This is a genomic window from Nocardia sp. SYP-A9097, from assembly GCF_009649815.1.
Lineage (GTDB): Bacteria > Actinomycetota > Actinomycetes > Mycobacteriales > Mycobacteriaceae > Nocardia.
This window is the reverse complement of sequence record NZ_WJIC01000017.1, coordinates 1-57,671: the sequence shown is the minus strand read 5'-3', so window position 1 is coordinate 57,671 and position 57,671 is coordinate 1. Positions and strand designations below refer to the sequence as shown.

At 66.3% G+C, this 57,671-nt stretch carries 35 protein-coding genes and 2 pseudogenes (1 of these 37 running past the window's edge); 25 read left to right on the top strand and 12 right to left on the bottom strand.

Annotated elements, in window-relative coordinates:
* From GFY24_RS43455 to GFY24_RS28060, 9 genes are all read left to right on the top strand, one after another.
* On the top strand, positions 1–98 hold the end of the coding sequence (locus tag GFY24_RS43455) for a DUF1684 domain-containing protein (RefSeq protein WP_309231438.1). Its footprint begins 640 nt before the window's first position; the window shows 98 of its 738 coding nt (coding positions 641–738); its start codon lies beyond the left edge, outside the window; it ends in the stop codon at positions 96–98.
* On the top strand, positions 95–1,129 hold the full coding sequence (locus GFY24_RS28095) for a ketopantoate reductase family protein (RefSeq protein ID WP_153808128.1): 1,035 nt from the start codon (positions 95–97) through the stop codon (positions 1,127–1,129). Before GFY24_RS43455 ends, GFY24_RS28095 begins: the two co-directional genes overlap by 4 nt.
* Positions 1,130–1,479: 350 nt before the next feature.
* Positions 1,480–3,174: an ABC transporter substrate-binding protein gene (locus tag GFY24_RS28090; RefSeq protein WP_194853045.1), complete on the top strand. Its 1,695-nt coding sequence runs from the start codon at positions 1,480–1,482 to the stop codon at positions 3,172–3,174.
* Positions 3,159–4,118, top strand: coding sequence for an ABC transporter permease (locus GFY24_RS28085; protein ID WP_153808126.1), 960 nt, complete (start codon positions 3,159–3,161; stop codon positions 4,116–4,118). The genes GFY24_RS28090 and GFY24_RS28085 overlap by 16 nt, the downstream gene beginning before the upstream one ends.
* Positions 4,115–4,981 carry an ABC transporter permease gene (locus GFY24_RS28080; protein WP_153808125.1) on the top strand — a complete coding sequence of 289 codons (867 nt, stop codon included), beginning with the start codon at positions 4,115–4,117 and terminating at the stop codon, positions 4,979–4,981. Before GFY24_RS28085 ends, GFY24_RS28080 begins: the two co-directional genes overlap by 4 nt.
* Positions 4,978–6,810 (top strand): ABC transporter ATP-binding protein, encoded by a 1,833-nt coding sequence (locus GFY24_RS28075; protein WP_153808124.1) that lies wholly within the window; start codon positions 4,978–4,980, stop codon positions 6,808–6,810. The genes GFY24_RS28080 and GFY24_RS28075 overlap by 4 nt, the downstream gene beginning before the upstream one ends.
* A complete protein-coding gene (locus tag GFY24_RS28070) occupies positions 6,807–7,583 on the top strand; it encodes an SDR family NAD(P)-dependent oxidoreductase (RefSeq protein WP_153808123.1) in 777 nt (258 codons plus the stop codon). The genes GFY24_RS28075 and GFY24_RS28070 overlap by 4 nt, the downstream gene beginning before the upstream one ends.
* A 61-nt stretch (positions 7,584–7,644) precedes the next feature.
* On the top strand, positions 7,645–8,067 hold the full coding sequence (locus GFY24_RS28065; RefSeq protein WP_153808122.1) for an ester cyclase: 423 nt from the start codon (positions 7,645–7,647) through the stop codon (positions 8,065–8,067).
* A gap of 532 nt (positions 8,068–8,599) precedes the next feature.
* Positions 8,600–10,006, top strand: coding sequence for a hypothetical protein (locus GFY24_RS28060; protein WP_153808121.1), 1,407 nt, complete (start codon positions 8,600–8,602; stop codon positions 10,004–10,006).
* A gap of 154 nt (positions 10,007–10,160) precedes the next feature.
* Here GFY24_RS28060 and GFY24_RS28055 read toward each other — a convergent pair whose 3' ends face one another.
* Genes GFY24_RS28055 through GFY24_RS28045 form a run of 3 tightly spaced genes read right to left on the bottom strand, consistent with a single transcriptional unit; the run spans position 10,161 to position 32,701 of the window.
* On the bottom strand, positions 10,161–16,352 hold the full coding sequence (locus tag GFY24_RS28055) for a type I polyketide synthase (protein ID WP_153808120.1): 6,192 nt from the start codon (positions 16,350–16,352) through the stop codon (positions 10,161–10,163).
* A 5-nt stretch (positions 16,353–16,357) separates the two neighbouring features.
* Positions 16,358–24,775 carry a type I polyketide synthase gene (locus tag GFY24_RS28050; RefSeq protein WP_309231437.1) on the bottom strand — a complete coding sequence of 2,806 codons (8,418 nt, stop codon included), beginning with the start codon at positions 24,773–24,775 and terminating at the stop codon, positions 16,358–16,360.
* Between the two features lie 60 nt (positions 24,776–24,835).
* Complete coding sequence (locus GFY24_RS28045; RefSeq protein WP_153808119.1) at positions 24,836–32,701, bottom strand: type I polyketide synthase; 7,866 nt, start codon at positions 32,699–32,701, stop codon at positions 24,836–24,838.
* 525 nt (positions 32,702–33,226) lie between these two features.
* Between GFY24_RS28045 and GFY24_RS28040 the strand changes: the two genes are divergently transcribed.
* The 3 genes from GFY24_RS28040 to GFY24_RS28030 all read left to right on the top strand — a co-directional run bounded on the left by GFY24_RS28040 (position 33,227) and on the right by GFY24_RS28030 (position 35,773).
* The gene (locus GFY24_RS28040) at positions 33,227–34,102 is read left to right on the top strand and encodes a LysR family transcriptional regulator (RefSeq protein ID WP_153808118.1); all 876 of its coding nucleotides are present in this window, start codon (positions 33,227–33,229) and stop codon (positions 34,100–34,102) included.
* Between the two features lie 63 nt (positions 34,103–34,165).
* Positions 34,166–34,699, top strand: a complete 534-nt coding sequence (locus GFY24_RS28035) for a cupin domain-containing protein (RefSeq protein ID WP_153808117.1) — start codon at positions 34,166–34,168, stop codon at positions 34,697–34,699.
* A 552-nt stretch (positions 34,700–35,251) separates the two neighbouring features.
* A complete protein-coding gene (locus GFY24_RS28030; protein ID WP_153808116.1) occupies positions 35,252–35,773 on the top strand; it encodes a hypothetical protein in 522 nt (173 codons plus the stop codon).
* Positions 35,774–35,788: 15 nt separating this feature from the next.
* On the opposite strand, the gene GFY24_RS28025 is transcribed toward GFY24_RS28030, so the two are convergent.
* Positions 35,789–36,403, bottom strand: coding sequence for a TetR/AcrR family transcriptional regulator (locus GFY24_RS28025; RefSeq protein WP_153808115.1), 615 nt, complete (start codon positions 36,401–36,403; stop codon positions 35,789–35,791).
* A 90-nt stretch (positions 36,404–36,493) separates the two neighbouring features.
* On the opposite strand from GFY24_RS28025, the gene GFY24_RS28020 reads away from it, so the two are divergent.
* From GFY24_RS28020 to GFY24_RS28005, 4 genes are all read left to right on the top strand, one after another.
* Positions 36,494–37,207, top strand: coding sequence for an SDR family oxidoreductase (locus tag GFY24_RS28020; RefSeq protein WP_153808114.1), 714 nt, complete (start codon positions 36,494–36,496; stop codon positions 37,205–37,207).
* An 81-nt stretch (positions 37,208–37,288) separates the two neighbouring features.
* Positions 37,289–38,101 carry an oxidoreductase gene (locus GFY24_RS28015; protein ID WP_153808113.1) on the top strand — a complete coding sequence of 271 codons (813 nt, stop codon included), beginning with the start codon at positions 37,289–37,291 and terminating at the stop codon, positions 38,099–38,101.
* Positions 38,102–38,142: 41 nt separating this feature from the next.
* The gene (locus GFY24_RS28010; protein ID WP_153808112.1) at positions 38,143–38,991 is read left to right on the top strand and encodes an alpha/beta fold hydrolase; all 849 of its coding nucleotides are present in this window, start codon (positions 38,143–38,145) and stop codon (positions 38,989–38,991) included.
* Between the two features lie 63 nt (positions 38,992–39,054).
* Entirely contained in the window at positions 39,055–39,873 is an 819-nt protein-coding gene (locus tag GFY24_RS28005; protein WP_153808111.1) for an enoyl-CoA hydratase/isomerase family protein, read from the top strand.
* 294 nt (positions 39,874–40,167) lie between these two features.
* Here GFY24_RS28005 and GFY24_RS28000 read toward each other — a convergent pair whose 3' ends face one another.
* Entirely contained in the window at positions 40,168–41,061 is an 894-nt protein-coding gene (locus GFY24_RS28000; RefSeq protein ID WP_153808110.1) for an AraC family transcriptional regulator, read from the bottom strand.
* A 129-nt stretch (positions 41,062–41,190) separates the two neighbouring features.
* Here GFY24_RS28000 and GFY24_RS27995 point away from each other — a divergent pair, with 129 nt between their 5' ends.
* Both GFY24_RS27995 and GFY24_RS27990 read left to right on the top strand, forming a co-directional pair.
* On the top strand, positions 41,191–41,970 hold the full coding sequence (locus GFY24_RS27995) for an MBL fold metallo-hydrolase (RefSeq protein ID WP_153808109.1): 780 nt from the start codon (positions 41,191–41,193) through the stop codon (positions 41,968–41,970).
* Positions 41,971–42,045: 75 nt separating this feature from the next.
* Positions 42,046–42,447: a type 1 glutamine amidotransferase domain-containing protein gene (locus GFY24_RS27990; protein ID WP_153808108.1), complete on the top strand. Its 402-nt coding sequence runs from the start codon at positions 42,046–42,048 to the stop codon at positions 42,445–42,447.
* 153 nt (positions 42,448–42,600) lie between these two features.
* Here the strand turns inward: GFY24_RS27990 and GFY24_RS27985 are convergent, their stop codons facing one another.
* Both GFY24_RS27985 and GFY24_RS27980 read right to left on the bottom strand, forming a co-directional pair.
* On the bottom strand, positions 42,601–43,170 hold the full coding sequence (locus GFY24_RS27985; RefSeq protein ID WP_153808107.1) for a DoxX family protein: 570 nt from the start codon (positions 43,168–43,170) through the stop codon (positions 42,601–42,603).
* Between the two features lie 49 nt (positions 43,171–43,219).
* The gene (locus GFY24_RS27980) at positions 43,220–43,999 is read right to left on the bottom strand and encodes a dioxygenase (protein ID WP_153808106.1); all 780 of its coding nucleotides are present in this window, start codon (positions 43,997–43,999) and stop codon (positions 43,220–43,222) included.
* A gap of 103 nt (positions 44,000–44,102) precedes the next feature.
* Between GFY24_RS27980 and GFY24_RS27975 the strand changes: the two genes are divergently transcribed.
* Both GFY24_RS27975 and GFY24_RS42325 read left to right on the top strand, forming a co-directional pair.
* Entirely contained in the window at positions 44,103–44,567 is a 465-nt protein-coding gene (locus GFY24_RS27975; RefSeq protein WP_153808105.1) for a MarR family winged helix-turn-helix transcriptional regulator, read from the top strand.
* A gap of 172 nt (positions 44,568–44,739) precedes the next feature.
* A pseudogene (locus tag GFY24_RS42325) lies at positions 44,740–44,868 on the top strand ((2Fe-2S)-binding protein); the annotation flags it as partial.
* Between the two features lie 52 nt (positions 44,869–44,920).
* On the opposite strand, the gene GFY24_RS27970 reads toward GFY24_RS42325, so the two are convergent.
* The 5 genes from GFY24_RS27970 to GFY24_RS27950 all read right to left on the bottom strand — a co-directional run bounded on the left by GFY24_RS27970 (position 44,921) and on the right by GFY24_RS27950 (position 51,636).
* Positions 44,921–46,141, bottom strand: a complete 1,221-nt coding sequence (locus tag GFY24_RS27970; RefSeq protein ID WP_153808104.1) for a D-arabinono-1,4-lactone oxidase — start codon at positions 46,139–46,141, stop codon at positions 44,921–44,923.
* Positions 46,142–46,231: 90 nt separating this feature from the next.
* A complete protein-coding gene (locus tag GFY24_RS27965; RefSeq protein ID WP_309231436.1) occupies positions 46,232–47,644 on the bottom strand; it encodes an aldehyde dehydrogenase family protein in 1,413 nt (470 codons plus the stop codon).
* An 83-nt stretch (positions 47,645–47,727) separates the two neighbouring features.
* Positions 47,728–48,999: a mandelate racemase/muconate lactonizing enzyme family protein gene (locus GFY24_RS27960; protein ID WP_309231435.1), complete on the bottom strand. Its 1,272-nt coding sequence runs from the start codon at positions 48,997–48,999 to the stop codon at positions 47,728–47,730.
* Positions 49,000–49,346: 347 nt separating this feature from the next.
* Positions 49,347–50,009 (bottom strand): GntR family transcriptional regulator, encoded by a 663-nt coding sequence (locus tag GFY24_RS27955; protein ID WP_153808103.1) that lies wholly within the window; start codon positions 50,007–50,009, stop codon positions 49,347–49,349.
* A 67-nt stretch (positions 50,010–50,076) separates the two neighbouring features.
* The gene (locus tag GFY24_RS27950) at positions 50,077–51,636 is read right to left on the bottom strand and encodes an APC family permease (protein WP_153808102.1); all 1,560 of its coding nucleotides are present in this window, start codon (positions 51,634–51,636) and stop codon (positions 50,077–50,079) included.
* A gap of 327 nt (positions 51,637–51,963) precedes the next feature.
* Here GFY24_RS27950 and GFY24_RS27945 point away from each other — a divergent pair, with 327 nt between their 5' ends.
* From GFY24_RS27945 to GFY24_RS27925, 5 genes and pseudogenes are all read left to right on the top strand, one after another.
* Complete coding sequence (locus GFY24_RS27945; protein ID WP_153808101.1) at positions 51,964–53,481, top strand: aldehyde dehydrogenase (NADP(+)); 1,518 nt, start codon at positions 51,964–51,966, stop codon at positions 53,479–53,481.
* Positions 53,482–53,577: 96 nt separating this feature from the next.
* Positions 53,578–54,222: a GntR family transcriptional regulator gene (locus GFY24_RS27940; protein ID WP_153808100.1), complete on the top strand. Its 645-nt coding sequence runs from the start codon at positions 53,578–53,580 to the stop codon at positions 54,220–54,222.
* Between the two features lie 155 nt (positions 54,223–54,377).
* Positions 54,378–55,850 (top strand): aldehyde dehydrogenase, encoded by a 1,473-nt coding sequence (locus tag GFY24_RS27935; protein ID WP_153808099.1) that lies wholly within the window; start codon positions 54,378–54,380, stop codon positions 55,848–55,850.
* Positions 55,851–55,966: 116 nt separating this feature from the next.
* A complete protein-coding gene (locus GFY24_RS27930; protein WP_153808098.1) occupies positions 55,967–56,854 on the top strand; it encodes a dihydrodipicolinate synthase family protein in 888 nt (295 codons plus the stop codon).
* Between the two features lie 374 nt (positions 56,855–57,228).
* A pseudogene (locus GFY24_RS27925) lies at positions 57,229–57,671 on the top strand (IS1380 family transposase); the annotation flags it as partial.

Below are 57,671 nucleotides of genomic sequence, written 5' to 3'. Positions count from 1 at the left end.
TCTCCGACCACTACCTGTGCCCGCTGCCGCCGGCCTCGAATCGACTGGACTTCCCGGTGCGCGCCGGTGAAACCCGTCTGCTGCGGGCGGATCGATGACCCGCTACGTCATTGTCGGCGCGGGCGCCGTCGGAGCGAGCCTGGCCGTCGAACTCGGCGACCGAGGTCACGACATTCTGCTGATCGCCCGGGGGGCGACTCTGGAACACCTGGCGCGGCAACCACTTTCCTATCATTCCCAGACCGGGCACCGCGAGGTCCGGCTACCGGTCGCGGCACTGGGTGACGACCTGGGACTGCGGCTCGGGGATATCGTCGTCTTCACGGTGAAATCCCAGGATCTGCCCGAAGTCGCCGCCGCTCTCGCCTGGCGGGATGTAACGGACGAGCAGGGCCGCATCCGCGGTGTGGCAGCCGATTTGGTGCCGGTGGTCACCGCGCAGAACGGCCTGGACGCCGAACGCTCGGCGGCCCGCTGGTTCGATACAGTGCTCGGCGCGGTATTCCTGATCTCGGCCCAGCACATCCGCACCGGCGAGGTGCGCGTCGGCGGGTCCCCGTACGTGGGTGGTGTCATCGCCGGTGTCGCCAGCGCCGTCTCACCCTCCGCCGCCGAGCAGCCACTGAAGACCTTCACCACAGACCTGCAGGCCGCGAACTTCCGAGCCGAAGCCGTAGCCGATATTCGCGCCTACAAGGCGGCGAAGATTCTGTTCAGCGTGAACAACGGAGTCGCGGTCTTCGCCGGCGACCGAACTCTCAAAGACGCGGTCAGCGCGGCCCTGACCGCAGAAGCCGAAGCCGTCCTCGCAGCAGCGGGCATCACCCACCACCACGCCACCAACTTGATCCCCGACCCTGCCCAGGAGAACTTCACTGAACGCTCCGGCGTAATCCCCGGCAGATCCTCCACTTGGCAGAGCTTCGCCCGCGGCACCTCCACCAACGAGGTCGACTACCTCAATGGCGAAGTCGCCCTCCTCGCCCGCCTCCACAACGTCCCCGCACCGCTGAACACCCGCCTCCAGCAACTGCTGGGCCAAGCCACCCGATCCGGCGGTGGCACCGACCTCCCCGGCCTGGAAACCGTCGCCGCCCTTGTCCTACCCACCGCCCCCGATCTCTCCTGATTCCGGAGGGCGCCCGTATGCACGGGAGGAGCGAGCAGGAGCCCCAGGATCGGCGCGGACGGGTCGATATTTTCCCACGGCACCGTCTATGCCGAATCCATTTAAATCACCATGATTCGGTCTCATCGATAAAGTTATCCAATCACTATCGATAGCGAATCCTGAATTCCAATGGGATTGAGTCCGGCAGGGCGGATATTCGAATTCCGTTGCGCCGCAATCATTGACAACCAGGAATGGCGCATGCTGAAGTCGTAATGGTCACCGCTTGGCGATCCGGAGTCGAATCGCCGACGGACCTCTCACGCGTGCCGGACACGCGGTTATCCCCTTTTCCGAGAACAGGTGCCATGTCTTCAGAGAATGAAACATCGCGTCCGGTCCGCCGTGCGCGCAGCCGGCTGGGGCGCACTCGTCGGCTGTGGCTCGTCACGGGCGTCGCGGTGGCGGTGGTCGTGGCGGCGAGCGTCGCGGTCGCCGTGACGAAATCCAGCTCGGACAGCGCGGCCGCCGATACCCCGACCCATCAGGGCACGCTCACCTATGGCGTTGCGGGCACCCAGGTTTCGCTGGATCCGGCGGTCGCCGCCACGGCGGTGACGAGCGTGATCAACCGCAATATTTTCGACTCGCTGGTGGTCCAGACCGGCCCGGATACCTTCGCGCCCTGGCTGGCCACGGCATGGACCATCTCTCCGGACGGAACGACCTATACCTTCACTCTGCGCGATGGCGTCACCTTCCAGGATGACACTCCATTCGACGCCGCTGCGGTTCGAGGCACACTCGATCACGTCGTGGACCCGAAGACGAAGTCCGCGTACGCCGCTTCGCTGATCAGCCCGTACCAGGAGACCCGGATCGTCAGCGGCCGCGTCGTCGAGATTGTGTTGAAGCAGCCGTTCACGCCGCTGCTGCAAGCACTTTCGACGCCGAGTCTGGGTATTCAGAGTCCGAAGGCGCTGGCCGAGCCCGCCGCGAACTATCGGCCGGTGGGCACCGGGCCGTTCGCGTTCGAGCGGTGGGAGCAGGGCCATCGGGAGACACTCGTCCGAAACCCGAAGTACACCTCACCGCCCGAGGGCGCGGCGCATACGGGCGTCGCGTATCTGGACCGGCTGGTATTCGAGTTCGTCGCCGAGGACGCGACCCGCTACGGCGCGCTGACCAGTGGTCAATTGCAGGGTATCGCGGGTGTGCCGCCGGTCTCCGCGGCACAGCTCGCCGACCTGTCGGGATTCGCGCTGTACAGCACCGAAACCCCCGGCCTCAACTACAACGTGTACCTGAACCAAACACGGGGCCCACTAAAGGATTCCGCCGTGCGGCGCGCCCTGTCGGCCGCGGTCGATATCCCGGCACTGGTGAAGAACGTCTACTTCGGCCGCTACCCGGTCGCCGACAATCCGCTCAGCCCGACCACGGCGGCCTACGATCCGTCCGCGCGGGACGAGCTCGCCTCATATCAGCCCGAGACCGCCAAACGCCTACTCGACCAGGCGGGTTGGGACCATCTCGACGGTGACGGCTATCGCGTCAAAGACGGAAATCGACTGTCGCTGGTGTGGCCCTATTGGCCCGACGGCACCAAGGAACAGCGCGAGGTGATCGCGGAAGGTATTGCGGCCCAGGCGCGTTCGGCCGGTATCGAGATTCTGCGGCCCACGGTGGATACCGGAACCTATGTCGACAAGTACCTGATCGGTGGCGCGTACGACATCGTCGACGTCAGTTTCGCGCGCCCGACCCCCGATGTCCTGCGTTTCGCGTTCTTCTCCACCAATACCTACGCGAAGGCGGGCGGCAATGTGGCCCTGGTGAATTCGCCACAGATCGATACCTGGGTGACCGATGCCGCGGCCACCACCGATCCGAAACAGGCCGCGAAAGCGTATTCGTCGGTGCAGCACGACGTGTTGAAGCAGGCGTACATCATTCCCGTCTACACCCCGGTCAGCCTGACCGGATTCGCGAAGTCCGTGCACGGCATCACCTTCGACGCACAGACCTACCCCAGGTTCTACGACGCATGGCTCGCCTCCTGATCCGGGTGCCGGAGCCGCTGCGATGGCTGGCCGGTCGCCTGGTGCTCGCGCTGGTGGTCATGTGGGGCGCCGCCACGATCACCTTCGCCGGTCTGCTGCTGATTCCCGGCGACCCGGCGCGCGCCGTCGCGGGTGGGGTGGCAGCGACCGCTTCACCCGAGGTGCTCGCCCGCATCCGGTCCGAATACGGTTTCGACGATCCGATTCTCGTGCGGTATCCGCGTTTTCTCGGTCGACTGTTGCGCGGTGATCTCGGGGTGTCGTATCAGCAGCATCGATCGGTGCTCTCGATCATCACCGAACAGCTGTGGCCCACAATCACTCTCGCGGTCGGGGGGATGACGCTCGGCCTGCTGCTGGCGGTCGGTCTCGCGCTGGTGACCGCGGACCGGCCCCGGCCGCGGGCAATCGCCCAGACCGCGGAGTTCGTGGCCCTGTCGATGCCGACCTTCTGGATCGGCTTTCTGCTGCTGGCCCTGTTCTCATTCCATTGGCATGTGTTTCCGGTGCTGGGCAATAACGGGATCGCCGCGCTGGTACTGCCGGTGATCACCCTGGCGATCGCCGTCACCGGCGTCCTGTCCCAGGTCGCGCGCGAGGGTATCGAACAGGCACTCGACCAGCCCTTCTCGCTCACCGTCCGAGCCCGGGGCGCGACCGAGACCCGCGTACGCGTCCGGCACGCGCTGCGACATGCGGCCCTGCCGGTATTGACACTGTCGGGCTGGATGTTCGGGAATCTGCTCGGCGGCGTCGTAGTGGTCGAAACGGTATTCGCCCGGCAGGGTTTGGGGCAGGTCCTGGTCACCGCGGTACGGGGGCGCGACTACCCCGTCGTGACCGGCGTCGTATTGCTGACCGCCGGGACGTTCTCGGTGATCAGCATCGGACTCGATGTGCTGTACCGAATCGTCGATCCACGTATCCGGGAGGTCGCCCGATGAGTACCGATATCACGGCGGCGACGCCGGAGACGCTGGCGCGCACCACATCTCGGCGCATCCCGCCGATCGGGACAGCCGTCGCCGGTGTGGTCCTGGCCGCCATCGCGCTGGCCGCTCTCGCGCCCGGCCTGATCGCCGGTTCACCGGATGCGATCGATCCCGCCGTCGCATTGCGCCCGCCCGGTGGCGCACACCTTTTCGGCACCGACTGGCTCGGACGCGACGTGTACGCGCGGGTGGTGCACGGCACCCGCGCGTCACTGCTGGTGGGGATCGGGTCCACCGCGCTGGCCTGTGTCGTCGGCACGCTCTGGGGCCTCGCGGCCGGTCTGGGCGGGCGGATCGCCGATCAGGTGGCGATGCGGGCCGCCGATATCTTCCTGTCCTTTCCGGCCATCCTGATGGCACTGCTGGTGGTCGCCATTCTCGGCCCCGGCACCGGCAATGTGACGATCGCGGTGACGGTCGCTCTCGCCCCCGGATTCGCTCGCATGGTGCGGATACGTACGCTGCTGGTGCGCCAGTTCGCCTATGTTCGTGCGGCATTGGATCTGGGCATCGCACCATGGCGAGTCGCCGTGCGGCATATCGCGCCGAATGTGCTGCTCCCGCTCGGCGTACTGATCGTGATCAATATCGGCACCGCGATCATTATCGGGGCGTCGCTGAGCTTCCTGGGCCTGGGATCGGCGGAAGCGTCTGTCCCGGAATGGGGTTCGATGCTCGCGCAATCGCGCAACTACCTCTCCGCCGCGTGGACCCTGGCGCTGTTCCCCGGCCTCGCCGTCACGCTGACGGTGCTGACGGTCAGTGTGCTCGGGCGCACCCTGCGCGCCGCGGCCGAGGGGCGGTCACCACAATGACCTCGCCGTTGCTGAACGTACGAAATCTCTCGGTCGAATTCGGTTCCGGCACAGCACCCGCGGTGCGCGATGTGAGCCTGCAGCTGGCTCCGGGACGATGCTTGGCGCTGGTCGGTGAATCGGGCTCGGGTAAGAGCGTGACCGCGCGAGCGCTGCTCGGCCTGGCCGGGGCCGGAGCGCGAGTCAGCGCCGATGAATTGTCCTTCGACGGCACCGACCTGCGGCGGCTGCCGGATCGGCAGTGGCGCGGAATCCGTGGTAGGCGAATCGGTTTCGTGCTCCAGGACGCGCTCACCTCACTCGACCCGCTGCGCCGGATCGGGCACGAGGTGGCCGAACCACTCCAGATCCATCGACTGGTGACCCCCGATGACCTCGATGACACGGTGCTCGAACTACTTGCGGCCGTCGGCATTCCCAATCCCGACGATCGGTTGTTGCAGTACCCGCATGAGCTCTCCGGTGGATTGCGGCAGCGGGTGCTCATCGCGTCGGCGATCGCGGCCCGGCCCGAACTGCTCATTGCCGATGAGCCGACGACCGCGCTGGATGTCACCGTGCAGGCGCAGATCCTGCGCCTGCTGGACGCGCGGCGCGCGGCCGGAACCGCGATATTGCTCATCTCCCATGATCTCGCGGTCGTGGCCGGGACCGCCGACACCGTCGCGGTCATGCACGCGGGCGTGATCGTCGAACAGAGCAGTGCGGCACAGCTTTTCGACGCACCGGCGCATCCCTACACGGTGGAGCTGCTGGCGGCCGCACCACGGGCCGACGGACCGGCCCGGCGCGCGGTCACAGCCAATTGGGCACCGGCCGCTGAAACCGGCTGCCCCTTCGCGACCCGCTGCCCGCTCGTCGAGGATCGATGCCGCGAAATCCTGCCCCCGCTCACCGAATTCGGCGACGATCATGCCGTCCGGTGCATTCATCCCGGTGAGCATGTGGCCGCGGAGCGTCCCGCGCGGTCGGCGGCCACCGTGACTCCGTCCGGGCATCCGCCACTGCTCGAATTCACCGACGTCTCACACGAATACCGCCTTCCGAACGGTAAACGCCAGACCACCGTGGACGGGGTGTCACTCGTCTTGGAACGTGGCGAAACACTGGGGATCGTTGGGGAATCCGGTTCCGGGAAAAGCACATTGGCACGATTAGCGCTCGCCCACCTCACCCCGCTGACCGGTTCCGTCCGATTCGACGGCGGACCGTGGAGCGAACTCCGCGAGCGGGCTCGCCGCGCGTCCCGGCCGCGAATCCAGCTCATCGATCAGGACCCGCTCAGCGCGTTCGATCCCCGCTACACGGTCGAGCGAATCGTCGGCGAAGCACTGCACCGGCTGCCTTCCGCCGAGGCACGCGCGGCACGGGCCGCCGAACTGCTCGATGCCGTCGGACTCGATCCGATACTGGCCGCCCGCCGTCCCACCCAGCTCTCCGGCGGCCAGCGCCAGCGCGTGGCCATCGCCCGAGCACTGGCCACCGGACCCGATCTCCTCGTCGCCGACGAACCGGTGTCCGCACTCGATGTCACGATCCAGGCCCAGATTCTGGACCTGTTCGAGCAGGTGCAGCGCGATACCGGAGCCGCACTGCTGTTCATCTCGCACGACCTCGCGGTCGTCCGGCAATTGTGCGATCGGGTGGCCGTCACCCAGCACGGCCGGATTGTCGAAACCGGCCGCGCCGAGGACATATTCGACAATCCGCAGCATCCGTACACCCGGCAATTGCTCGCCGCCATGCCGCGCGTTCCCGCATCGCGTTCGCTCGTGCCAGCCCTGGCCGAGCCGGCCTCCGTCGATCCGCTTCCGAAAGGTATTTCATGACCGAGCCCTCCCCCGCCGATGACCGCCGCGTCGCGATCGTCACCGGAGCAGCTTCCGGTATCGGCCGCGCCACCGCGCAATTGTTCGCCGAACGCGGGGATCATGTCGTCGCCGTGGATATTTCCGAACGCGGCCTTGCCGATCTAGGCGATGGCATCGTCACCCTGTCCGGCGATGTCTCCGGCGAAGAGGTGAATCGGGCGGCCGTCGATACGGCGCTGAGCCGCTTCGGCCGCCTGGACACCGTGGTCCTCAATGCCGGGACCGGTGGCACCCCGCCATTGGAATCTCGCGGCGCGGTCGATTCGGCGGACCGGATCTTCGGGGTCAACCTGCGCGGGCCGATCCACGGACTCAAGGCTGCGATTCCGGCACTGCGCAAATCCCGCGGCTCGGCGGTGTTCACCTCATCGGTGGCCGGATTGCGCGGCGATCCGGGGAACTGGGCCTATAACGCGTCCAAGGGCGCGCTGATCAATCTCGTCCGCGCTTTCGCGATCGACTATGCGGCACAGGGCATCCGGATCAACGCGCTGGCCCCCGGACTCACACGGACCGGTATCACCGCCAATGTGCATCAGGACCCCGGACTGCTGGCCGCCATCGAACGCCGGATCCCGCTCGGGCGCTTCGCGGAACCCCGCGAGCAGGCCGAGGCGATCTGGTTCCTCGCCTCCCCCGCCGCCGGTTACATCACCGGTACCACCCTCGTGGTCGACGGCGGGCTGGACGCCAACCTCGGCATCTTGCCGCTGCCCGGTCAGTCGCTCTGATCGGCTCCCGCACCACCCCGCATCGGGGTGACCCGTATCCGAACCACCAGAAGGAGAGCATATGACCACCGCGATCGAAACCAATAAGGCTGTCGCACGGCGCTTCTACACCGAGGTGATCACCGAGGGCAATCTCGCCCTACTGGACGACATCATCGCCGATGACGGGCGCGACTCCGCGGTCCCGGCCGGAAACATCAAGGGCCGTGAGGGTTTCGTCGAACACATCACCTGGCTGCGCGCCAATGTCGAAGGCGTCACCGCCATTGTCACCGACACCGTCGCCGAGGACGACCGAGTCGTCGTCTACTGGACCATCGAGGGCATCCAGCGCGGTGTGATCTTCGGTGCGCCCAATAGCGGCAGGCGCTTCTTCGGTGAGAGCATCAGTACCATCCGGTTCCAGGACGGCCGCATCACCGAATACGCGGTGCTGCCCGATCGCCTCGGCATCATCGCCCAGCTGACCGGCGCTTCTGTCTGAAAGTCGCTATAGCGAAGGGCCCGCTCGCAATCCGTGGATTGCGAGCGGCCCTTTTCACGCGCGGCCGGTGTGCTCGGTGAATAGCTGCGCCAGGGCGGCGCCTGGTGGGATCGCTGGTCATGGCGTCCCTTCAGCGAGCGGCGGAGTGTCCACGGTGGGGTAGAGCTCCTGGTTCGCCCCTCAGCGCACGCTCCTTGTCCGCCCGCGGCGTGAGGCTGTCGCCGATGGCACTCCAGACCTCGCCGTTCTTCGGGCGGCCTGGATCGTCCCGAAGTCCTCGTCAGCTCGCCGAATTCAGCCGATTCACAGCCGACTTCAGCCGCACTCGGCCGATCGCTGCCCGAGTTCAGGCGACCGGGGTGACCGCCCTCGTCCTCGCCGCTGGAATGGAAACCAGCGGCACAACGCGAGGAGGACGCAATGTGGAGAGAGATCGGGATGACCGTTCGTGCAGCAATGACCGACTGGGGCACCACAGCGCGCTTCTGCGTTCTGATCGCCGCCCTGACGCTGGCCGCTGTGGTGATCGTCTGTGCGTAAGCACCCGGTGAAGAGCGGCGGCAGTGCAAAATTGGGCGCAATGTGCGCCGGGAGGGAGGCATGCGTGATGGTCAATGATGCACAGCGTGCGGTCCAGCAGTTCGCTGATGATCTCAAAGACCTTCGCACCTACGCCGGAATGCCAAGTTTCGAGCGGATGTCGATCCTTTCGAAGCGGCAGGATGCAGGTTCGGAAGTGAAAGCGATCCCGCTGCCGAATTCGACCGCGTCGGACGCTATTCGAGGCAAGCGGCTACCTTCTGCCGCGACCGTGCTGGCTTTCGTCGGTGCGTGCCGCAGGGCCGCCACCGAAGACGGATTGATTGTCGATCCGGCCCGCTTCGATCCGGTTCTGTGGCACCGAGGATGGGCGAGGACCCGAGTCCTGCGCGACGCAAGCACGACCGAGGGAACCTCGACGGTGAACGCTCTTGCCGACGCTGTCAGCAGCTCCGATTCGGTACTACCCGCCGCAGACGAAGCCTCCGAGTCCGAACGCTCACGCTTCGTGCGAGAGCTGACGGCGCACATCGAACAATCCGGGGAGAACTACAGCCGCGAGATCCAGCAGATCCGCGCATTGCCGCCGCCCCGCCGATCCCACGAGGAAGCGATCAAACTCGAAGCCGCCCTGGACGATCTGAGTCTGCTACTGGACGAGTACATCCCGCCGCCCTCTCCGCAGCCACGCAACACTCTCACTTTCGCGAATACCTACTTCGAAGCAGCATCGGTTGGTGCCGTCGAAGCTCTCTCTCGTGATCCGGATATCGATCTCGTAGCGGCGGTCCGGGCTCGCGAATCCAAGGCGCACGATCCGCCGAAGGCGCTGGTCGGATACCTCACTGCGCTCTTGGCCGCAGAAGTCGAGTTCCGCGCAAGCCAGTTGACCTACACCCAGAAGGTTCTGCTAGCCAACGTCTACGAGCGAATCGGAACGTCGATGCTCGTCGAGTTCGAGCTCTACATCCACGCTATGTTCGCGCTCAATCGCGCCATCGTCCTCTACCGCCAAACCGACGACTTCGACGCCCAAGATAGGTGCGGGCTTTCGAGCGCACGGGCACGGCACAAGACACTGCCGCCGGGTCTGCGGCGGGCTGTCTCGAGCGCGCTCGACCTCCTGTGCTGCTACGGCTATCGGCCATTCAGGATGCTCGGTTGGCTGGCCCTGCAGATAGTCGCCTCCACCCTCGCACTCCGCATCGTCACGGACATATCGACGAGTCTGGTCCTCTACACCGGTATCGCGAACTGCTTCAGCCCTCTAGGCCTAGGTGACTTGGCAGGATTCGGGCAAGGAGCACGGGCCATACTTGTGACCGAATCCAGCCTGGGAACCTTGACGGTCCTGCTGTTCGTAGTCTTTCTCAGCAGACGAATCGTTCAGGTTCGATAACAGTCGGGTCAGACATCAGTACTACATCCCCGACGACGCCTTGGCCACATCCTTGAAGGAAGTGGCCCGAGCACCTACCGCTTCACCGAGTTCGGGTGTGCCCGCTGAACTCCGCCCGGAGCGGGGCTGAGCGGTCGGAGCTGTGCTGCGACGGTCAGGATTCCAGGATCTCCAGCCATGTGCGGATGGCGTCCGCGGTGGTGGGGCCGTGTTCCTCGAGGGCGGTGAAGTGGTCGCCGGGGATATCCGAACTCCCGTGCGGCACCGGCCAATACGCTCGCCAATCGCGCGGGCCGTCCACCGTCGTTCCGGGCAGTGGAGTCTGTGCTCGCAGTAGGTGGATGGGTATGTGCACGGGCTCCGGTCGCCACTGCGCGAACAGCCGGTTGTAGGTGCCCATGGTGGTGAGGCGCTCGTCCTGCACCGCCAGTTCGAATCGATCCACCCGGTCGAGCATTCCGGTGATCATCGACCCGATCCACCACTCCATACCGGGTTGGGTGGCGGCGTCGATCGGGTAGCTGTCCACCAGGAGCATGCCGCGCGGTGCCACGCCCTCCTGTTCGAGCGCGACGGTGACCGCGTGGGCGGCGCATCCGCCCATCGATCGGCCGAGCACGACGAAGGGGCGATCCCCCACCGCGGTCTTCAGGCCGTCGATCCCCATGCGCACCAAGGTGTCCACCGAATCCGGCAGGTCGTCACTGCCCGCAGTGAAGCCCGGCCAGGGCACCACATGGAAGTCTCGCTCACCGCGGAATCCCTGCGCCATCCTGGAGTATTCGTGCGGTCCGGAAATCGCGCTCAGCGCCGGGAAGGCCACGATGGCGGTGGCCGCCGGGCCCGAGGTGAGCCGAATCGGGTTCAGCGCGTGCCGCTTTCGGTCTTCCACCGGGAAGGTCGTGCGAACGTGGGAGGAGGCGATCAGCAGTGCGGCCGCCTCGGCGTGTTTGCCGCCCTCGTGCATGCGACGGTGGATCGCGGCCAGTCCGGTCGGGCCGGTCCGGGTGGCCGGTCCGACCGCGGACGGACCCTGATCCACCAGTGTCGCGAGGTAGGCGGCGAGCGCGTCCGGGGTCGGGTGGTCGAAGGTCAACGTCGCGGGCAATCGCACTCCGATGGTCCGGGTCAGGCCGTTACGCAGTTCGACGGCGCTCAGCGAATCGAGACCGAGCTCGACCAGCGCACGGTCGGCGGCGATCGAGTCCGGGGCCGGATGTGCCAGTGCCGCACCGATTTCGGCACGCACCACGCCCAGCAGCACGCGATGCCGCTCCGCGCTGTCACTGCCCGCGAGTTCACGCAGCACCGACCGCGATTCGGCGGCGGTCCCCGCGACCCGTCGTGGCACGCGGACCAGTGACCGTAGTACCGGTGCGGTCGAGTCGACTTCGGCACGCCGGGACAGCGCCTTGCTGTCGAAGCGCGCCGCCACCAGCACGGCCCGATCGGCGCGGGTCGCGGCGTCGAACAGCGCCAGGGCGAGCGGGGTCGGCAGCGCGCGCAACCCGCCGCGCGCGATACGACCCCGGTCGGCGGCGGTGAGATGAGCGGTGGTGCCGCTCTCGCGTTCCCACAGTCCCCAGGACACCGATACCGCGGGCAGACCCTGCGACCGACGTTGTGCCGCAAGCGCGTCCAGGTCCGCATTGGCGGCGGTGTAGGCGCTCTGCCCGGGTCCGCCGAGCAAAGCCGACACCGAGGAGAAGAGCACGAACCGCGACAGGGTGGTCGAATCCCCGGTCAGCTCATGCAGATTGTGCGCGCCGGTGCTCTTGGGGGCCAGCACCGCCGCGAGACGTTCGGGGGTCAGCGCATCGAAGAGTCCGTCGTCGACGACGCCCGCCGCGTGGACGATGCCGGTCAGCGGCCTGGCCTCGGGAATGGCGGCGAGTGCTGCCGCCAGCGATGCGCGATCGCCGATATCGGTGGCGCGCACCTCGACCGTCGCACCGGCGGTCTCGAGTTCGGCGATCAGCTCCTCGGCACCGGGGGTCGTTGTTCCGCGGCGGCCGAGGAGCAGCAGGTTCCGAATCCCGTGCGCGGACACCAGGTGCCGGGCGATTTCGGCACCGAGTCCGCCCAGACCACCGGTGATCAGTACGGTTCCGTCCGAATTCCATACGGCGGCTTCGTCTTCCGGCTGCTGATCCCAGCGGCTCAGCCGTGGTACCAGAATCCGTCCCGCGCGCAGCACCGTCTGGGTGTCGCCGTCGGCGCTGAGCGGCAGGACACCGGGCAATGCCGCCAATGATTCGTCCGTGTCGTCGATATCGGCGAGCAGTGTGCGTCCCGGTCGCTCCGCCTGCACCGCGCGCACCAGCCCCCACACGGCGGCCACTCCGGAATCCGGAATCTCCGCATCGTGCGCCGCGACACCGTCGCGCGTGAGCACGACCAGCGGCACGGCATCCAATGCCGCTGCGGCGAGCCAGCTCTGGAGGACCGGCACCAGATGATCGAGGCTGTCGGCGGGTAGCACGACGATATCGGGGGCGGTTTCCCCGGCGGCGATCGCCGCCGCGAGGGCATCGACGTCCGGGACGCGGTCCGCGCGATGCCCGATCAGCCGCAACCGGTCCGGCAATTCGGTATCCGTATCGCCGAGAATGATCCACGAGGCGAGTGCGGCGGTCTCCGCACCCGATTCGATCCAGACCTGCTCGAACAGCGCATCACGCAATTCCGAACGCGCGGAACGCAATTGTTGTGCCGATACCCGGCGGGCGACCAATGCGTCGATGGTCAGAACGGGTGATCCAGTGGGATCTGCCGCCTGGATCGTCACGGTGTCGGGACCGGTGGGTGCGATCCGGACGCGCAGGGCCCCCGCACCGACGGCATGGAGGTGAACTCCGTTCCAGGCGAATGGAAGCCGGTTGTAACCCGGCGGAATATCGGCGAGCGCGCGCAACGCGGACAGGTGGACGGCGGCGTCCAGCAGGGCCGGGTGGATCGCGAAGCTCTCGGCATGTGGCTGCTCGGATTCGGGCAGGGCCACCTCGACGTACAGTTCCCCGTCGCGCTCCCACGCCCGGCGCAGCCCCTGGAACGCGGGGCCGTAGGCCAGACCGGTGGCGAGCAGGGTCGGATAGATATCGTCCACGCCCACCGGTTCGGCACCCTCCGGGGGCCAGACACCGAATTCGAAGTCGGGCTCGGCATTTCGGGTGTCGACTACGGCGGTGGCGTGGCGGGTCCACGCGCCGTCGGAGCTGTTCGCGGGGCGCGAGTGGATGCCGATCTCGCCGGTGCCGTCGTCTCCGGCCGGGGTCACCGCGACCTGGATGTCGACGGGGTCATCGGTCAGCACCAGCGGTGCTTCCACGATCAGTTCCTCGATGCCGTGCGCGCCCACCTCGGCACCGGCACGCGCGGCCAATTCGAGCAGTGCGGTGCCGGGCACGATCACCGTGCCGAGTACCGCGTGATCGGCCAGCCAGGGATGTGTGCGCAGCGACAACTGGCCGGTGAGCAGGACACCGCCGTCGGCAGCGAGGGAGACTGCGGCACCGAGCAGTGGGTGGGTGACCGCCGTGACGCCTCGCGCGGTGCTGTCCGAGCGCGTCGCGACCGGGGCCGCCCAGAAGCGCTGCTCCTGAAAGGCGTAGGTGGGCAGGGACACTCGCGGCCTGGCCGGTACGATCGCGGACCAGTCGACATGCCCGCCGTTGGTGAATACGGTGGCCGCGGCGGTGAGCGCGGTGGTGGCTTCGTCACGCCCGCCGCGCAGCGTCGCCGTCACCGCCGCCGCGTCCTCGTCCTCGTCCTCGTCCAGGCTCGCCGAGATCATCGGCGTCAGCACGGCATCGGCACCCGCCTCGATGAACGTGCCCACACCCAGTGCACGGATCGTGCGGACGGCATCGGCGAAGCGCACCGTGCCCCGCAGGTGCCGCACCCAGTACCGCGGGTCCGCCAGTTCAGCACCGGTTATCCGAGCGCCCGTCGAATCCGAGATCAGGATCGCCTCGCTCGGCTCGGCGAATATCAGTTCGGCGACAACGCTTTCGAATTCGGCGAGCACCGGATCCATCAGCGCCGAATGGAATCCGTGCGATACCGTCAGGCGTTTGGTCCGCCGACCTGTGGCCGTCAGCTCGGCGGCCACCCTCAGGACGGGTGACTCGGCACCTGAAACCACCACGGCGCGTGGTCCGTTCACCGCGGCAATCGATACTTCGGTGCCGCCGTCTCCGGCGACCCGCGCGATGATCTCGAGTACTTCGGCTTCGGTGGCTTCGATCGCGACCATCGCGCCGCCGGACGGCAGCGCGCCCATCAAACGCCCGCGCGCGGCCACCAAACGCGCCGCATCGTCGAGCGAGAGCGCTCCCGCCACATGCGCCGCCACCACACCACCGATGGAATGACCTGCCACGGCGGCGATTTCGATGCCCCACGACCGCAGCAGTCGGAACAGTGCGGTCTCGACGGCGAATACCACCGATTGCGTGTACACCGTCGAATCGATCAGCTCTTCGGTGCCCGGCGCGCCGAAGGCGACGTCCCGGATCGAAAACTCCACGCTGGCACCGAGATATCGATCCAGCAGCTCCGCGGCCGCGTCGAAGGCCGCACGGAATACCGGAAAGCGTTGGTAGAGCTCGGCTCCGGCTCCAGACCGTTGACTCCCTTGTCCGGCGAACACCACGCCGACCGTGCCGGTGACGTTACCGGTGCCGGTGACCGCGCCGGGCACCACCTTGTGCTCGGCTACCGCCCTCAGCGCCGCCCGCGCTTCGTCCCGGTCGGATGTCAGGACCACGCCCCGAGATTCGAACACGACCCGCTCGCGGACGAGGGATGAGGCAATCGAACCCATTTCCGCGCTTTCGTCGGCGGAGAGCAACCCCGCGAGCCGGTTCGCCTGTCCCCGTAGCCCTTCCGGTGAGACGCCCGAGAACACGAGTGGCAGTACTCCGGTCTGTCCGGGTACCCGCTGATCCGCGGAGGGCTCCGGCGCCGGTGCCTGTTCGAGGATGACGTGCGCGTTCGTGCCCGACACTCCGAAAGCGGAAACCCCGGCCCGGCGGGGCCGCCCCGTCTCGGGCCAGGCTCTGCCCTCGGTCAGCAGTTCCACCCGGCCGGAATCCCAATCCACCAGTGGCGACGGCGCATCGAGATGCAGCGACCGCGGCAGCCGGCTCCGCCGGATCGCCTCGACCGTCTTGATCACCCCGGCTACACCCGCCGCCGCCTGTGCGTGACCGATATTCGATTTCAGCGAACCCAGCCAGAGCGGTTCGCCGTCCGTGCGTGACCCGTAGGTCGCCAGGATCGCCTGCGCTTCGATCGGATCACCCAAAACGGTCCCGGTGCCGTGCGCCTCCACGGCGTCGACATCACCGACACCCAGGTCCCCGTCGGCGAGCGCCGCGCGGATAACCCGTTGCTGCGCGGGGCCGTTCGGGGCGGTCAAACCGTTCGATGCGCCATCCTGGTTCACCGCGGAACCCCGCACCACGGCCAGCACTTCATGGCCGTGGCGCTGCGCGTCGGACAACCGCTCGACCAGCACGACGCCCACACCCTCGGCCCAGCCGGTGCCGTCTGCGCTCGCGGCGAACGCCTTGCACCGGCCGTCGACGGCCAGACCGCGCTGCCGGGAGAATTCGGTGAAACCGATCGGCGTCGACATGACCGACGCCCCGCCGACCACGGCGAGATCGACATCCCCGGAGCGCAGCGCCCCCACCGCGAGGTGCAAGGCCACCAGCGACGATGAGCACGCGGTATCCACCGTGACGGCGGGCCCTTCGAATCCGAAGGTGTAGGCGATCCGCCCGGAGACGACACTGCCGAGATTATTGATCGCCAGATATCCCTCGAGGTCCTCCGGAATGGGGTCGAGCCTGGACCCGTAGTCGTGCCCGGCCAGTCCGGCGTAGACACCGGTTCGACTGCCCCGGAACGCATTCGGGTCGAGTCCCGCGGTTTCGAAGGCTTCCCAGGCGGTCCGCAGCAGCAGCCGCTGTTGCGGATCCATCGACAGCGCTTCCCGGTGTGAGATGCCGAAGAAGTCGGGATCGAAATCGGCTGCGCCGTCGAGGAATCCGCCCTGCCGGGTGTAGGAGGTGCCGGGCTGGTCGGGATCCGGATCGTAGAGTGCGGCGAGGTCCCAGCCGCGGTCGGCGGGGAAATCGCCGACCGCGTCCCGGCCCTCGGAGACGAGCTCCCACAGCTGTTCCGGTGTGCTGATGCCGCCCGGGAGCAGGCAGGCGGTGCCGATAATGGCGATCGGTTCGTGCGCCCGCGCCTGCACCTCGTCGAGGCGCTGTTGCAGTTTCTGTTCCTTGGCGATCGAACGCTTCAGGTATTCACGGAGTTTCGCTTCGGTGGCCATATCGGTCAGTTCCTGTCTACCAAGTCGAACAAGTCGTCGTCGGAGGCGGAATCGAGATCCACCGCCGAATCGGGTGCGGACCCGAGGCGATCGGCGAGAGCGCGCAACCGGTCCGCGAGCGCATCGGTTTCGGTATCCGTGCCCGCGGTGGTCAGCGATGCTTCGAGTGCGCGCAGCACCTCCTCCACATCCAGCGGACCGCTGGGGGCGATGTCGGGCAGCGCGGAGACCACGTAGTCGGTCACCGCTTCGGGTGACGGGTGGTCGAAGATCAGGGTCGCCGGGAGTTGCAGACCGGTCGCCGCGCGCAGCCGGTTACGCAGATCGACCGCCGTCAGCGAATCGAGGCCGAGGTCCCGGAACGCGCGCGTCGAATTGACCTCGTCACCGCTGGAATGTTTGAGTACCGCAGCGGTTTCGCCGCGGACCAGTGCGAGGACGGCGGTGCGCCGCGCGGGTCCGTCCAGCCCGGTGAAGCGGAGCAGCGGTGGTGGTGCCACCGATTCCTCGACACTGGGCCGATTCCGGTCGGCGCGGTCGTCGCGGCGCGAGGCCGATCGGTCCGCATCGATCCAGTAGCGGGTGCGCTGGAAGGCGTAGGTGGGCAATTCGATGCGCTGCCCGTGCTCGGCGAGCGATACCGTCCAATCGACGGGCACGCCCCTGGTGTAGACGGACGCCAGCGAAATGGCGAACCGCCGGAGCCCGCCGTCGTCGCGACGGAGCGTGCCGACCACCGCGGTCGCGGGTGCCCCGGCCGCCTCGAGGGTCTCCTCGATGGGGGCGGAGAGCACGGGATGCGGACTGATCTCGATGAAGGACCGATACCCCTGTGCCGCGAGCTCGCGCGTGACCTCTTCGAAACGCACTGTGCCACGCAGATTCTCGAACCAGTAGGTGCCCGTGAGGGCGGGTCCCTCGATCCACTCCGCGGTCACCGTCGACAGCATCGGGATTTCGGGGGTAGCGGGCCGAAGCGGGGCCAGGACTTCGTCGAGTTCGGTGCGGAGCACGTCCACTCCGGCCGAGTGGGAGGCGTAGTCCACCGCGACCCTTCGGTTGCGCACACCATCCGCGTCGAGCTTGGTCAGGATTTCCTCGACGGCGGCGACCGCGCCGGACAGCACCACCGATGTAGGCGAATTCACCACGCCCACTGATACTTGTCCGTCCCAGTCCCGCACCAGTTCCGTGGCGGCTTCGGCCGAGAGCGATACCGCCGCCATCGCGCCGGGAACCGATCGGACCGCGATCGCCTTGCTGCGCAGGGCCACCACCCGGGCACCGTCCTGCACCGACAGGGCTCTGGCGACCACGGCCGCCGCGATCTCACCCTGTGAATGGCCCACGACCGCGGCCGGCCGAACACCGTTGGCGCGCCACAGTTCCGCGAGGGCGACCATCACCGCCCACAGCGCGGGCTGGACGATATCGACCCGGTCGTTATCGACCGCCGCGTCGCCGAGCAGGACCGCCAGCGGCGACCAGTCGACGTACTGCTCCAGCGCGGTAGCGCATTCCTCGAGCCGTCGCGCGAAAACCGGTGCGGTCCGGAACAACTCGGTCGCCATACCGAGCCATTGACCGCCCTGTCCGGGAAAGACGAAGACCGTCTTGCCTGAAACATCCGCGGCCGCCCGCACGACGTGTTCGGGCAGATGGTCGCCCGCCGCCAAAGCATCCAAACCGGCGCGCAATTCGGCATCGTCGGCACCGAGCACCACGGCGCGATCGGAGAGAGTGGCCCGGCTCTCGAGCAGGGTGCGAGCGATGTCCGAGGCCGCCGGATCGGGCCGGGACCGCAGGAATGACGCCAGCGCGACGGCCTGTCCGCGCAGGGCGGCGGGGCTGTGCGCGGACAGCACCCACGGCACGGGGACCGCGCTGACGGGCGTCGAGACGACGGGTGCGGCGGCGAACACGGGTGGTTCCTCGATAATGACGTGGGCATTGGTGCCGCTCACGCCGAAGGATGAAATGCCCGCCCGCCGTGCGCCATTGGTCCGCTCCCATGGTTGCGGATCGGTCAGCAGCCGCACCGTCCCCGCGGACCAGTCCACGTGCGGGGTCGGCTCGTCGATGTGCAAGGTCTTCGGCAGTACCCGATTGCGCAGGGCGAGAATCATTTTGATGATGCCCGCGCCGCCGGCCGCGGCCTGGGTGTGCCCCACATTGGATTTGAGCGATCCCAGCCACAGCGGACGGTCGGGTGTGCGCTCTGCGCCGTAGGTGGCGATCACGGCCTGCGCCTCGATCGGATCGCCGAGTGTGGTGCCCGTACCGTGCGCCTCCACCACATCGATATCGGCGGCGGACAATCCGGCATTCGCGAGGGCCTGCCGGATCACCCGCTGCTGGGCCGGGCCGTTCGGAGCGGTCAGCCCGCTGGAAGCGCCGTCCTGATTGATCGCCGACCCGCGCACCACCGCCAATACCGGATGGCCCGCTCGCTGTGCGTCCGAAAGCCGTTCCAGCACCAGCATGCTGACGCCTTCGCTCCATCCGGTGCCGTCGGCCGCGGCCGCGAACGCCTTGCATCGGCCGTCGGGTGCGAGCGCGCGCTGACGGGAGAATTCGACGAAGGTCGCGGGGCTCGACATGACGGCGACGCCACCGGCCAGCGCCAGATCGCTCTCCCCCGAACGCAGCGACTGGGCGGCCAGATGCAGGGCGACCAGCGATGACGAGCACGCCGTGTCGACACTGATGGCCGGACCCTCGAAACCGAAGGTGTAGGCGATACGACCACTGGCGATACTGCCCGCACTGCCGTTGACCAGATAGCCCTCGAGGTCCGCGGGCGCGTCCTGGATATGCGGGGCATAGTCGTGATACATCGTCCCGGCGAAGACGCCGGTCCTGCTGCCACGCAACGAAGTCGGATCGACACCGGCCCGTTCCAGGGCCTCCCACGAGGTTTCCAGCAGCAGCCGCTGCTGCGGGTCGGTGGCCAGCGCCTCGCGCGGTGAGACACCGAACAGTCCGGCATCGAAATCGGCTACGTCGGTGAGGAATCCACCGTGTCGGGTGTAGGACGTACCGGCGGCGGTGGGGTCCTCGTCATAGAGCGAGTCCAGGTCCCAGCCGCGGTCGTCCGGGAATTCGGCGACCGCGTCACCACCGCTGTCGAGTAGTCGCCACAACGCCTCTGGGCTCTCAATTCCGCCGGGAAGCCGAAGTGCCACACCGACAATCGCGATCGGATCGGCGGTCGCGCCCGTACCGTGTGCCACCGCGGTCTTCCGCGCGGTGTCGCCGAGCAGCCGCGAGCGCAGTAGTTCGGCGATCGATTCGGGCGTGGGGTGGTCGAAGGTCAGCGTCGCCGGTAGGCGCAGACCGGAGACCGCCGCCAACCGGTTGCGCAGCTCGACCGCGGTAAGTGAGTCCAAGCCGAGCTCGGTCAGCGCCCGATCGGCGCGAATGCCCGCCGGGTCCGGATGATCCAGTGCCGCCGCGGATTCCCGGCGGACCAGCTCGAGCAGGAAGTCGGCCTGCGCCGCGGCGGAGAGTCCGGCCAGGCGGGCAACGAGACCCGAATCACCGTGCTGCGCGGCGGTTTCCACCTCGACACGGCGACGTGACGGGCGAATCAGCCCGCGCAGCAGCGACGGTGGATTTCCGTCCACCCGCGCCAGGTTCGCGAGATCCAACGGGGCCGGGACCAGCAGTGCGCGGTCGCGGTGGAATACCGCTGTGTCGAACAGTTCCAGCCCCCGGTCGGTGGCCAGCGCACGCACGCCCTGCCGAGCCAGTCGAGCCCGGTCGGCCTCGGTGAGATGCGCTGTGACGCCGCTGGACTCGGCCCAGAGCCCCCAGGCCAGCGAGGTCGCGGGCAGCCCCTCGGACCGGCGGAGCGCGGCCAGCGCGTCCAGTCCCGCGTTCGCGGCCGCGTACGCCGCCTGACCGGCCGTGCCGAGCAGTCCGGCGACCGACGAATAGAGTACGAACGCGGCCGGATTCCGGTCGCGGGTCAGCTCGTGCAGGTGCCGCGCGCCCAGCAGTTTGGGTGCGAGCACCGCGTTGATGCGCTCCGGTGTCACCGATTCCAGTACGCCGTCATCGACGATGCCCGCCGTATGGATGACGGCGGTCAGCGGATGTTCGGCGGGCACCGCGGCGAGCACTCGCTCCACGGCGGCACGGTCACCGACATCGGCGGAGACAACGAGCACCCGCGCACCGGAAGCACGCAGTGCGGCAACCAGTTCGGTCGCGCCCGGGGCCGCCGAACCGCTCCTGCTGACCAACAGCAGACTACGGACACGGTGCCTCGCCACCAGGTGGCGGGCCAGTGTCGCGCCGAGTCCACCGGTGCCACCGGTGATCAATACCGTGCCGTCGGGATCCCAGCCGGGCGGTGTCCCCGCCTCGGTCGAGCGCGTGAGCCGCGGCAGATAGGCCCGCCCCTGCCGCAGCGCCAGTTGGGTTTCACCGGCGGCCTGTGCGGCGGCGAGCGCCGACTCGAACACCGCGGCCGATCGATCGCTGTGATCGGTGTCGATGACCGTCACCGCACCGGGGCGTTCGGAATTCGCGACTCGCGCCAGACCCCAGATCGGGGCGGCCGCGAGATCCGGGCGGTCACCTTCGAGGACGGCGATCGCCTCGCGGGTGCGCACGATCACCGGGTCGTCGGTGTTGGCCGCACGCAGGACGGCGAGCGCCGCATGCACCGGTGAGCCGGTATCGGACTCGGCGATCCAGCGTCGGTGGTCCGAGACCGCGACCGGAGCGTCCGGGACGGGCAGCTCGATCCAGCTCACTTCGAACAGGCCGTCGTCGACTGCCGGGCGAGGGGTCGCCGCGGCGCGCAGTGTCAGCGAGTCCACCGTCAGCACCCGCACTCCGGCGATGTCGGTGGCGATCAGATCGGTGAGGCCGTCCTCGGTCGCGGTGAATCGCACGCGGAGTGTGGTGGCTCCGGTCGCATGGACGCGAACCCCGGTCCATACGAACGGAATTCGCGGCGCGTCGGTATCGGGGGAAAGTACCGCGACCGGATGCAGAGCGGCGTCGAACAGCGCGGGATGCACCGCGAACGCGCTCGGTCGCGCCTGGTCGGCCTGCGGCAGCGACACCTGCGCAAAGACCGAATCCCCTTGCCGCCAAACCGATTCCAGGCCGCGGAACACCGGGCCGTACTCCAGCCCGGCCGCCTGGAGCCGCGCATAGGCATCCGTCAGGTCGACGGTCTCGACACCGCTGGGCGGCCACGACTCCGATGCGACCTCGACCAGGGTCCGCTCGTACTCGCGAATCCTGCCCACCGCGTGCCGAGTCCACGGCCCTTCGGGTTCGCCCGCGTGACGGGAATGAATTTCCACGGTGAATTCGGTGCCCGATCGATGCGCGGCGACCTGCACCTCGAGCGTCGTGTCCGGCCGCAGCACCACCGGTGCCTCGATGACGAGTTCGTCGACAATGTCGGCCGCGACGAAGTCCGCGAGGTGGATCGCCAACTCCACCAACGCGGTACCGGGCACATAGACGGTGCCCGCAACCACATGATCGGCGAGCCAGGGATGGGTGTTCAGTGCGAGCCGTCCGGTCGCGACCGCGCCGTCTTCGGAGGCAAGGCGCAACACCGAACCCAACAGGCCGTGATCGCCGTGCTCGCCGGAATGGCCGCCGACCCGCGGTTCCACGGTCGCCCAGAACCGCTCGTTCCGGAAAGCGTAGGTGGGCAACTCGATTCGTGGAGCCTGCGGGATGATCGCGGACCAGTCGACATGGTGGCCCTGGACGAACACCGCGGCCGCGGCCGACAGCACCGTCGATTCCTCGTCCCGGCCCTTGCGCAGCGTCGCGGCCGCAATGGCTCCGACGTCTCCCACGCTGTCGGCGAGCGTGGCTGAAACCATCGGTGTCAGGACCGCGTCCGCGCCCAACTCCAGGAAGACCGCGATGCCCGAATCACGCATGGCGCGTACGGCATCGGCAAAGCGCACAGTGCCACGCAGGTGCCGCACCCAATAGCGCGGATCCGCCAGCTCCGCCCCCGTGACCGGCGCACCCGTGGCGTCCGAGATCACCCGCGCGCCGGTCGGCTCGGTAAAGGTCAGTGCGGCCACGACCTGTTCGAACTCGGCGAGCACCGGATCCATCAGCGCGGAATGGAATCCGTGCGACACCGCCAGCCGTTTCACCCGGCTACCGGCGCCCGACAGTCGCGCGGCCAGGTCCAGCACCTGTGCCTCCGCGCCCGAGACCACCACGGCACGTGGGCCGTTCACCGCGGCGATCGATATCGCGGTCGTGCCGTTGGCATCCGGGAAGGCCGCAATCGCTTCGCGCACTTCGGTTTCGGTGGCCTCGATCGCGACCATGGCTCCCCCGGCGGGCAGCGCACCCATCAGGCGGCCACGGGCGGCGACCAACCGTGCCGCGTCCTCGAGGGACAGCGCTCCCGCGACATGCGCGGCCACTACACCACCGATGGAATGCCCTGCCACAGCGGAGATCTCGACGCCCCAGGACTCGAGCAGCCGGTAGAGCGCGACCTCGACCGCGAAGACCACCGATTGGGTGTAGACGGTCGAATCGATCAGTCCCGCGGTGCCGGGCGCGCCGAAGGCGACCGCCGCGACCGAGTGCTCCACGGCTCCTGCGAGATAGCGGTCCAGCAACTCCACGGTCGCGTCGAAGGACTCGCGGAACACCGGGAAACGACTGCGCAGCGCGGCCCCCGCACCGACCCGCTGACTACCCTGCCCGCCGAATACGACGCCCACGCTGCCCGGGAGGGTCTCGTCCGTCCCGCTGACCACACCGGAACCAGTCACGCCATCGGCGAGCCCGGTCAGCCCGGATGCCAGCGCGGCCCGTTCACCGGCGATCACCACCGCCCTCGACCCGAACACCGCGCGGTCACGCACCAGCGACGAGGCGATCGACCACCGCTGCGAGTCCTCGACGCCGGTCACGAACTCGCCCAGCCGTTTCGCCTGTGCGCGCAAGGCGTCCGGCGTGGAGCCGGTCACCACGTACGGCAGGACCGAGCCTGAGACGGGGGGCGAAACCGAGTCGGGCACTGCACTTTCGGGAGCCTGTTCCAAGATGACATGGGCGTTCGTCCCCGAGACACCGAAGGCCGATACCGCGGCCCGCCGCAGTCGCCCGGTCCCGGGCCACACCTGCCGCTCGGTCAGCAGCGCGATGCGGCCCGAGTCCCACTTCACCAGCGGTGACGGCTCATTCACGTGCAAGGTCGGCGGCAGCTCCCCGTGCTGGAGCGCCAGCGCCGTCTTGATCACCCCCGCGATACCCGCGGCGGCCTGGGTGTGCCCGATATTGGATTTCACCGAGCCAAGCCGGAGCGGTTCGGTCCGCCCCTGCCCATAGGTCGCCAGCAGCGCCTGGGCCTCGATCGGATCGCCGAGCGCGGTCCCGGTGCCGTGCGCCTCGACCGCGTCCACCTCCGCCGCGCTCAGGCCCGAATTCGCCAGCGCTTCCCGAATGACCCGCTGCTGCGCCGGACCGTTCGGTGCGGTCAATCCATTCGACGCGCCATCCTGATTGACGGCGGTTCCACGTATCACGGCCACAATGCGATGGCCCAGCCGTTGGGCATCGGAAAGGCGCTCCACCAGCACCACTCCGGCTCCTTCGGCCCAGCCCGTCCCGTCCGCTCCGGCTGCGAACGCCTTGCACCGGCCGTCGGCGGCCAGACCCCGTTGCCGCGAGAACTCCACGAAGATCGACGGCGTGGCCATGACGGTGGCCCCGCCCGCCACCGCGAAATCGATCTCCCCCGCTCGCAGTGCCCGCACCGCCAGATGCAGTGCCACCAGGGACGACGAGCACGCGGTGTCGACGGTGAGCGCGGGACCCTCGAATCCGAAGGTGTAGGCGATCCGGCCGGACAGCACGCTCGCGGCGGTCCCGGTCACCAGATAACCCTCGACATTCGCGGGCACCTCGCCCGGGCCGGTGACATAGGTCTGCCCGTTGGTGCCGGTGTACACCCCGGTCCGGCTGCCGCGCAGCGTCCGCGGATCGATTCCGGCGTATTCGAAAGCCTCCCAGGTTGTGTGCAACAGCAGGCGCTGCTGCGGGTCCATGGCGAGCGCCTCGCGGCGGGAGATGCCGAAGAAGTCCGGGTCGAAATCGGCTGCGCCGTCGAGGAAACCGCCACGGCGGGTGTACGAGGTGCCGATGTGGTCGGGGTCCGGGTGGTAGAGCGCGTCGGTGTCCCATCCGCGATCCTCCGGGAAGTCGCTCAGCGCCTCGCGCCCCTGCGCCAACAGTTCCCAGAACGCCTCGGGGGTGTCCGCGCCGGGGAACCGGCAGCCGGTGGCGACGATGGCGATCGGCTCGTGCCCGGCCTCGGTGACCTCCCGCAGTTCCGCACGCGTCTTGTACAGTTCCGCGCTGACCTGCCGCAGCAGGCGGCGCAGCTTATCGTCGTTCGCGACGTCGTTCACAGCAATGCCTTTCGAAAAGCATGGGTAGAGCTGGGCATTGCTGCCCGATGCGGAGCGGAGTCAGGAGATGCCGAGTTCGGCGCCGATGAATTCGATGAGGTCGTCGTCCGAATCGGTCGACAACCGATCCGTGCGGTCCGCCGCGGATCCGGGCGGCGACCAGGTCCGCGAATCCACCAGTCGCCGTATCCGATCCACGGCGACGGCACGCTCGTCGTCGGAGATACCGGGGCCGGTGAGCGCCCCCGCGATCCTCTCCAGATCGCCTAGTACGGTGTCCAGCACGCTCGACTCCTCCGGAATCAGCAGGCGCACAATCAGATCCGTCAGCTCGGGGACCGTCGGATGGTCGAAGACAACGGTCGCGGGCAGGTCCAGCGTGGTGACCTGCCCCAGCCGATTGCGCAATTCCACCGCGGACAGCGAGGTGAAGCCCTGATCGCGCAGACTCCGATCGTCGGCGACCGCGGCCGCCGAGGTGTGGCCCAGCGCGGCGGCCACCTCGGTACGCACCAGCGCCGAGACATACCGCGTGCGCTCGGAGACACCGAGGGCGGCCAGCCGATCAGCCAATCCCGCAGTGCCACTGTCGACTTCGGTGGCAGGCTGGGCGGTCGGCTGGAGTTCCTCGAGCAGTCGGGTCCGGGACGACGGCACCGCCGCGGCCCAGTCCACATCCGCGACGACGATCCGGGTCTCGTCCGCGGCAACGGCCCGTTCGAGCGCGTCCACCGCCAGTTCCGGATCCATCGGTCGCAAACCGCTACGGCGCAGCTGCTTTCCGGCCTCCGCGCCGGCGATCCCGGCACCGTCCCAGTGCCCCCAGGCGATCGAGGTGGCGGGCAGGCCGAGCGCACGCCGGTACTCGGCCAGGGCATCCAGGGTCGCATTGCCGGGACCGTAGTTCGCCTGTCCCGCACCGGTGTCGATTCCGGTGATGGACGAGAACAGCACGAACGAGGACAGTGCGAGATCCGCGGTCAGGTCGTGCAGGTGCCACGCCCCGCCGACCTTCACTCGATGGACCCGGCGGATCCGCTCGCGATCGAGGCCGTCGACCAGCGCGTCATCGAGCACGGCGGCGGTGTGCACCACATCGGTCAGCGGTCGATCAGCCGGAATTCGCGCCAGCAGCGCGGCTACCGCCGAGCGGTCGCCGATATCGCAGACGTCCACGGTCACACGGGCGCCCAGGCCCGCGAGTTCGGTGACCAACTCCGCGACACCGGGGGCGTCCGGACCCCGTCGGCTCACCAGCAACAGGTCCTGGACGCCGTTGCGCGCGAGCCGCCGAGCCACCTGGGCACCGAGCGCCCCGGTGCCACCGGTGATCAACACCGTGCCCCTCGGCCGCCACGCTGTGACGGCTCGATGGTCCGGTCGCGCTCGTACGAGCCGTCTGGCCCACGTATCACGGTCGCGCACAGCCAGTTCCCGCTCACCATCGTCGGACAGCGCCTCGATCACGCGGGCGGCCAGCCGCTCGTCCGGTTCGGCGGGCGCGTCCACCACCCCCGCTGTCCGGACAGCCCGCTCCACGGCCGCGGCACCGGTGAAAGCCCAGTGCCAAGACTGTTGCGGGGCACGGACCCGATCGTCCGCCGAAACCGCCACCGCACCCGCGGTGATCACCCGGAAGTCCACGGCGAGACCGAGATCCGATATCGCCTGCACCAAATTCACACCGGCCACCAGGGCCTGGGTCCCGGCCGGATCCGGTTCCGCCGCGGCCAATGGCAACAGCGAGACGATCTTGGCCACCGGACTCGGCACGGCGGCGATGGCCACCGCGAACTCGCCGCGACCGGCGGTCGCCGGGTCGACCTGCACCGTCGTGGCCGTCGCGCCGAACCTCCGCAGGGCTGCGCCGATACCGTTCACCCAGCGGTCCGCCGTGCCGTCGTTCGCCGACACCAGCAGCCAATGATCACCCGACTCCGGCCCTTGGCCCGCAACCGGAATCGACCGCCAATCCACGCGGTAGGTCCAGGAATCCAGCAGTTCGCCGCGATCATGATGGCTCCGCCAGGCATCCAGTGCGGGCAGTATCGTCCGCAGCGCGGGCTCGCCGATCCCGAGCGCGGCCGCGAGTGCGTCGGCATCGTGTTCGCGGACCCGCTCCCAGAACCAGCCGTTGCCGGGGTGCTCGGCGGGTACGGTGGCCGCCGGGGTGTCGATCCAGTACCGCTGTCGCTGAAAGGCATAGGTGGGCAGGGTGGTTCGTGGCGCCGGGGGCACGATCGCCGACCAGTCGACGGTGTGCCCGTGCGTGAATACCGTTGCGGCTGACTGTAGAAGACTCAGCACCTCGGAGCGTCCGGTCCGCAGGGTTGCCACGGTGGCCGTGCCACCGGCGGGGTCGTGCTGAGCCAGCGTCGCCGACACCATCGGGGTCAGCACCGCGTCCGCACCCACCTCGAGGAACAACCCCGCGCCCGCCTCGCGCAACGTGCGCACGGTATCCGCGAATCGCACGGTCCCGCGCAAATGCCGCACCCAGTACTCCGGATCAGCGAGCTCAGCGTTATTCAGCACGGCACCCGTCGAATCCGACACCACCGTCAAAGTCGTTTCCCCGAAGGACAATCCGGCGACGATCGTGCGGAACTCGGCGAGTACCGGGTCCATCAGGGGTGAATGGAATCCGTGCGACACCGCGAGGCGCTTGGTGCGACTTCCGGTCCGCGACAGCCCCTCGGCCACCTCCTGTACGGCCGCCGAAGCCCCGGAAACCACCACCGACCGCGGGCCGTTCACCGCCGCAACCGAGATACCGGCGGCCCGGACCTCGCCCGGCAGCCGCGAAATCGCGTCGAGCACTTCGCTTTCGGTAGCCTCCACCGCGACCATCGCCCCGCCTGCGGGCAATGAGCCCAGCAGTCGGCCACGCGCCGCGACGAGGTTCGCCGCATCCGCCAGCGATAGCGCACCGGCGACATGGGCGGCGACCACGCCGCCGATGGAATGCCCCGCCACCACCGCGACCTCGATCCCCCACGATTCGATCAATCGGAAGAGCGCGGTCTCCACGGCGAACACCACCGGCTGGGTGAATATCGTCGAATCGATCAGTCCATCGGTCCCCGCCGCGCCGAACGCGACATCGCGAACCGAGAATTCGACCGCATCGGCCAGACGCGAATCCAGGAGTTCCGTGGCCGCATCGAAGGCCGCACGGAAGACCGGAAAGCGTTCGTACAGTTCGATTCCCGCGCCCGCGCGCTGACTTCCCTGACCGCCGAACACGACGGCGACGCCGCCACCGGCGGAGGACGCCGGGCCGAGGATCACAGAGGGTGCCAATCGGCCGTCGGCAAGTGCCGCGAGACCATCGGCCAGTTCACGATCGTCCGCCGCGGTGACTACGGCTCGTGACCCGAACACCTCCCGCGTCCGAACCAGTGCGGACGCGAGCGCCGCGGGGCTCCATGGCGTTCTCGCGGCCTGGTCGGCCAGGAGTCGCGCCTGCCCGCGCAATGCCGCTGCCGACGCGCCGGAGATCACGAACGGCACTGCCGCACCGGGTAATTCGTGGACCTGGGCGGCAAGCGTGCCCGCCGCCTCCGGTGTCTCCTCGATGATCACGTGCGCATTGGTTCCGCTGATACCGAACGACGAGACCGCGGCCCGGCGCGGTCGCGCACCACGCGGCCACGGCCGCGGCTCGGTGGCCAGCTCGACCGCTCCGGATGACCAATCCACATGCGGTGATGGCTCATCCACATGCAAGGTCGCGGGAATCAGGTTGTGCCGCAGCGCCAGCACCATTTTGGTGAGGCCGACCGTTCCCGCCGCGGCCTGGGTGTGACCGATATTGGATTTCAGCGATCCGAGCCACACCGGTGCGGCGCGATCCTGCCCGTAGGTCGCGAGCAATGCCTGCGCCTCGATCGGATCGCCCAGCGCGGTCCCAGTCCCATGCGCCTCGACCACATCGACCTCCGACGCCAGTAATCCGGCGTCGGCCAGCGCATCCCGGATCACGCGCTGCTGGGCCGGACCGTTCGGCGCGGTCAGGCCGTTGGATGCGCCGTCCTGATTCACCGCGGAGCCACGAACCACCGCCAGCACCTCGTGTCCGAGCCGCCGTGCGTCCGACAATCGCTCGACCAGCACCAGACTCACCGCCTCGGACCAGCCGGTGCCGTCCGCACCCGCGGCGAACGCCTTGCACCGCCCGTCCGGGGCCAGTCCGCGCTGGCGGGAGAATTCGGTGAACATACCGGGATTCGCCATGACCGTGACGCCACCCGCGAGGGCGAGATCGGCTTCACCCGAACGCAGTGCCCGGACCGCGAGATGCAGGGCCACCAGTGCGGACGAGCACGCCGTATCCACGGTGAGCGCGGGGCCCGCCAATCCGAAGGTGTACGCGATTCGCCCGGACAACACGCTGGGCGATATGCCGGTGAGGCCGTATCCCGCACCGGCGTCGCCCATTTGGTGCAATCGTGGGCCGTACTCCTGCGGCGTGGCCCCGAGGTAGACGGCGGTTCGGCTGCCGGACAACGACTTCGGCACGATATCGGCGCGCTCGAACAGCTCCCACGCCGCCTCGAGCACGAGGCGCTGCTGCGGGTCCATCGCGGTGGCTTCGCGCGGCGATATCCCGAAGAAGGCGGCGTCGAACTCTCCTGCGGCCGTGAGGAATCCGCCACGGCGGGTGGAGCTCGAACCGGGTCGGTTCCCGCTCGGATCGTAGAGACCGGCCAGATCCCAGCCGCGATCGGCCGGGAAGTCACCGATCGCGTCGCCGCCGCGGGCGAGCAGATCCCAGAGCTGCTCCGGAGTGTCCGCGCCGCCGGGGAAGCGGCCACTCAACGCGACGATCGCGATCGGCTCGGTAGGGGTGGCAACGGGCCGGGCCGGGCCGTCGTCGGTCGCCGGGGCCGTTGTCCCGGTGGTCGACAATCGCGCGGCCAGATGTTCCAGGAGAGCGGCCGGCGTGGGAAAGTCGTAGACGGTCGTCGCGTCGATCCGGATTCCGAGAGCTCGACTCAGCGCCGTTGCCAGTTCGGCGGCTCCGAGTGAATCGAGTCCGAGCTCCCGATAGGTCCGCTGCCGGTCGATTCGCGACGCGTCGGCATGTCCGAGCACGGCCGCGGTCGTGGCGATCACGGTGTCCGCGAGTGTCACCGGCGCGGGCGCGACCGGCCGCGCCACAGCGGGTTCACCGGCGGCGGAGACCCGCACCGGATCCGCGAGATCCGTTGCGGTGCTGTCGATCCAGAAGCGCTGCCGTTGGAACGCATAGGTCGGCAACTGGATTCGCGGCGCACGCGGCACGATCGATGACCAGTCGACCGCATGGCCGTTGGTGAAGACCGTCGCCGCCGCGGTCAATGCCGTCGTGGCTTCGTCCCGCCCGTTTCGCAGGGTGACGGCGACGACCGTGGGATCGGATTCATCCGCGAGCACCGCCGAGATCGTCGGGGCCAGCACCGCCTCGGCGCTGACCTCGACGAACAGGTCGACGCCGAGCGCTCGCATGCCGCGCACCGCGTCCGCGAAGCGCACCGTGCCCCGCAGATGCCGCACCCAGTACGCCGGATCGGCCAACTCGTCCGGGGTGACCACCGCACCGGTGGAGTCCGAGACGATCGTCGCTTCGGCTCCCGCACGGGCGAAGTTCAGCCCGGCCACGACCGCTTCGAATTCCGCGAGGACCGGCTCCATCAGCGACGAATGGAACGCATGCGATACGGCCAGTCGTTTGGTACGGCGGCCCTCGGCCGACAGCGCGTCGGCCACCTTCGTCACCGCCGCCTCGATACCGGAGAGCACCACGGCCCGGGGACCGTTCACCGCCGCCAGCGACACCTCCGGTGCGATCGACTCGCCCTGATGTTTCGAAATCGCTTCGAGGGCTTCGGCTTCCGTGGCCTCCACCGCCACCATCGCCCCACCGGTCGGCAGCGATCCGAGCAACCGGCCGCGCGCGGCCACCAGGCGCGCCGCGTCCTCGAGCGACAGCACTCCCGCGACATGCGCGGTCACCACTCCGCCGATCGAATGTCCAGCGACGACCGGGATCTCGATACCCCACGACCGCAGCAGCCGGAACAGCGCGGTCTCCACCGCGAATACCACCGCCTGCGTGTATACCGTCGAATCGATCGCACCCGCCGTGCCCTCGACGCCGAAGGCCACCTCCCGCACCGAGAACTCCACGGCCCCGGCCAGATGCCGATCCAACGCCTCCACCGCGGCGTCGAATGCCGTGCGGAATACCGGGAACCGTTGATACAGCTCGACTCCGGCACCCGCCCGCTGACTTCCCTGTCCACCGAAGACGACCCCGACCGCGTGAGTCGCCGCCCCGGCGGGCACGACCGCGGGCAGCACCGTATCTCGCGCGAGTGCGGTCAGCCCGGCGAGTAGCGCATTGCGATCGGCCGCGAGAACCACGGCGCGCGTACCGAATACGACTCGATCCCGGATCAGCCCGGACGCGACCGACGGCCACGCCCATTCCGCTCCGCCATCGGAGAGGAAAGTGCCCAGCCGCGCCGCCTGCGCCGCCAACGCGGCGGGCGAAGCGCCCGACACCACGAAGGGCAGCACTCCGGTCAGCGCGGAGTCCGAATCGCTCAGCGCCGCAGGTACTTCCACTCCGCCGGCGGATCCTTCCGGGGAGGATACCCGTTCGACGATCACATGAGCATTGGTGCCACCCATCCCGAATGAACTGACACCCGCCAGCACCCGCCGGTCGGCATGCGGCCAGGGCTGGGCCGCGGTGACGACCCGCAGGTTCGTACCGGGCAGGTCGATCGCGGGATTGGGCCGCTCGTGATGCAGAGTTGCCGGAATCTTCCGATTCCGCACGCTCACAATCGCTTTCAGCAATCCGACCAGCCCGGCCGCGCCCTCCAAATGCCCCACATTCGGCTTCACCGAACCGACGAGCAGGGGATCATCGCCAGCTCGCGCACGCCCCAGCGCGATACCGAGCGCCTCGGCCTCGATCGGGTCACCAACCCTGGTTCCGGTGCCGTGCAGCTCGACATACTGAATATCGCCGGGCCGCAGGTTCGCTCGCGACAATGCCCGATCGATCACCGCCGCCTGCGCGGCCGCCGTGGGCACGGTCAGCGACGAACTCGCCCCGTCGTTATTGAGCGCGGTCGACCGGATGACCGCGTGCACCCGATCCCCCTCCGCGAGCGCCCGGTCCAGCGGTTTCAGCAGCAGCACGACCGCGCCCTCACCGCGCACATAGCCATCGGCCCCCGCATCGAATACCGATGCGCGGCCGCTGGCCGAGACGCCGCCGAAACGCTCGGCGGTGAGCGCACCGGTCCGCGTGAGATTCAGATTGGCCGCCGCTACGAAGGCCGCGGTCGACTCCCCGCTGCCGAGACTGACGCAGGCGGCGTGCACCGCGGCCAGTCCGGATGACTGCGCCGAATCCAAGGCCAGGCTGGCACCGTGCAGGCCGAACGTGTACGAGATGCGGTTCGCCAGCACACCACGACTCAACCCCGTCAGTGTGTGCCGGGTGATCGCGGTATCACCGGCCTCCTGCACCAGGGTGGCATAGTCGCTCGCGATGGCGGCCACGAAGACGCCGGTATCGGTGCCGCGCAGCGAACTCATCGGCAGGTTCGCGTCTTCGCTTGCCTCCCAAGCCAATTCCAGCAGCAGGCGCTGCTGGGGATCGATCGCGGCCGCCTCCCGCGGTGCGATACCGAAGAACTCGGCATCGAACTCGTCGACCTTGTCCAGGAAGCCACCGATCAGGCCCTCGATCCGCGCATCCGCGGTCAGCCGATCGCCGGACGGCGGGCCGATCGCATGCCCCCCGCTGCTCAGGAGTTTCCAGAATTCGTCCGGATCATTCGCCCCCGGCAATCGACAAGCCAGTCCTATCACCGCCACCGGGGAGAAACTCCGAATACTCCGTGACGTCTCAACTACAGACATTTATTTCCCTTGACTCAGGGGGAATTACCGCGCATTCGGGGCTACGCCGACCACCATGCTTTTCGCAATTGTGCAGCGGGCCTCAAACAAGCGGCAACTCGCTGTGAGCAGCTTCACAGAACATCGAATGGCCACCGAAACATGCTGTAGCAGAACCTTTTTCGAGAATCGATCAGACAATCCGATACCTGGCGATCCGGAACCTCGATCGCATCCGAAATACGATCGACTTCTATCAGAAATTGATCCGATCATTATGAATTCAATGGCGCGAGTAGCCAATTCGGCGACCAGGAACCGCATCGGGTAGGCATCGCGCGGCGGGATGACATCGGCGGAGGCAGCAGGGCGCCGAAACCGGGGTTCAGACAAGGGATTTCGGTCGCCGTCGCCGACCGGAGCCGATCGCCGGAAGCCCCCCGCGAACAGCCCGTTCCAATCTCACAGATTCAAAGGGTCCGCAGCGCGGGCGGAATGTAGTTGCGTTGTCCTATCCGAACGTCGAGGCGGAGACAGGTGGGCGGTATGGCGGATCCCTTGGACTTGTTGCATCTACAGACCCTGGTGGCCATCGCCGACACCGGCGGATTCCGGCGAGCTGCCGACGCCTTGCATCTGAGTCAGCCGACCGTCAGCCAGCACATGCGACTGCTGGAGCGGAGATTGAAGCGCACCTTGGTCGAAAAGGACGGCCGCAGTATACGTTTCACCGCCGACGGCGAACGATTCATCGTGGAGGCGCGCGCCTTGCTCGCCGCACACGACAAGCTGCTGGAGCGATTCGTCGCGGCCGATCCGAACCGGCTCACCATCGGGTCCACCGAGCACGCGGCCGACGGCCTGCTGCCGGAACTGCTCGGTGTGCTCCGCGGTGCCTATCCCGATGTGTACCTGCACTTTCGGATCGACCGATCGACCAGCCTCACCGAATCGGTCACCCGGGGCGCACTCGACCTCGCGGTGGTACTCGGCGGCAATGTCGAACCCATCGGCGCGGAGGTCGGTGAACTCCCACTGCGTTGGGTCGCCGCGCCGGGTTGGCAGTTGTCCCCCGTCGGTCCGATCTCGCTGGTCGCCTTCGATGAACCGTGCGGATTGCGCAAACGAGCGCTGCACCGTCTGACCGAACTGGGGTACAGCGTCTCGGTCACCGCCGAATCCGGCAACCTCGACGGCGTCATGGCCGCCGCACAGGCCGGCCTGGGAATCGCGCTACTACCCTTCCACGCCGCCGTCCCTCGCGGCCTGGTGGAGGTGGTGGATTTGCCGCCGATGGGCTGTATCGATATTCGCCTGGTCGCCCGGCGCGGACTCGGTCCCGGCATCGAACTGACCGCCGTCGAGGCGATCACCACGCACTACCGTTCGGTGACCGGTAGTCCACTGCAAGGAGTCGCGTAATGACCACGTGCACAGACACTCTGATCACCGTTGCGGAATTGGCGGACCAGATCGGCGGCAGCATTGCAAACCAGTCAACCGAAGGGATTTTACGTGACAGTGGATGAGCCACAGCCGGATTCGCCGGGGAACTGGAGAGACAATGGCGTGCGTGTCATCAAAGCCGATCAACTCGACTCGAACACGACCCAAACGCCGGGAATGACCCGTGCGGCCGCGATCGACGCCGCGCGCGTAGGCGCACAGCAGATCTGGGCGGGTACGGTCACGATCCACCCGAACGCCAGGACCGGCGCACATCACCACGGAGCGCTGGAGAGCGTCATCTACGTGGTCCGTGGCCGCGCGCGCATGCGGTGGGGCGAACACCTCGAATTCGTCGCCGAAGCAGACCCCGGCGACTTCATCTTCGTCCCACCGTGGGTCCCCCACCAAGAAATCAACGCCAGCACCGACGAGCCACTCGAATGCGTTCTGGTGCGCAGCGATAGCGAAGCGGTCGTTGTCAATCTCGACATCGAACCGACCGAAGAGCCGACCGCCGTCCCCTGGATAGACCCCATCCATCGGCATGCGTCCCCTTCGACGAGGTCGTGACCCGGAAGGCAACCAGCCCCGTGCTCGAAATACGGGACTACCTCTCGTGATTGAAACCAGGTTGTGGCAGCGGTCGCTGATTCTGATTCATGACCACCCTGGGTGCTGGCTGCTCGGTTTGAGCTGGCCGGGCCTACCGTGCCGTCCAGTCGCGAGAAAGCCTCGCTGACCCCCTGATCGCCGTACCCAAGCCGCGCGGGAGATGCGACCATCGCCGTCTGGTACGGATTGCACTGTGGCCGAGCGAGATACAGACTCGGCCGGCTGCGTGGCAAACCATGTGGCCGTCCGTCGATCCGAATCATCCTCTGCGCCAGTGGCCTCGGAGTGGGCGGCAATGGGAAGTAGCGGAAGTGTGCGACTTTCGGGTCGGTTACCGCGCTTGGCTGAGCGTGAACGCCCGGGCAAGCTGGAAGCGCACCCGGCGTGGCAGTCGCCGAGCCGATACCGTCACTGCCCTGACGAGTACGGCGGCTTCACCAGATCTCTCGCGCGGCAATCCAATTCACCGTGCCTGGTAGCCGCGCCGGGCGCCTTACCAGGAGGTGCCCCATGCAACGCCCCACCTCTCGCTCGTGGGATCGGCGACTGAACCTCGTCGGCGTCGTGGAGATCGCGCGTACCCGTCAGCGCGCGGTGTCCCATCATGCTTCGCAACCTGCCGAGCTGCCGCAGGTGCAGGAGATTTTGGACGCGGTACTCGGATCGGCAACCAGATCTACTGCGCGAGAACAACATACGCTCGCACTATGGGCCGGCGAGCTGGCCCATATCTGTTTACAAACTCAGGAGGACGAATTCGCGGGCGATGCCCGTTTGCGGGTGGCGAGGATCATCCGGATCATCGACCTCTGGGTCGAGGTCCACGTGCTGGAGCCCGGGGACATTCAGGTCATGCGGGGCGAAACCCTCGGATCGCTCATCGATCGGATAGCCGAAGTGGGCGCGGAGCTCTGCAACATCAAGAATTTGCAGACCACTGCCGAGACGTCGGCCTCTTGCCTCGAGCACAGACTCGATCGGCTCGCGAGAGAATATACGACCCTCGCCACCGTGCTCGTAGCTGGGCGTTAACGAAGAGAACTCGCCTCAGAGCGTGACGGCCGGCGCGGACTCCTCGACACCGGCGGCATCGAGGAGTGCGGTGGCCGTCGCGATGGCGAGCCCGTCGAGATCGTGTGCTTGCACGACCGACCGGACACTGGCTCCGTCGAAGACCAGGGTCAGTTGGCGAGCGAGTTGGACGGCGTCGTGCGCACCGCCGCGCTCGGCCTCGTACTGGAAGTACGAGGTGAGCCCGTCCTTCTGTCGTCGGGCGATCACGCTCGCCGGGTGTTCGGGCGACTTGAGCTGCACCGCGGCCGCGACATAGGGGCAGCCGCGAAAATCCTGGACCGGTTCCAGGTATTCCAATCGTTCGAAGACGTGCAGGATCCGCTCGCGCGGCGACCGATTGTCATCGTCGGCCGGGAGCAGGGCCGCCTGGTATCCGGGTGCGATGCGTTCCAGGCTAGCGGCGACCAGGTCGTCCTTGCTGTCGAACAGTTTGTACATCGAGCGTTTGGAGACGCCGGCGGCTTTGCACAGTGCGTCGACGCCGATATGGACACCCTGTTCGTAGAACAACTGCGCGGCGGTGTCGAGCAACCGGTCGCGGGTGGAGGCGACGCCGGGGGGTGCCACGGGCGGTGTCGGGTCGGTCATAGATCTCAGATTAGCCATTCCCTTGCGTTTTGGAAACCGATCTGTTTACTCTTGTGGAAACAGATCGGTTTCCTCGAAGGGATTGGGACTATGACCAGCATCAAAGATTCGGTAGCACTCGTCACCGGCGGCAGTCGCGGCATCGGCAAGGCACTGGTAGACGAGCTTTTCGCACGCGGCGCGAGCAAGGTCTACGCCACCGCCCGCGATCCCCTGACCATCACCCATCCGGACGTGATTCCGCTCGCACTCGAGCTCACCGACCCTGATGCCGCCGCGGCTCTGGCCGAGCAAGCGCCGGACGTGACGATCCTGCTCAACAACGCCGGGACCGCGCTCGGCTCCTCGTTCCTCGACTCGCCGATCGACGACATCCGACGCGAGTTCGAGATCAATTTCTACGGGCCGCTGTACGTTACCCGCGCCCTCGCCCCGGTCCTGCAAAGCAATGGAGGCGGGCACATCCTCACCATTCACTCGGCGCTGTCGTGGTTCTCGAGCCCGGGCACCGACGGCTACGGCGCATCCAAGGCGGCACTCTGGTCGCAGACCAACGCGCTCCGACTCGCACTGCGGCCGCGCGGAATCACCGTTACCGGACTGCATGTCGGCTACGTCGACACCGATCTGACAGCGGGCATCGACGTCCCCAAGAACTCCCCGCAGGACGTTGCCACGCAGGCCCTGGACGGAATCGAAGCTGACGCCCTCGAAGTCCTCGTCGACGACCTGACCCGCCAGGTCAAAGCCGGGCTCGCCGCCGACCCGTCGGTCCTCTACCCCCACACCGTCGCGAGCAGCTAGCCGGCTCACACCGGCCGGTCCTGCATACGACGCACGAATCTCGTTACAGCACAAGCAAACCCCAACTTTCAGGAGCTGAGAATGATCACATCACGCCCCGTAGCCCTCGTCACCGGCGCATCCTCCGGCATCGGAAAATCCGCCGCCCTCGCCCTGGTGGATGCCGGATTCCAGGTACTCGGGACCGGCCGCAACACCGCGAACCTCACCCCGCCCGACGGTGTGACCTTCCTCAACCTCGACGTCACCAGCGACGAATCGGTCGACACGCTCGTCGCGGGCGTGATCACGCGGTACGGCCGAATCGACGTACTGGTCAACAACGCCGGAATCGGTTCGGCGGGCGCGGCCGAGGAAAGCTCGGCGGAGCAGGCGCGAAATCTCTTCGATATCAACGTCTTCGGCGTCATCCGTATGACCAACGCGGTGCTACCGTACCTGCGCGCTCAGGGCAGCGGGCGCATCGTCAACATCTCCTCGGTCGTCGGCATCATGCCGCAGCCCTACATGGCCGTCTACGCCGCCTCCAAGTACGCGGTCGAGGGTTACACCGAATCGCTCGACCACGAGATCCGCGAATTCGGCCTGCGCGCCCTGCTTGTCGAACCTGCCTGGACCACAACGGCTTTCGATACGAACAGCGTGCGACCCGACCAGCCTCTGGACGTCTATGCCGAGCGCCGACAGGTCTTCGAGGAGTACATGACCGAGGCGGTCAAGGAGGGCGACGACCCCGCCGTCGTCGCCAAGGCGATCGTCGCCGCGGCTACCGACACCAAGCCGAAACTGCGCTACCCCGTCGGCAGGACCGCCAGCGTCAGCACCATGCGCCGGTACGTGCCCGCCCGCCTGTTCGATCAGCAGCTGCGCAAACTCAACCGGCTGCCCGCCTGAGCCTTTCACCCACCCCACTGCAATAGAAAGCGACGCTCATCATGAGCATCTATCTGTCGGACACCGCTGAGAACCTGATCGTGAACGGCCCTTCCGCCGCGTTCACCTACCGGCGTCTCGGTCCGCAGGGCGGCATCCCGCTGGTCCTGCTCAACCGTGTCCGCGCAACCATCGACTCGTGGGACCCAGAGTTGCTGGACCACCTGGCCGCCGACCACGACGTGATCGTGTTCGACAATGTCGGCATCGGCTACACCACCGGTGAACCGCGAGACTCGCTCGACGGATTCGCCGAGGGCGCAATCGAATTCATCGAAGCCCTCGGGCTGACCCTGGTCAATCTACTCGGTTGGACACTGGGCGGCACCGTGGCTCAGCGAGTGGCACTGCGGCGACCCGAACTGGTCCGCAAACTGGTGTTGGCATCAAGCAATCCCGGCGGTCAGACGCCCGGCGCACCCGCACCGAACCCGAAGATCTTCGCCACCATGACCAAGCCGGAGGTCACCGGCGAGGACCTGGTGTACCTGTTCTTCCCCGAAACAGACGCCGGTCGCACCGCCGGACACGAATATCTGGCCAGGATCGCCGCCCGGTCGGCCACCGATCCCGGTGTATCCGAGGCCTCGGGCAAGGGCCATCTCACCGCGATCGGAGAGAACGCGGCGATCCCGTTCGACCAGGTGCTGACTGATTTGAGAAAGATCGAACAGCCGGTCCTGTACGCCACCGGCCTGCACGATGCCATGACACCCGCCGTGGTGTCCTACACCGCCGCCGAGAACACCGGCAGCGCCACCCTGATCGGATACAGCGACGCCGGTCACGCCTTTCTGTTCCAGCACGCCGAAGCGTTCGCGGTCCAGGTAGCCACCTTCCTCGAAGACTGACGACACTGGCCGGAAACAGCTCTCCCCGTACGGAATACATCCACTTCAGCATGGGAGCACACCATGACACAGCAGTTCAGCATCCACACCGTGGCACCGAATATCCGCCGAGTCACCTTCTCGAATCCGCCGGTGAACGTCGTCGGCGCGGACACCGTAGCTCAGCTCCTCGAAGTCCTCGATGAGCTGAGCCGCGACGAGCAGGTCCGGGTGGTCATCTTCGACAGCAACACACCCGGATACTTCTTCAACCACGCCGATCTGGCTCAGATGACCGAACTTCTCAGCTTGAAGAACGCCGACTCGTCGCCGACCTGGATCGAACTCGTCACCCGTCTGACGAGTGCACCGTTCGTCACTATCGCGGCCATTCGGGGCCGTACCAGGGGCGGCGGCGACGAACTCGCTCTCGCCTTCGACCTGCGCTATGCCAGCCGCGAACACGCAACCTTCGGTCAGCTCGAGGTTCCCACCGGCCTGATCCCCGGCGGTGGCGGCGCGGATCGCCTGCCCCGGCTGATCGGACGTGATCGTGCGTTCGAAGCCATCCTCACCGGCCAGGACTACGACGCCGAACGCGCCGAACGCTACGGCTGGGTCACCCGAACCCTCCCCGACGCCGAACTCGACGACTTCGTGAACACCCTGGCGGCGCGAATCGCCTTATACGACAAGGCCGCTGTCATCGGCGCCAAGAAGCAGATCAATCGGGCGACCCTGCCCCCGGAGGAGGACCTGCGAGCTTCTTGGTCGGAGCTCACCGACGTCAACTGGCCGGGATTCCAGGCCCGGCTACCTCAGTTCGCCGCGCTCATCGGACAGATCGGCGTGGATGAGCTCGAGGAGAACCTCGGCGCCTACCTTGGTGTGGCGAGCGAGTAGCACTCGCTCGCCGAGCTGGTCAGACCAGCAGCTAACGGTTCGCGGCAGCAGGATGAACAGCTCGCATTCGCCCAGGATCGATGCCGCCGGAATGGTGCATATCACAGAATACGAGGCATCTGCGGAATCTTAATATGCATCGCCGCTTCGTATTTCCGTATCATTTGTTCGAATTATGTTGCGCAACACACGGTAAGCTCGTCCGTGCTACGTATCTTCAAGTCGGACAGTAGTTGTGGCGTGTCAGCGCCCGCGCAGCCACGGCTATGGTGACCATGCGAAAGCCTTGTACGCCTAGGCCAGCTGATCGGCGGGCCCCAGAGGCTGCTGGGTGGCGCGGAACTCGATGGGGTTCAGGCCGGTATGGCGGTGGAAGAACTTGCCGAAGTGGGTGGCGCTGGCGAAACCGAGGTGGGCAGCAATGGTCGCCGCGGGTTCGGTGCCATGGGCGAGTAGGCGTTTCGCCTCGAGGACCAGTCGCCGGTCGATGAGATCCTTGGCACTTATCCCGGCGGCTGTCTGGGTGCTGCGAGTAAGTGTGCGTACCGAGAAGTTCAGGTCGCGGGCGTAGTCCTCGACGCGATGGGTTCGGCGAAAGCCCTGCTCCACCGCTTCACGGAAGAGGAGGTAGGGCTCGGGCAGCGGTGCTGCGAGCTCGGCGTCGCCCGGTAGGTAGGCCAGTCGCAAGAGGATCACGTCGAGTAGACGATGCAGCACCGCGGCGTGCACTTGCGGCGGGAGCCTGCCTGGGTGTGAAAACTGTTCTGCCAGTTGGGCACAGGCCGTCGTCAGCGCATGCAGGTCGACTGCCTCGGGGGTCAGCAACGGCATCGGAAACGCGGTTTCCGGGCCTAGCAGGGTGACCGTGTCCGGGGCGAGGAAATCCGCACGGAACAGGATCATGGTGGCCGCCACCTGCTCGGGGTTCTGCCACTGGTAGACCTGGCCGGGGCGGATCCAGAGCCAGGAACCCGGGGCCACCCAATATCCGGTGAAGTCGACCCGATGCCGCAGGGTGCCCGCGGTGACCGATATCAGCGTGTGGAATTCGGTGCGATGGGGTGTGGAGACATGCCATGGCCAGTTACGGATGCGATCGCGGAATGCCGCCATGCTCATCACTTCCACCCCGACGGTATCCCCGGTGGGCGGGTGGAACTCGATTCGGGGAAATCCGGTCTCCCGCATCGGTCGATCCAATCCTTGTGTCTCCTACAGACCATGGGTAGTCCGCAGCGTACCTCGATCATCATCGCGTTTCCGCTGAATATGGAGTTGTCCGCCGGTCGGCGAACAAGACCAATGAAGGAGAAGGCCATGAAGGGCACCATCACCGTCATCGATAAGGGTCAGGTACGAATCCACAGCTACGCGTCCCCCGCGGACGGCCTGGAGGTCAATACGCAGCTGATCGAGACTCCCGCGCGGATCATCGCGGTCGACGCGCAGTTCGTGCTGGCATACGCCGATGAGGTGGCTGCCTACGCCCGAGGGTTGGGCAAGCCGCTCGACCGCCTGATCGTCAGTCACGCCCACCCCGATCACTACCAGGGTGCGGCCCGCTTCGGTGTCCCGGTGCACGCGCTACCGGAAACCATCGCCGAGATCGTGGCCACCGGCGACAAAACGGATCTGCCCACCGGGACGCCGATTCCGGTCGCCGAGGTCACTCCGACCATCGAGATCAGTCCCGGAACAGAGATCATCGACGGGATCACCTTCGTGTTCGATCGGGTCACCGGCGGCGAAATCCACACCACCCTCGTTATCGAACTTCCCGACCAGGACGTGCTGGTGGCTCAGGACGCGGTGTACAACCACACCCATTTGTGGTTGCTGGACAAGGATTTCGACGGCTGGCAGGCGAATGTCGATCGCTTCGCCGCGAAGAATTACGACACCATCCTTCCCGGCCACGGCGAACCCACCGGTCCCGAGGTGTGGGCTGACCTCACGGCCTACCTCGAGGCCGCCCGCGAACTGCTCGGCGATGACGGCGACGCCTACAAGAAGGCGATCACCGAACGCTTCCCTGACTACCAGGGCGCAACCCTGATCGACGTCGCCAATGCCTACATGTTCGGACCCCGGGCCTGAACCCGGCCCACCATATCCAAGGAGAGGCGATCGCAATGAGCATCGACAAGATTCTGATCATCGCCACCAATACCCGTGAATACGTGCTACCTCACCGGCGGCCACGGTGCGATGTTCGACTTCGGCGGCACAGAGTTAGCCGCACTCACCGCCCGATTCCATGACAGCGGGCGCATCGTCTCGGCAGTCTGCCACGGCCCGGCCGCATTGCTGAATGTCACACTCGCACAAGGCCGCCCGCTGCTCGAGAACAGGAATGTCACCGGCTATTCCTGGCCGGAAGAGGAAGCGGCGCGGCGCGAGGACGCCGTCCCCTTCGATCTACAGGACGCGCTGCGGAAGCGTGGCGCGAACTACAGCCACACGGCAAAGCCGTTCCAGCCCTATGTCGCCCAGTACGGCAGCATGATAGCCGGTCAGAACCCCGCCAGCGCTCGTCCCGTCGCCGAGGCCGTGGTCGCCCGACGGACCACCTGACAGCGCAGCGGCCGGACAGCTCACGAACGGGTCCGGTGCGGCGCCACCGCGGCGGGGTTGTTCAGAAGAGTGGCACGAGCGCACGGTGCGGTATTTCCTCGCACCGAGCCCTCGACCGTCCTGAGCAATCCCACCGCCGGACCGGCGGGATCGTCAATTACGTACCAGCAGAACAGCTCCGGCGAGGACGACGGCAAGCAGCACGGCGGCGAACCCGTACACCAGGCGGTGACTGCGCAGCACAGGCAGGAGCACGTCCACGGCGTAGCGGCCCGGGCCGGTCAAGGCGAGACCGGCGGCAGCCGCCGCGAGTAGCAGCTCGTATTCGATGCCCTTCGGGGCGAAGAAACCGCCGCCCTCTTTGACAGCGATGGCGTTGATCAGCGTGCCCAGCAAGGCGGCGCCCGCCAGCGGGGTCAGCAACCCGAGTGCAAGGCCCAATCCGCCGAAGGTTTCGGTGAGCCCGGCCACCACGGCCATCGCGTGGCCGGACGGATAGCCGCTGGCGGTGAAGAATTCGGCGGTTCCGGTGAGCCCGCCGCCGCCGAACCAGCCGAACAGCTTCTGCGTGCCGTGGGCAGCCATTGTCAGTCCGACGGCGAGCCGCAGCACGAGCAGGCCCACGTCGGAGGAGTGCACCGATGCTCGGTAGGCGGTTGTGCTTTCGCGCCGGGCCGACGACGCTTCCTGGCTCGCAGGTGCGGCCGAGGGTGCTGTAGACATCAGAATCCTTCTTCCTGGAGACATGCGTGCTGGAGGAGCGACCGAGTGGTCAGCCGATTTGAATGGATCGTTTGGCCATACCGAGCCAGAAGCCGTCGATCATGGTGCGCTGTGCGTCCAGATCGTCTTGTGCCGCACCGAGAGTCACGAACAAGGGCGCGAAATGCTCGGTGCGCGGATGCGCCACCGCGGCAGCCGGGGCCTTGTGCTGGAAGTCCAGCAACGCGTCGATGTCGTGGGCGGCCAGAACCTCCCGCCCCCAGTCGTCGAATTCCGACATCGCCGTGGCCACCCGGTTCTCCGGATTCAGCGCTCGCAGATTATGGGTGAAGAAGCCGCTGCCGACGATCAGGACGCCCTCCTCCCGCAGCGGCGCGAGCTTCGCACCGATATCCATCAGGGCCCGCGGGTTCAGTGTCGGCATGGAGATCTGCAGGACCGGCAGGTCGGCGGCGGGGAACATCTCGGCCAGCGGGACATAGGCGCCATGGTCCAGGCCGCGTGCGGGCACATCCCGGATCGGAATGCCGGCAGCGGCGAGCAGCGTGCGAACCCGGTGCGCCAGCCCCGGCGCGCCGGGCGCCGGGTACTGCACCTGGTAGTAGCGCTCCGGAAAGCCGCCGAAATCGTAGACCAGCGGCACCGTGGTGGTCGCCCCGAGGGCCAGCGGCGCGGCCTCCCAATGCGCGGAAATCATCAGAATCGCCGTCGGCCGGGGCAATTCGGCGGACCAGGCGGCAAGTTGGCCGGGCCAGATCGGGTCGTCCGCCAGCGGCGGCGCACCGTGGGATACATAGAGCGCGGGCATGCGCTCGGGGGCGGCGGTCATGGGTCACACCTCGACTTCCCACCGGAGATGTTCAAATTTGAACTCGACCGTTTTGACGCTACGCTTGATTTCAAATTTGAACAACCTGACGTAACCTGGGACTATGAATCAACCTCGGTGGCTGGATGCTGATGAGATGCGGGCCTGGAAGGCGTTCCTGGCTGCAACCGCACTGGTGAACCGGCAGGTGGACCACCAGCTCAAAGAGGAAATGGGCCTGTCTCACCTGCAATACGAGATCCTCGTCCGGCTCAACCAGGCGCCCGAGGCCGAACTGCGGATGACTGTGCTGGCCGATGCACTGCTCAACTCCAAGAGCGGCCTCACCTACCAGATCAACCAATTGGAGAAGGCCGGACTGGTCCGCCGCCGCACTTGCCCCACCGATGTACGTTCCATCTATGCCTGCCTGACCGATGCGGGACGGACAATGCTGCAACGCGCCGCCCCTGGACACGTCACCGCCGTCCGGCAACTGTTCATCGACCTGCTCACCCCAAGTCAACTGGCCGAGCTCGCCGACAGCCTGGAAAAGGTGGCCGTCGGCTACCACCAACAGCGCGAGTAGCCCGCCGGTGACTAGCAAGTGCTCGCGGGCGAAGTGCCGGGCGGTTTGTGTCCGATATCAGTGCGGACAGCGGCAGCGCAACGCGCGGCGGGCGAGTTCCTGGACCGGCTGGCAGCGGATATGGCCGGGATCACCGAACCCGCAACCGCGGTCGTGGAGGGCATCGCGCACCCTCCCGCAGTGCGGGGAAGGCGTTCGCCAAGGCCGACACGACCATACGCCTATCGGCCGCAACGAGATCGGCGTTCAGAACATGATCCGGGTCTTCGCCGACGCGCTCGGCATATCACTGCCCGCCTGATCGTCACCGTCGCGCAGTACGCCGCACTCGGCGAGCGCGGGGCGGCACGGCGCTAGGGCTGGAGCAGACCGCGAAAGTACGTGTTGGTGAACGCATCCTGAGGGTCGAACCGCTTCCGTAGTTGCTGGAAATCGGCCCACCGCGGATATGCCGCTGCCATGTCCTCGCGAGTGTAGGCATTCCATTTTCCCCAGTGCGGCCGCGCGCCAAGGGATTTCATCAGGGCCTCGACCTCGCCGAAGAAGGGGAGGTAATTGGTTCCGATAACACCCGATACGGAGACCGAGACACTGTCTCGCTCGTATTGGGCGGACAGCCAAGCACTGTCGCGCTTCTGCCATCGAATCTGGATGGGCGAGTCCACGTCCGGATATCGCGTGAGCATCAGATCGCGCAGAGCCAGGAATGCCTCCTTGTCGCGTGCGGCGTCGACCATGTACTCGAGTTCGTGGAATGTCGGATCGGTCGAGGTGTCCGGGTACACCAGATAGCTGCGGCCGATGCGACCCTCGGGGAGGTGGCGAACGTCGTAGGAGTCATCGATTTCGACCTCCTCGAGTAGCTTGACCCAGCCATGATCAGCAGGTACAGGGTCGAAGCCGTACAGCGCGTGTGCCCGCTCGTTGGGCATCCACCAGAACGAGAAATGCCGGTAACCGGCTTTGAGTTCATCCCATCGATCCAGCAGGTCATGCAGATGAAATGCGGCGTTGCGTTCCCGCAGGAAATACCGCGGCCGCAGCTGGATCTCGAGCTGGGTGAGGACGCCCAGCAGACCGAGTGACACCTGCGCGGCGGCAAGTTCGTCGCCGCCGGAGACCACAACCAGCTCGCCCTCACCATTGACGAGCTGAATCTTCGTGATGGCGGCAGCCAGGTTGGTGAGTTCGACACCCGAACCCTTCGTTCCCGTAATGGTCGCACCGCTGATCGTCTGTACATCGATGTCGCCCTGGTTGGACAACGACAGTCCGGCTTCCCAGAGCGGAGCGCCGAGTTGTGACAGCGGTGTCCCGGCGCGGATGAGAGCACGTCCGGTATCGCGGTCGATGCTTGTCACCCCAGTCAACCCGCTCAGGTCGATCAGCAGTCCGTCAGTGGACACGATCGGCATGATGGAATGTCCGGAGCCCGCGGCCCGCACGTTTCGGCCGGCGCGTACCGCCGCTGCGACTTCGGCCGCGACTTCCTCCGGAGAGTTCGGTTTCGCGATTGTATGTGGTTGGCAGAATTGGTTTCGTCCCCAATTGCGCCACGTGCCGGACGTCGTCATCCTGCTCCTGCCTTTCTCGATAAGCGCGGGTTCGGGTGTGCCCGGGAAAGATTCGAGCGCCCGATTCCGTCCGCTCGCATTCAAGAGCGGTTAATGCTGGCTGGTCAGAACGTGTTTGAGGCGGGTAAATTCCGTCGCACCGAGCAGGCCGTTTTCGATGCCGAAGCCCGAGGCGCCGAATCCGTTGACAGCACAGTCCGGACCGAATTTCAGATGTTCGTTGATCCACACCATGCCTGCCTTCAGATCACGGGCGAACCGGCTCGTGCGTCCCGAATTCGAGGACCATACCGATGCCGATAGCCCGTACTCGGTGCCGTTGGCCAGGGTCAGCGCCTCATCGTCATCGGAGAAGGTCTGAACGGTCAGGATCGGTGCGAACACCTCGTTCTGAATGATCTCGTCCTCGTGGCCGAGGCCCGTGACGACCGTGGGTTCCAGAAAGTAGCCACCCCGGTCCGCCCGGCTGCCTCCGCAGAGGATCTGGGCACTCGAGGGCAACCGGTCCAGGAAGCCGACCGCACGGTCGAGCTGTTTCTGAGAAATCAGCGGCCCAAGGGTGGTCGCCTCGTCGAAGGTACTACCCAACCGAACCGCACCGATCTCGGCGAGCAAAGCCTCGACAAACTCATCTCGGACGGATTGGTGAATCAGCAGTCGGCTCGAGGCCATGCATTCCTGCCCGGCGTTGAAAAGGCCGGACGCGGCCAGCAGCGATGCCGCACGCGGCACATCCGCATCTGCGAATACGACGGCGGGAGCGTTGCCACCCAATTCCATGATCGCCTTGCGCAGGCCGAGCGCAGCCGATAGTGCGACGGCTTGGCCGCCGACGACCGAACCGGTGAAACTGACGATGCCGACCGCTGGATTTCTCGTCAACGCGGCCCCGGTACCGGTGCCGTCGCCGATCACAACATTCAGCACTCCGGGCGGAAGCACCTCATTGGCGAGTTCGACAAAACGGACCGTGCTCAACGGTGTCAGCTCGGACGGCTTGATCACCATCGTGTTGCCCACAGCCAGCGCGGGAATGATCTTGGCGATCGCCTGGAGCAAAGGATAGTTCCACGGCGTGATCGCGCCGACAACACCGATGGGCTCGCGGCGGAACGCCGAGGTAACCCCCTCGAGATACTCGGTCGCCGCTGGAGTCGTGAGGTTGCGGCCCGCGGCAGCACCGAGGCGAATCCCATCCACACAGTCACCGAATTCCTCGCGGAACGCGGCAATCGGCTTGCCCACATTGGCGACCTCTAGCTTCAAAAACTCTTCGCTGTGCTGCTCGAGCAAGTCGGCGAGCCGATGCAGGAGCGCATGCCGGTTGGCAGGTGTCCGCCGTGACCAACCATCGAAAGCGGCGGAGGCGGCGGAAACAGCGGCAGCGACGTCCCTGTCCGAGGAGTCACGTACACGGGCGATTTCGTCACCGGTAGCGGGGTCCACGATGAATCGCTCGGAGTCGCCGGTCGGATGAACTGTTTTACCGTCGATAATATTCACGACACTCCTTTTGATCGATCCGCTTTCTGCGGTACTGCCGAGGACTTTGGCTCGCAGACTGGACGAGCACCCCACGCCTTCGATCAGCCGGTGGTAAAGATCGGGGGGGTCAGCGCGCTGTGATCCACGGTGATGCCCAGGCCTGGCGCGCTGGGGGCCGACCCGCGGCCATTTTGCGAACGCGGCTGGTACCCCGCGACGTGGCCGTCGGTCCAGTCGTTGAAGAAGGAGACGTTCAGCAGGTTCTCCGGTCGCGTACTTGCGGCCAAATGGCTGACCGCGGCGCTGATCACGTCACCGCCCCACATGTCTTCCATCGACACCATCAGGTTCAGTTCCTGCATGAGATCGCGCATGCGCGCCGCCTTGGTCAGGCCACCCACACGGCTGATCTTGATGTTGACCGAGGCAGCTCCCGCCTCATACTTGGCCTCGAACAGCTCGTTCGAGTTGGTGATCGACTCGTCGAGCACCAGCGGAAGCCTGGAATTGCGGTGGGCGAGGATGCTGTCCCGAGTGGTGCGGCAGGGCTGCTCCACATAGATGGGCAGGCCCTCCATCCCGCCAATCGCTATTTGGGCGTCCAGCAGATTCCAGCCCCCGTTGGAGTCTGCGATCACGACGGTGTCGTCATCACCGGCCTCGGCACAGGCACGCGTTCGCGCGATATCCTCGGCAGGCCGATTGCCGACTTTGAGTTGAAAGCGGTTGATGCCCGTTTTGCGGCGCTCGGTAATGAATTCGGCCATTGCCGCCGGCGCTGCGAGCGGTACGGCCTCATAGAGCGGGAAGTCATCCTGCAACACCCCGCCGAGCAATGCCGCGACCGGGCGCCCGACCGATTTGCCGAAAATGTCCCAGCTGGCGATGTCGAGAGCGCTCTTCGCGTAGCCCTGGCCCAGCAGGACCTCGTCCATCAAGCGGTTGATGGCGGAGATATTGGTCGGATCCGCGCCCACCAGCCGAGGAGCGAGCTCGGCGATGCCGGCCCGGACGGCGTCCGGCGAGGTCGGCAGATACGTGCTGCCCAACGGGGTGATCTCGCCCCACCCATCCAGTCCTTCATCGGTTCGGACGCGCACCAATGTTCCGACCTGGTACACGGCCGCGCGGCCTCCGGACATCACATACTCCCCGTGCGCGTAACGCACCGGATAGTCGTAGACGTCGATACCTACGATCTTCATCTGATTCCCTTTCCGATCATGGTCTCCGGCGCCTGTCGGGTGGTTCGGACAGTCGGCGGCGAGGAGAAAAATGGCGGCGACTGCGCCATATCGGGAAGGCAAGCAGTGCAGCCGCAGTTCGCGGTTCGACAGTGTTCCGACAACGACGGGTGCCGCCTCACCTACCACAAGCCGACTCCCGGGCGAGCAAGTCGCCCACAGCCGGAGTCTAGGTAGTATATTACCGGTGACACATCACCCGCAACCCAATCTGAACGGGCAATTCAGAATGATGCCCGTGAGCCCTCGACGATTACTCAACCGACTCCGGCACACGCGAGGCGAGTCGTTTGCCGCATTCGACGCGACAGCTTGCTCGAGCCGACCGAAGGCGGCCTCGCCGACTGGGCGGCGGGTCGCCATCGATCGGTTGCGAAAATTGTTGTCCAGCAAAGTATTACCGAAGTCCGGCGACGGCCGTCCAGCGCTGGCGGTGGACGCGGCCGCGAGTGCCCCGTCCGATCGTTCCAGTCTTGCTACCGCGTGGGGTCCTCGCCGAATTGATGCTGCCGAATGCGCTCGAGATGTTCGGTCATCAACTTCTCGGTCAGCTTCGCATCCCCCTTCGCCATCGCGTCGAGGATTCCCTGATGCTCACGCGCGGAGGCCGCGAGCAGGCCGTGCTCCCCCAGCTCTCGCAACCCGAACAGGCGCGTCTGGTCACGGAGGTTTCCGACGATCGATGTCAGAAAGGGATTCTTCAGCAACGACAGCAAGCCGAGGTGAAACTGTCGATCCGATTCCAGAAAGCCGACGTAATCACTGCTGCGTTCCTTCGCGATGATCGAATCGACCATCTCCTGGAACTCCGCTTTACGAGCCTTCACCACTTTCGCCGACGCCACCCTGCCCATAGCCGGAACTTCCAGCATCAGCCGCAGGTCATGGATGTTCTGACGATCCTCCGCCGATAGCGGAACGACCCGGAACCCTCGGTTACGAACCGGCTCCATCAGACCCTGCTCAACCAGCGCGAGCATCGCCTCCCGCACGGGGCTGTTGGAAACTCCCAGCGTCGATGCGATTGCCGAGGCCGAATAGATCTCACCCGGCGCAATCTCCCCGGTGACCAGTCTCTGCCGAATCACTGCCAGCGCCTGATCCCGTAGACTCGTCCGCTCGAGCTGCTCCATACTCATGCCCACCCCTGTCGGTCAGTTAAATTCTACGGGTTACCGCTCAGTGTAGGCGACGACACCGGTGCGCTTACTCGAACGCGGCAGCAGACTCCTCACTAAGAGGCGCCGAGTTCCCGGCTGACGCCGCATGCTCGGCGATGACGCCTGTTTTGTGCCGCTGGACGAGGTAGTACCACGCCGCGCCTCCGCCGACGATGAGCACCAATGCCAGCACACCACCCCATTGCAAGTACCAATGGAAAGGTGCCGCGGGGTTGTAGACCTCGCGCCGGGGCCATACGAGGTTCACCACGCCGAACACTCCCATCGCGATGGCGATGAGGTTCACCGGAATTCCCCATCGACCCAGCGAAAAGTGCTTGTCGCCATCGGAATTCGCCTGCGGCTTCCACTGCCCGGCAAGGCGCTTGACCAGCAAGCTCACACCGACGATGAGGTACGCGAGGTAGGCCAAGACCACAACGAAACTGGCCAACGTCACGATCAACTGCGGCTGCGAAACATTGATCACCAGAATCACGATCGCGCACACCGCGACGAAGACTGTCGGCACCACCGGGGTTTTGGTCCGCGGCGACACGTGCGAGATCCACCGTGAGTACGGCAGCCGGTTGTCACGTGCCATCGCGAACGATTGCCGGGCCGCGGCCGTCTGGATCGCGAGAACGCACACACCGATGGCGATGGTGACACCAACGAGCAGCAGCTTGCCGAGGAAGTCGCCGAGGACGCTGGTCACTACGTAAGGCAGCCCGGAGATCGACAGTTCTTGCGCCTTGATGTCACCGACGGCCATCAGCGCGAGGAGCATCAGCACGAAGCCGCCGATCCCGGCCGTGGCAACGGCCCGCAGGATGGCGATCGGGGTCTTGCGGCGCGGGTCCACCGTTTCCTCCGACACCGACCCCACGCCATCGAACGCCCACAACACGTTCATCGCCAGCAGCGACGATGCGAGTAACGCCGCGACGTAGCCCGGAACACTGCCTCCCCCAGCGCCATTGGTCTCGAAGACCACTTGCGGCCCGCGCTGCACGTGTAGTGCGAGCAGTCCGACAAGCAGCACCACACACACGAGTTCGACGATCACGCCGATGTTGTTGACCAGCGCAACCAATTTCACGCCGAGCAGGTTGATCACCGTACACATCACGATCAGGGTGCTTCCGAGCACGACTGCGTTCCCGGAGAAATCGTATTGGCCCGTACCGTCGCCGACGAACTGGAACCACGGGCTGATCGTGGGCAGCAGCACCTGCCAAGTCACCGATACACCGGCCACCGTGACGATTTGCGCGACGATCGTCAGATAGCCCGCCATCCATGCGAAGAATTGCGACGCCAGCTTCTTGCTCCACGCGTACACCGATCCAGCGAACGGGTACTGCGCGGCCAGCTCCGCGAAGCACAGGGCCAGGCAGAACTGGCCTACCAGCACCACCGGCCACGTCAGCAGAAAGCTCGGACCGGCGAAACCGAAGGCGAAGAAGAACAGCTGAAAACAGCCGGTGAGGATAGAGATCACGCTGAATCCAGTGGCGAAGGCCGAGAAGGATCCGAGTGTGCGATCGAGGTGCTGCTTGTAACCGAGGGTCGCCAGGTATTTGGCGTCGTCGTTCTCAGTCATCCTGTGAATCTCCTAGCTTGACCTGCAATGTATCGCTCCGGCGGCCCATCTCGATAACATCTGGTCGGCTACCGGTAGTCGATTACCGCCCACTTTCACAGTTACCAAAGCCACAGTCAATAGCCGAACCAAATGGAACGTCTTCGAAACATCGCCGTTACCGCAGAAGTCGTCCGCGCGAGCCCCACCCGCAGGTCAGGCGGTCACCCGCTCGCACAGCGTCGAGCCTCGCAGGAGAGGTAGAATATTATCGGTTACATTCCATCTTGCTGGTAGTGACGATGGCGCAGCATCCATGCACAGAACAAATACGAGAATGAGGAACCCATGACCACCATCGCAGGAACCGACCCCCGGACCGGATCCGCCTTGCCACCGGTCACCGAATCCACCACCGACGACCAGCTCGACCGACTGGTGGACGCCGCACACCACTCGGCAGCCGCCTTCGCCGCGCTCGCCCGCTCCGACCGCGCCACACTGCTGGACACCATCGCCGCAGAGGTCGAACGACGCCGTGACGAATTGATCGAGACCGCCTCGCGGGAGACGGGTTTCGGCGAAGCGAAACTATCCGGCGAACTGACTCGTACCGCCTTCCAGTTCCGGTTCTTCGCCGATGTGGTCCGCGAAGGCAGTTATCTCGAAGCGATCATCGATCCCGCCGCCGACACTCCTATGGGCCCGCGCCCCGATCTGCGGCGCATTCTCACTCCCCTCGGGGTCGTCGCGGTCTTCGGCGCCAGCAACTTCCCATTCGCGTTCTCGGTGCTCGGCGGCGATACCGCCTCCGCCCTCGCCGCCGGCAACCCGGTTGTCATCAAGGCTCACGAGTCGCATCCCGCCACCTCTCAACTGTCCTACGAAGTCATCCAGGCGGCACTGGCCTATAGCCAGGCGCCGGTGGCGGCGGTCGCCATCGTGTTCGGTCGCGAGGCAGGAGCCCGACTGGTCGCGCACCCACAAGTCACAGCTGTCGGCTTCACCGGGTCTCTGACCGGCGGGCAGGCGCTGCTCGACATCATCGGCCGCCGCGCGGTACCGATCCCGTTCTATGGCGAGCTGAGCAGCCTGAATCCGGTCATCGTGACACCGGGCGCCGCGGCAGACCGCGGCGCCGAGATCGGCACGGCCCTCGTCGCCTCGTTCACCGCCGGTTCGGGCCAACTGTGCACCAAACCCGGGTTCGTCCTGGTTCCGTCCGGTCCCGACGGTGACCGTCTCGTACATGCCGCACGCGCGGCACTCGGCACCACCGAGGGTCATCTCCTGCTCAATGAGCGCACCTACACCAGCTATACCGCCGAGACCGCTACGCTCGAGCGACATCTGCACACCGTCAAGGCACCCGCCGCTCCTGACGCCGGGTTCGCAGTGACACCGGTGCTGTTCGAAACACAGTTCACCGACCTGGACCACTCACTCATCCACGAAGTGTTCGGTCCCGTCACGGTGATCGCCCGCTACGAAGCGGAGCAGACCGAGACAGCGGCAACCCGGGTATTCGACACCTTCCCGCCGTCACTCACCGCGACTTTGCATGTCAGCGACAACGATGAGGCCGCTCTCGTCGCACGACTCACGCGAATCGCCGCAACCCGAGCCGGGCGCATCCTCTTCGACAACTTCCCAACCGGCGTCGCGGTGTCCTGGGCACAGACGCACGGCGGCCCCTGGCCGTCGACGAACTCACTGCATACGTCGGTCGGCGCGACAGCGATCCGCCGGTTCCTGCGTCCAATCACCTACCAGAACGCGCCCGAGGCTGTCTTGCCCGAGGAGCTTCGAGACAACTACACGGCGATTCCCCGCCGTATGGACGGACAACTTCGACCGTCCAGCTGAACGGTCTGGAGTCGGCTACGGACGAGAGGCAGACAAAGCGATTCTGCGCGAACTTCGTCTGACACAGCAGGACCGCATCACACCGGGAGGTCGTCCATGCTCACGCCGAGGTCGAACATCAAACGGTCGAGCCTGCGCGACCAAGCGCTCGCCGCTATCCGCGAGGGCCTCATCTCCGGGCAGCTCGAGCCCGGCGGAATCTACTCGGCGCCGGGGCTGGCCGCCGAACTCGGCGTCTCGGCCACTCCGGTCCGAGATGCCATGTTGACCTTGGTCCATCAAGGCCTGATAGAGGCGGTTCGCAACCGCGGCTTCCGGGTGGTCACGCTGAGCGCTGCCGACCGGCTGGATATCGTCCAGCTGCGGGTCCTGCTGGAAATCCCGGCCATGGAAGAGCTCACCGGCAGCCCACAGGTAAAAGATCACTACGCCGAATTCAGCGCGGTCGCCGCCGACATCGTCACCGCCGCCAGGCATGGAGACCTGATCGGCTATCTCGATGCCGACCGGCACTTCCACCTCGGCCTGCTCGACCTCTTGGGCAACCGTCGCCTGGTCACCGTGGTCGGCGACCTGCGCGGCCAGACAAGCCTCTACGGACTGCGGAAGCTTTGTGCCCGCGGCGGTCTCACCGCGTCCGCCGAAGAGCATCTCCCCATCCTCGACGCCCTCATGGGCGGCGACAGCCATGTGACGACGCAGCTGATGCACAAACATCTCGAGCACCTCACCAGCGACTGAGGCGCGGTCGACCGCGGGCATTGACACTGCCACGCGAGAGTAGAATACTACCGATTACCGTCTACCAATTGAACGAGTGCGGCCTTTCCGCCCTCACGCCAGCTTTACGCACCAAACGTCCTCGAACGACAATCTGCCGATTGGAGACAGAATTCATGAAGGCCACGTTGCCCGAAACCGTACGGACACAGGCATATATCGACGGGCGGTTCGTCGATGCCGAGGGTGGTGAGACCTTCGGCAATATCTCTCCCGCCACCGGCCAGGTCCTCAACAACGTCGCCGCGTGCAGTGAGCGCGACGTCGACACCGCCGTGGCTGCCGCGCGCCGGGCCTTCACCGAGGGCAGTTGGAGCCGCATCGCGCCCGCCGAGCGTAAGGCGATCCTGCTCAGGTTCGCCGACCTGATCGAGCAGCACACCGCTGAACTCGCGCTCATCGACTCGATCGACGCCGGCAAGCCCATCATCGATTGCGAAGATCTCGATATCCCAGATGTTGTGCTGACCATACGGTGGTACGCCGAAGCCATCGACAAAGTCTTCGGCAAGGTCTCACCAACGGGCCAGGACAACCTGGGATTCATCGTCCGGGAGCCGGCCGGAGTGGTAGGTGTCGTCGTTCCCTGGAACTTCCCGTCGAACACCTTGTCGTGGAAGATCGCGCCCGCACTCGCCGCCGGCAATTCGATCGTGGTCAAACCGGCCGAGCAGTCATCGCTCAGCGCCCTGCGGTATGCCGAGCTCGCCAGCCAGGCCGGCATACCCGAGGGTGTGTTCAATGTCGTGCCAGGTCTCGGGCAAGTCGCGGGCAAGGCACTCGGACTGCACAACGACGTCGACGTAGTGACCTTCACCGGTTCCACCGAAGTGGGCAGGCTGTTCCTCAAGTACGCCGCAGACAGCAACCTCAAGCAAATCGCCCTCGAGATGGGCGGCAAAAGCCCACAGATCGTGTTCGCCGATGCCTCCGATGACCTGCGCGCAGTCGCCGAGGATCTCGCCGGTGCCGCGTTCTGGAATGGTGGCCAGAATTGCTCGGCCGGCTCTCGCATCCTGGTCCACAATTCGATCAAGACCGAATTCGTCGAGCTGATGGCCGAACTCGCCGCCGCCAGGAAGGTGGGCGACCCGCTCGATCGAAGCACCGAGATCGGCCCGCTGATCGAAGCATCGGCACGCGACCGGGTCCTGCGGTACCTGGAGGGGGCAAAAGCCAAGGGCGCCAAAGTTTTCGGCGGTGAGCGAGTACTCGACGAGACAGGCGGATACTTCGTCTCCCCGGCCGTCGTCGACGAGGTCTCCCCTACCGACGACATCGTCCGTGACGAGATCTTCGGACCGGTCGTCGCGATCCTGGGATTCGACACCGAAGAAGAAGCCATCACATTGGCCAACGACACCGTCTACGGTCTCGCGGCGAACGTATGGACCCGAGACATCAATGTCGCACTGCGCGTAGCACGTTCGGTCCGCGCGGGGACGGTCGCTGTGAATGGGTTCAGCGAAGGAGACATCTCCACCCCCTTCGGCGGCTTCGGACTGTCCGGCTTCGGCGGCCACGACAAGGGCATCGAAGCATTCGACCAGTACAGCGAACTCAAGACGATCTGGATCACGCTGCACTGACCCGCCGCAGCTCGGCACCCGACGGGAATCGGGCGTCGCAGTTCGCTCCCTTTCCGCTAAAAGTAGAATATTACCGCTTACGTGTTACACGTTCCAGGAAGAAGAGAGAGTTCCAAATGACTACCAAACCGTGGCACGGAATCGTGGTTGCAGCGACGCTGCCGTTCAAGGACGATCTGTCAGTCGACTACGACCGCTTCCAGGAGCACGTGCGCTTCCTCGCCGAGAACGGTGCACACGGCATCACGCCCAACGGCTCGCTCGGCGAGTACCAGGTGCTCACCGCCGAGGAGCGGGCGCGCGTCGTCGAACTCGCAGTGGAGGCAGCCCCGACCGGCTTCAGTGTCGTGCCCGGCGTCGGCGCCTACGGCTCGGCCGAATCGCGACTCTGGACCGAGCAGGCACAGCAGGCTGGGGCGCACGCGGTGCTCGCCCTTCCTCCGAACGCCTACCGCGCCAACAGCGACGAGATCGTCGACCACTACGAGACGTTGTCCGAGGTCGGCCTCCCGATCGTTGCCTACAACAACCCGTTCGACACGCGAGTAGACCTCACTGCGGAGTTACTGAGCCGGATCGCGGAGATCGAGAATGTCGTCGCGGTCAAGGAGTTCTCCGGCGACATCCGACGCATTACCAGCATTCAGCGCCTCGCACCGAACCTGGACGTGTTGTCCGGCGCCGATGACAATATTTTCGAGGCGGCTCTGCTCGGCGCCGTCGGCTGGATCGGCGGCTTCTCCAACTCCATGCCGCGCATCTGCGCCAAGATCTACGAGCTGGGCATCACCGGCCAGGTCGCCGAAGGACGCAAGCTGTACCAGCAGCTGCAGCCGGCGTTCCAGTGGGACACGACCCACACGTTCGTACAGGCGATCAAGCTGTCCCAAGAAGTCGCCGGCTACTACGGCGGCCCGACCCGACCACCGCGCAACGCCCTCAGCCAGGAAGACCGCGAACAGGTCATCAAGGATGTGGAACTCGCGCTGAGTGCCGCCATCTGACCCACCGGCGTACCCTCCCCGTGGAGTTGACTGCGACTGAAAAGCGTTGCAGATCATCGGAATAGCGCACGTGCTCTCGGAGAGAGTCTCCGAGAGCACGGATTTCGAAACTAGCGGACCGGCGTGTGGTCTCCGACCCTATCTACGTCGAACCGGGCCTCGTCGGAGTTGTCGTGGCCGACTGCGTCATCGATCTGTTCATCCCGAAGAGCCGTCGAGGTATCTCGCGTGACGTCGCACCTGGGCATCTCTAAGCCTCGATCCACCGATGAAACTGGTGGGTAGGGTGATTTGAAATAGTGAAAGTGCCTTCTGAGCTGGGATGATTGGAGTTCTCACGCAACAATCAGAACCAGATCGGGAAGACACTTTCAGTGCGATTGTTCCACACCTTCGCCGAGGACTCGGCACGCTTTGATGAGGACAACCTCGTGTCGGTGGCCGGGCTGGTTCCGGTGATGACCTTGGCCGAGCAAACCGGCCTGACCAGCCTGTTGTCCGAGAAAGTCGAGATCGGCTCGCCGCGAATCAAGTCCGGATCAGCCAACTCGGCACCGAAACTGGCCACCCTGATCGCGGGGATGTGCGCGGGCGCGGACAGTATCGGGGACATCGATCTACTGCGTAGCGGCGGCTGTGGCGAACTGTTCGCCGGGGTGTACGCGCCCTCGACGGTGGGAACATTGTTGCGCGAGTTCACCTTCGGACACGCCAAGCAGCTGGAATCGGTGCTGCGCGCGCACCTGCTCGCGTTGAGTTCGCGCGTGGATCTGTTGCCGGGCCTGGCGACGCGCGTGTTCGTCGATATCGACTCGCT

Bases quoted from the DNA above. Each gene is read 5' to 3' on its own strand.
- GFY24_RS27940 (WP_153808100.1), top strand. From the start codon at position 53,578: ATGCTCACGCCGAGGTCGAACATCAAACGGTCGAGCCTGCGCGACCAA.
- GFY24_RS28040 (WP_153808118.1), top strand. From the start codon at position 33,227: ATGGCGGATCCCTTGGACTTGTTGCATCTACAGACCCTGGTGGCCATC.
- GFY24_RS28095 (WP_153808128.1), top strand. From the start codon at position 95: ATGACCCGCTACGTCATTGTCGGCGCGGGCGCCGTCGGAGCGAGCCTG.
- GFY24_RS28010 (WP_153808112.1), top strand. From the start codon at position 38,143: ATGAGCATCTATCTGTCGGACACCGCTGAGAACCTGATCGTGAACGGC.
- GFY24_RS27970 (WP_153808104.1), bottom strand. From the start codon at position 46,141: ATGACGACGTCCGGCACGTGGCGCAATTGGGGACGAAACCAATTCTGC.
- GFY24_RS27975 (WP_153808105.1), top strand. From the start codon at position 44,103: ATGAATCAACCTCGGTGGCTGGATGCTGATGAGATGCGGGCCTGGAAG.
- GFY24_RS27945 (WP_153808101.1), top strand. From the start codon at position 51,964: ATGACCACCATCGCAGGAACCGACCCCCGGACCGGATCCGCCTTGCCA.
- GFY24_RS28025 (WP_153808115.1), bottom strand. From the start codon at position 36,403: ATGACCGACCCGACACCGCCCGTGGCACCCCCCGGCGTCGCCTCCACC.
- GFY24_RS27950 (WP_153808102.1), bottom strand. From the start codon at position 51,636: ATGACTGAGAACGACGACGCCAAATACCTGGCGACCCTCGGTTACAAG.
- GFY24_RS28005 (WP_153808111.1), top strand. From the start codon at position 39,055: ATGACACAGCAGTTCAGCATCCACACCGTGGCACCGAATATCCGCCGA.
- GFY24_RS27935 (WP_153808099.1), top strand. From the start codon at position 54,378: ATGAAGGCCACGTTGCCCGAAACCGTACGGACACAGGCATATATCGAC.
- GFY24_RS27980 (WP_153808106.1), bottom strand. From the start codon at position 43,999: ATGACCGCCGCCCCCGAGCGCATGCCCGCGCTCTATGTATCCCACGGT.
- GFY24_RS27995 (WP_153808109.1), top strand. From the start codon at position 41,191: ATGAAGGGCACCATCACCGTCATCGATAAGGGTCAGGTACGAATCCAC.
- GFY24_RS28070 (WP_153808123.1), top strand. From the start codon at position 6,807: ATGACCGAGCCCTCCCCCGCCGATGACCGCCGCGTCGCGATCGTCACC.
- GFY24_RS28080 (WP_153808125.1), top strand. From the start codon at position 4,115: ATGAGTACCGATATCACGGCGGCGACGCCGGAGACGCTGGCGCGCACC.
- GFY24_RS28090 (WP_194853045.1), top strand. From the start codon at position 1,480: ATGTCTTCAGAGAATGAAACATCGCGTCCGGTCCGCCGTGCGCGCAGC.
- GFY24_RS27955 (WP_153808103.1), bottom strand. From the start codon at position 50,009: ATGAGTATGGAGCAGCTCGAGCGGACGAGTCTACGGGATCAGGCGCTG.
- GFY24_RS28020 (WP_153808114.1), top strand. From the start codon at position 36,494: ATGACCAGCATCAAAGATTCGGTAGCACTCGTCACCGGCGGCAGTCGC.
- GFY24_RS28075 (WP_153808124.1), top strand. From the start codon at position 4,978: ATGACCTCGCCGTTGCTGAACGTACGAAATCTCTCGGTCGAATTCGGT.
- GFY24_RS28000 (WP_153808110.1), bottom strand. From the start codon at position 41,061: ATGCGGGAGACCGGATTTCCCCGAATCGAGTTCCACCCGCCCACCGGG.
- GFY24_RS28085 (WP_153808126.1), top strand. From the start codon at position 3,159: ATGGCTCGCCTCCTGATCCGGGTGCCGGAGCCGCTGCGATGGCTGGCC.
- GFY24_RS27930 (WP_153808098.1), top strand. From the start codon at position 55,967: ATGACTACCAAACCGTGGCACGGAATCGTGGTTGCAGCGACGCTGCCG.
- GFY24_RS28015 (WP_153808113.1), top strand. From the start codon at position 37,289: ATGATCACATCACGCCCCGTAGCCCTCGTCACCGGCGCATCCTCCGGC.
- GFY24_RS27985 (WP_153808107.1), bottom strand. From the start codon at position 43,170: ATGTCTACAGCACCCTCGGCCGCACCTGCGAGCCAGGAAGCGTCGTCG.
- GFY24_RS28055 (WP_153808120.1), bottom strand. From the start codon at position 16,352: ATGGCCACCGAAGCGAAACTCCGTGAATACCTGAAGCGTTCGATCGCC.
- GFY24_RS28065 (WP_153808122.1), top strand. From the start codon at position 7,645: ATGACCACCGCGATCGAAACCAATAAGGCTGTCGCACGGCGCTTCTAC.
- GFY24_RS28030 (WP_153808116.1), top strand. From the start codon at position 35,252: ATGCAACGCCCCACCTCTCGCTCGTGGGATCGGCGACTGAACCTCGTC.
- GFY24_RS28045 (WP_153808119.1), bottom strand. From the start codon at position 32,701: ATGTCTGTAGTTGAGACGTCACGGAGTATTCGGAGTTTCTCCCCGGTG.